This is a genomic window from Rhizobium sp. PK7-22, from assembly GCF_056530405.1.
Genome location: NZ_CP096514.1, coordinates 1,474,963 through 1,531,269, shown reverse-complemented (window position 1 = coordinate 1,531,269; position 56,307 = coordinate 1,474,963). Strand labels below are relative to the sequence as shown.

At 63.8% G+C, this 56,307-nt stretch carries 53 protein-coding genes (2 of these 53 cut by a window edge); 16 read left to right on the top strand and 37 right to left on the bottom strand.

Annotated elements, in window-relative coordinates:
* Positions 1–1,569: the 3' portion of a methyl-accepting chemotaxis protein gene (locus tag M1E10_RS12070; protein ID WP_499176630.1), read on the top strand. The gene continues 264 nt to the left of window position 1, outside the view; the window shows 1,569 of its 1,833 coding nt (coding positions 265–1,833); its start codon lies off the left edge, out of view; its stop codon occupies positions 1,567–1,569.
* Between the two features lie 185 nt (positions 1,570–1,754).
* On the opposite strand, the gene glyS is transcribed toward M1E10_RS12070, so the two are convergent.
* From glyS to M1E10_RS12025, 9 genes are all read right to left on the bottom strand, one after another.
* A complete protein-coding gene (glyS, locus tag M1E10_RS12065; protein ID WP_499176628.1) occupies positions 1,755–4,043 on the bottom strand; it encodes a glycine--tRNA ligase subunit beta in 2,289 nt (762 codons plus the stop codon).
* Positions 4,044–4,146: 103 nt separating this feature from the next.
* Entirely contained in the window at positions 4,147–6,075 is a 1,929-nt protein-coding gene (locus M1E10_RS12060) for a DUF2207 domain-containing protein (RefSeq protein ID WP_499176626.1), read from the bottom strand.
* Between the two features lie 9 nt (positions 6,076–6,084).
* Complete coding sequence (locus M1E10_RS12055; RefSeq protein ID WP_499176624.1) at positions 6,085–6,636, bottom strand: LemA family protein; 552 nt, start codon at positions 6,634–6,636, stop codon at positions 6,085–6,087.
* Between the two features lie 74 nt (positions 6,637–6,710).
* Entirely contained in the window at positions 6,711–7,667 is a 957-nt protein-coding gene (locus tag M1E10_RS12050; RefSeq protein WP_499176622.1) for a glycine--tRNA ligase subunit alpha, read from the bottom strand.
* A gap of 85 nt (positions 7,668–7,752) precedes the next feature.
* Entirely contained in the window at positions 7,753–8,307 is a 555-nt protein-coding gene (locus tag M1E10_RS12045) for a TRADD-N-associated membrane domain-containing protein (protein ID WP_499176621.1), read from the bottom strand.
* 101 nt (positions 8,308–8,408) lie between these two features.
* Positions 8,409–8,600, bottom strand: a complete 192-nt coding sequence (locus M1E10_RS12040; protein WP_499176620.1) for a hypothetical protein — start codon at positions 8,598–8,600, stop codon at positions 8,409–8,411.
* Between the two features lie 25 nt (positions 8,601–8,625).
* Complete coding sequence (locus tag M1E10_RS12035) at positions 8,626–9,480, bottom strand: S49 family peptidase (RefSeq protein ID WP_499176619.1); 855 nt, start codon at positions 9,478–9,480, stop codon at positions 8,626–8,628.
* Positions 9,481–9,558: 78 nt separating this feature from the next.
* Entirely contained in the window at positions 9,559–10,326 is a 768-nt protein-coding gene (locus tag M1E10_RS12030; protein ID WP_499176618.1) for a tRNA1(Val) (adenine(37)-N6)-methyltransferase, read from the bottom strand.
* On the bottom strand, positions 10,323–10,553 hold the full coding sequence (locus M1E10_RS12025) for a putative signal transducing protein (RefSeq protein ID WP_499176617.1): 231 nt from the start codon (positions 10,551–10,553) through the stop codon (positions 10,323–10,325). The genes M1E10_RS12030 and M1E10_RS12025 overlap by 4 nt, the downstream gene beginning before the upstream one ends.
* Before the next feature lie 99 nt (positions 10,554–10,652).
* Here M1E10_RS12025 and M1E10_RS12020 point away from each other — a divergent pair, with 99 nt between their 5' ends.
* The 4 genes from M1E10_RS12020 to moaB all read left to right on the top strand — a co-directional run bounded on the left by M1E10_RS12020 (position 10,653) and on the right by moaB (position 15,083).
* Positions 10,653–11,669: a polyprenyl synthetase family protein gene (locus tag M1E10_RS12020; RefSeq protein WP_499176616.1), complete on the top strand. Its 1,017-nt coding sequence runs from the start codon at positions 10,653–10,655 to the stop codon at positions 11,667–11,669.
* A 120-nt stretch (positions 11,670–11,789) separates the two neighbouring features.
* A complete protein-coding gene (locus tag M1E10_RS12015) occupies positions 11,790–13,619 on the top strand; it encodes a tetratricopeptide repeat protein (RefSeq protein WP_499176615.1) in 1,830 nt (609 codons plus the stop codon).
* Between the two features lie 5 nt (positions 13,620–13,624).
* A complete protein-coding gene (locus M1E10_RS12010) occupies positions 13,625–14,533 on the top strand; it encodes a 4-(cytidine 5'-diphospho)-2-C-methyl-D-erythritol kinase (protein WP_499176614.1) in 909 nt (302 codons plus the stop codon).
* Position 14,534: 1 nt separating this feature from the next.
* Positions 14,535–15,083, top strand: a complete 549-nt coding sequence (gene moaB / locus M1E10_RS12005; protein WP_499176613.1) for a molybdopterin-binding domain-containing protein — start codon at positions 14,535–14,537, stop codon at positions 15,081–15,083.
* Positions 15,084–15,087: 4 nt separating this feature from the next.
* Here moaB and M1E10_RS12000 read toward each other — a convergent pair whose 3' ends face one another.
* A complete protein-coding gene (locus tag M1E10_RS12000) occupies positions 15,088–15,606 on the bottom strand; it encodes a glycosyltransferase family A protein (protein ID WP_499176612.1) in 519 nt (172 codons plus the stop codon).
* A 129-nt stretch (positions 15,607–15,735) separates the two neighbouring features.
* Between M1E10_RS12000 and M1E10_RS11995 the strand changes: the two genes are divergently transcribed.
* Both M1E10_RS11995 and rnhB read left to right on the top strand, forming a co-directional pair.
* The gene (locus M1E10_RS11995) at positions 15,736–16,893 is read left to right on the top strand and encodes a radical SAM family protein (protein ID WP_499176611.1); all 1,158 of its coding nucleotides are present in this window, start codon (positions 15,736–15,738) and stop codon (positions 16,891–16,893) included.
* A gap of 172 nt (positions 16,894–17,065) precedes the next feature.
* On the top strand, positions 17,066–17,761 hold the full coding sequence (rnhB, locus tag M1E10_RS11990) for a ribonuclease HII (RefSeq protein WP_499176610.1): 696 nt from the start codon (positions 17,066–17,068) through the stop codon (positions 17,759–17,761).
* A gap of 63 nt (positions 17,762–17,824) precedes the next feature.
* Here the strand turns inward: rnhB and M1E10_RS11985 are convergent, their stop codons facing one another.
* The 10 genes from M1E10_RS11985 to M1E10_RS11940 form a co-directional block, all read right to left on the bottom strand.
* Positions 17,825–18,310, bottom strand: a complete 486-nt coding sequence (locus M1E10_RS11985; RefSeq protein WP_499176609.1) for a F0F1 ATP synthase subunit B — start codon at positions 18,308–18,310, stop codon at positions 17,825–17,827.
* Between the two features lie 3 nt (positions 18,311–18,313).
* On the bottom strand, positions 18,314–18,934 hold the full coding sequence (locus tag M1E10_RS11980; RefSeq protein ID WP_499176608.1) for a F0F1 ATP synthase subunit B: 621 nt from the start codon (positions 18,932–18,934) through the stop codon (positions 18,314–18,316).
* An 82-nt stretch (positions 18,935–19,016) separates the two neighbouring features.
* Positions 19,017–19,244 carry a F0F1 ATP synthase subunit C gene (locus M1E10_RS11975; protein WP_003494147.1) on the bottom strand — a complete coding sequence of 76 codons (228 nt, stop codon included), beginning with the start codon at positions 19,242–19,244 and terminating at the stop codon, positions 19,017–19,019.
* A 70-nt stretch (positions 19,245–19,314) separates the two neighbouring features.
* Entirely contained in the window at positions 19,315–20,064 is a 750-nt protein-coding gene (locus tag M1E10_RS11970) for a FoF1 ATP synthase subunit A (protein ID WP_499176607.1), read from the bottom strand.
* A 59-nt stretch (positions 20,065–20,123) separates the two neighbouring features.
* Positions 20,124–20,477, bottom strand: a complete 354-nt coding sequence (locus tag M1E10_RS11965; RefSeq protein WP_499176606.1) for an AtpZ/AtpI family protein — start codon at positions 20,475–20,477, stop codon at positions 20,124–20,126.
* Positions 20,478–20,737: 260 nt separating this feature from the next.
* Positions 20,738–21,895, bottom strand: coding sequence for a cell wall hydrolase (locus M1E10_RS11960; RefSeq protein WP_499176605.1), 1,158 nt, complete (start codon positions 21,893–21,895; stop codon positions 20,738–20,740).
* A 123-nt stretch (positions 21,896–22,018) separates the two neighbouring features.
* A complete protein-coding gene (locus M1E10_RS11955) occupies positions 22,019–23,923 on the bottom strand; it encodes a potassium transporter Kup (protein ID WP_499176604.1) in 1,905 nt (634 codons plus the stop codon).
* Between the two features lie 16 nt (positions 23,924–23,939).
* Complete coding sequence (locus M1E10_RS11950; protein ID WP_499176603.1) at positions 23,940–24,911, bottom strand: magnesium transporter CorA family protein; 972 nt, start codon at positions 24,909–24,911, stop codon at positions 23,940–23,942.
* 155 nt (positions 24,912–25,066) lie between these two features.
* Positions 25,067–26,230, bottom strand: a complete 1,164-nt coding sequence (gene apbC / locus M1E10_RS11945) for an Mrp/NBP35 family ATP-binding protein (protein ID WP_499176602.1) — start codon at positions 26,228–26,230, stop codon at positions 25,067–25,069.
* Between the two features lie 351 nt (positions 26,231–26,581).
* Positions 26,582–27,313 carry a helix-turn-helix transcriptional regulator gene (locus tag M1E10_RS11940; RefSeq protein WP_499176600.1) on the bottom strand — a complete coding sequence of 244 codons (732 nt, stop codon included), beginning with the start codon at positions 27,311–27,313 and terminating at the stop codon, positions 26,582–26,584.
* A gap of 302 nt (positions 27,314–27,615) precedes the next feature.
* Here M1E10_RS11940 and M1E10_RS11935 point away from each other — a divergent pair, with 302 nt between their 5' ends.
* Both M1E10_RS11935 and M1E10_RS11930 read left to right on the top strand, forming a co-directional pair.
* A complete protein-coding gene (locus M1E10_RS11935) occupies positions 27,616–28,500 on the top strand; it encodes an SMP-30/gluconolactonase/LRE family protein (RefSeq protein WP_499176599.1) in 885 nt (294 codons plus the stop codon).
* A gap of 179 nt (positions 28,501–28,679) precedes the next feature.
* Entirely contained in the window at positions 28,680–29,321 is a 642-nt protein-coding gene (locus tag M1E10_RS11930) for a PRC-barrel domain-containing protein (protein WP_499176598.1), read from the top strand.
* Between the two features lie 101 nt (positions 29,322–29,422).
* Here M1E10_RS11930 and M1E10_RS11925 read toward each other — a convergent pair whose 3' ends face one another.
* On the bottom strand, positions 29,423–30,775 hold the full coding sequence (locus tag M1E10_RS11925; RefSeq protein ID WP_499176597.1) for a putative bifunctional diguanylate cyclase/phosphodiesterase: 1,353 nt from the start codon (positions 30,773–30,775) through the stop codon (positions 29,423–29,425).
* Between the two features lie 93 nt (positions 30,776–30,868).
* Positions 30,869–32,449, bottom strand: coding sequence for a response regulator (locus M1E10_RS11920; RefSeq protein ID WP_499176596.1), 1,581 nt, complete (start codon positions 32,447–32,449; stop codon positions 30,869–30,871).
* Positions 32,450–32,768: 319 nt separating this feature from the next.
* Here M1E10_RS11920 and mutL point away from each other — a divergent pair, with 319 nt between their 5' ends.
* Together mutL and M1E10_RS11910 are read left to right on the top strand one after the other, a co-directional pair.
* Entirely contained in the window at positions 32,769–34,571 is a 1,803-nt protein-coding gene (mutL, locus tag M1E10_RS11915) for a DNA mismatch repair endonuclease MutL (RefSeq protein WP_499176595.1), read from the top strand.
* Between the two features lie 86 nt (positions 34,572–34,657).
* Positions 34,658–34,891 (top strand): DUF2093 domain-containing protein, encoded by a 234-nt coding sequence (locus M1E10_RS11910; RefSeq protein ID WP_029617202.1) that lies wholly within the window; start codon positions 34,658–34,660, stop codon positions 34,889–34,891.
* 4 nt (positions 34,892–34,895) lie between these two features.
* Here M1E10_RS11910 and lpxK read toward each other — a convergent pair whose 3' ends face one another.
* The 6 genes from lpxK to M1E10_RS11880 all read right to left on the bottom strand — a co-directional run bounded on the left by lpxK (position 34,896) and on the right by M1E10_RS11880 (position 40,706).
* Positions 34,896–35,939: a tetraacyldisaccharide 4'-kinase gene (gene lpxK, locus M1E10_RS11905; RefSeq protein ID WP_499176594.1), complete on the bottom strand. Its 1,044-nt coding sequence runs from the start codon at positions 35,937–35,939 to the stop codon at positions 34,896–34,898.
* A gap of 90 nt (positions 35,940–36,029) precedes the next feature.
* On the bottom strand, positions 36,030–36,761 hold the full coding sequence (locus M1E10_RS11900) for an HAD family hydrolase (protein ID WP_499176593.1): 732 nt from the start codon (positions 36,759–36,761) through the stop codon (positions 36,030–36,032).
* Positions 36,758–38,077: a 3-deoxy-D-manno-octulosonic acid transferase gene (gene waaA / locus M1E10_RS11895; RefSeq protein WP_499176592.1), complete on the bottom strand. Its 1,320-nt coding sequence runs from the start codon at positions 38,075–38,077 to the stop codon at positions 36,758–36,760. Before waaA ends, M1E10_RS11900 begins: the two co-directional genes overlap by 4 nt.
* A gap of 167 nt (positions 38,078–38,244) precedes the next feature.
* Positions 38,245–38,487: a DUF4170 domain-containing protein gene (locus M1E10_RS11890; protein ID WP_029617206.1), complete on the bottom strand. Its 243-nt coding sequence runs from the start codon at positions 38,485–38,487 to the stop codon at positions 38,245–38,247.
* A gap of 60 nt (positions 38,488–38,547) precedes the next feature.
* The gene (locus M1E10_RS11885; protein ID WP_499176591.1) at positions 38,548–39,360 is read right to left on the bottom strand and encodes a 3'(2'),5'-bisphosphate nucleotidase CysQ; all 813 of its coding nucleotides are present in this window, start codon (positions 39,358–39,360) and stop codon (positions 38,548–38,550) included.
* Entirely contained in the window at positions 39,360–40,706 is a 1,347-nt protein-coding gene (locus tag M1E10_RS11880; protein ID WP_499176590.1) for a TldD/PmbA family protein, read from the bottom strand. Before M1E10_RS11880 ends, M1E10_RS11885 begins: the two co-directional genes overlap by 1 nt.
* A gap of 102 nt (positions 40,707–40,808) precedes the next feature.
* Here M1E10_RS11880 and M1E10_RS11875 point away from each other — a divergent pair, with 102 nt between their 5' ends.
* On the top strand, positions 40,809–42,611 hold the full coding sequence (locus tag M1E10_RS11875) for a monovalent cation:proton antiporter-2 (CPA2) family protein (RefSeq protein WP_499176589.1): 1,803 nt from the start codon (positions 40,809–40,811) through the stop codon (positions 42,609–42,611).
* On the opposite strand, the gene M1E10_RS11870 is transcribed toward M1E10_RS11875, so the two are convergent.
* From M1E10_RS11870 to M1E10_RS11860, 3 genes are read right to left on the bottom strand one after another with little or no spacing between them, the layout of a single operon-like run.
* Positions 42,608–43,486, bottom strand: a complete 879-nt coding sequence (locus M1E10_RS11870) for a patatin-like phospholipase family protein (RefSeq protein WP_499176588.1) — start codon at positions 43,484–43,486, stop codon at positions 42,608–42,610. The two genes, M1E10_RS11875 and M1E10_RS11870, sit on opposite strands and share 4 nt — an antisense overlap.
* 13 nt (positions 43,487–43,499) lie before the next feature.
* Positions 43,500–44,060 (bottom strand): RsmD family RNA methyltransferase, encoded by a 561-nt coding sequence (rsmD, locus tag M1E10_RS11865; RefSeq protein WP_499176587.1) that lies wholly within the window; start codon positions 44,058–44,060, stop codon positions 43,500–43,502.
* Between the two features lie 6 nt (positions 44,061–44,066).
* A complete protein-coding gene (locus M1E10_RS11860; protein ID WP_499176586.1) occupies positions 44,067–46,265 on the bottom strand; it encodes a pseudouridine synthase in 2,199 nt (732 codons plus the stop codon).
* Positions 46,266–46,418: 153 nt separating this feature from the next.
* Between M1E10_RS11860 and M1E10_RS11855 the strand changes: the two genes are divergently transcribed.
* Positions 46,419–46,874 carry a nucleoside deaminase gene (locus tag M1E10_RS11855; protein WP_499176585.1) on the top strand — a complete coding sequence of 152 codons (456 nt, stop codon included), beginning with the start codon at positions 46,419–46,421 and terminating at the stop codon, positions 46,872–46,874.
* Between the two features lie 12 nt (positions 46,875–46,886).
* On the opposite strand, the gene M1E10_RS11850 is transcribed toward M1E10_RS11855, so the two are convergent.
* From M1E10_RS11850 to M1E10_RS11830, 5 genes are all read right to left on the bottom strand, one after another.
* A complete protein-coding gene (locus M1E10_RS11850; RefSeq protein WP_499176584.1) occupies positions 46,887–47,510 on the bottom strand; it encodes a hypothetical protein in 624 nt (207 codons plus the stop codon).
* 138 nt (positions 47,511–47,648) lie between these two features.
* Complete coding sequence (ileS, locus tag M1E10_RS11845; protein WP_499176583.1) at positions 47,649–50,768, bottom strand: isoleucine--tRNA ligase; 3,120 nt, start codon at positions 50,766–50,768, stop codon at positions 47,649–47,651.
* Positions 50,769–51,014: 246 nt separating this feature from the next.
* Entirely contained in the window at positions 51,015–51,251 is a 237-nt protein-coding gene (locus M1E10_RS11840; RefSeq protein WP_499176581.1) for a BrnA antitoxin family protein, read from the bottom strand.
* 109 nt (positions 51,252–51,360) lie between these two features.
* Positions 51,361–52,341 carry a bifunctional riboflavin kinase/FMN adenylyltransferase gene (locus M1E10_RS11835; protein ID WP_499176580.1) on the bottom strand — a complete coding sequence of 327 codons (981 nt, stop codon included), beginning with the start codon at positions 52,339–52,341 and terminating at the stop codon, positions 51,361–51,363.
* Positions 52,342–52,350: 9 nt separating this feature from the next.
* Positions 52,351–53,199 (bottom strand): HAD family hydrolase, encoded by an 849-nt coding sequence (locus M1E10_RS11830; protein WP_499176578.1) that lies wholly within the window; start codon positions 53,197–53,199, stop codon positions 52,351–52,353.
* 255 nt (positions 53,200–53,454) lie between these two features.
* On the opposite strand from M1E10_RS11830, the gene groES reads away from it, so the two are divergent.
* From groES to M1E10_RS11815, 3 genes are all read left to right on the top strand, one after another.
* Positions 53,455–53,751, top strand: coding sequence for a co-chaperone GroES (gene groES, locus M1E10_RS11825; RefSeq protein ID WP_029617219.1), 297 nt, complete (start codon positions 53,455–53,457; stop codon positions 53,749–53,751).
* Between the two features lie 53 nt (positions 53,752–53,804).
* On the top strand, positions 53,805–55,448 hold the full coding sequence (gene groL / locus M1E10_RS11820; protein ID WP_499176577.1) for a chaperonin GroEL: 1,644 nt from the start codon (positions 53,805–53,807) through the stop codon (positions 55,446–55,448).
* A gap of 231 nt (positions 55,449–55,679) precedes the next feature.
* Positions 55,680–56,135, top strand: coding sequence for a DoxX family protein (locus M1E10_RS11815; protein WP_499176575.1), 456 nt, complete (start codon positions 55,680–55,682; stop codon positions 56,133–56,135).
* A gap of 63 nt (positions 56,136–56,198) precedes the next feature.
* On the opposite strand, the gene M1E10_RS11810 is transcribed toward M1E10_RS11815, so the two are convergent.
* Positions 56,199–56,307, bottom strand: the 3' portion of a protein-coding gene (locus M1E10_RS11810) for a class I SAM-dependent DNA methyltransferase (RefSeq protein WP_499176573.1). Its footprint extends 494 nt past the window's final position; the window shows 109 of its 603 coding nt (coding positions 495–603); its start codon lies off the right edge, out of view — the gene reads right to left on this strand; the stop codon is at positions 56,199–56,201.

Here is a 56,307-nt window from a genome sequence, read left to right as displayed (position 1 = left end):
GGCTATATCTTCGCCTATGACTACGACGTGATCATGCGCATCCACCCGCTCGCCAACAAGATCGGCGAAAGCGGAAAAGGCAAGCCCGACCCGACCGGCCACCTGTATCGCGATGAAATGGTGTCCACCGGCCAGGCAGGCGGCGGCGTCACCGATTACTTCAGTTCGACAAAGCCGGGCCAGCCGGAAGGTTCCTTCCTGAAGAGTTCCTATACCAAGGCGTTCGAGCCCTGGAGACTGGTTCTGGGCACCGGTGTCTATATCGACGATCTGCAGGCGCAGATCCGCGGGATGGTACTTAAGGCCGCAGGTATCGGTGCGCTGGTCCTGCTTGCCGGCATTGCTGCCGCCTTCTATGTCATTCGTGGCATCACCACACCGTTGGCGGCCATCCACAGGTCGCTTGAGGCCGTGGCGGACGAGAATGTGTCGATCACCATTCCCCATACGGACATGGGCAATGAAGTGGGCCTGATGGCCAAGGCCACCCAGGCACTGCAGGAGAAGGTGCGCGAGCGCCATGCCATGACCGAGCGTCAGGCCCAGCAGGACGCGACGATCAGTTCGGAGCGCCAGCAGAACCTGAACCAGCAGATGCAGGAGGCCGAAGAGCAGTCGCACGTGGTGTCCACCATCGGCGCATCGCTTGCAGAACTCGCCCGGGGCGACCTGACGATCCGTTGCGGCGAACTCGGTCCCAAATATGCCACGTTGCGCGACAACTTCAACGAAGCCCTGTCGCATCTGGAATCGGCCATGGCTAGGGTCAACGCCAAGGGCGCCGACATTTCCGGCTCCAAGGAAGAGATCCGCCGCGCCTCCCACGAGCTGGCGCAACGCACCGAGCGCCAGGCGGCCAATCTCGAGGAGACATCGGCGGCACTCGACGAACTCACCGTTGCGGTCCGCCAGACCGCCGACGGCGCCCAGGAAGCAGCAAAGCGCGTCACCTCGGTCTCGACCGAAGCCTCGCGCTCGGATGCGGTCGTCGCCCAGGCCATCGGCGCCATGAGCAGCATCGAGCAGTCTTCCGCCGAGATCACCAAGATCATCGGCGTGATCGACGAGATCGCCTTCCAGACCAACCTCCTGGCGCTCAATGCCGGTGTAGAGGCAGCGCGTGCCGGCGAAAGCGGCAAGGGCTTTGCCGTCGTCGCCCAGGAAGTCCGCGAACTGGCACAGCGCTCTGCTGCTGCGGCCAAGGAGATCAAGGAACAGATCTCGCGTTCGTCGGGCCAGGTGCAGACCGGCGTGCAGCTCGTGGGCGAAGCCGGCGAAGCACTCAAGCGCATCTCTGATCAGATCAAGGCGGCCAGCGACATCGTGTCGAAGATCGCCCACAGCGCCCAGGAGCAGGACTCCACGCTGCGCGCGATCTCCTCGTCGATGAACCAGCTCGATGCCGCAACACAGAAGAACGCCGCCATGGCCGAAGAGACCACGGCATCGGCTGAAGTTCTGTCCACCGACACGGAGGACCTGCTGAACCTCATCCGCGGCTTCCGCGTTTCCGGCGCCCACGGCAATTCGCTTGCCGGCACGGTGCAGAAGATGCGCAAGGCGGGCTGAGGCCGACACGTCTTCCACGCAAGAACTGAAAACGCCGGGTTTGAAGCCCGGCGTTTCCATTGTGTGACCTCGGCATCCATCGGTCCGGTATGGCTCCAGGGCTGCCGCAAGCGCCGCGACGTCCCGGTAGACGGACATGCGGCCTTGCGCATCAAAGCCGCCGTCACTCCGATGACCGTTCAGGCTTACCCCGAGATCTTCGAGAAATCCGCCACGGTGCCGGTGGCTGCGCGGATGGCTTTCAGCAGCGCCAGCCGGTTGGCACGGATCGCCGTATCCTCGTCATTGACCAGAACGTCTTCGAAGAAACGATCGACCGGTTCGCGAAGCTTCGACAGCGCCTCCATGGCGGAGCGGAAGTCTTCGCGGCCGACAGCATCCGCAGCTTCCGAGGAGGCCGCCGTGATCGCCGTCCAGAGCGTCTTTTCCGCATCGAGCCGCAGCAGTTCTTCCGAGACGCCATCGGCAACGACGGTGCCCTTCTTCTCCTCGGCGGCGAGAAGCTGCACGGCGCGCTTGGTGCCGGCGAGCAGATTCAGGCCCTCCTGCGAGGTGACGAAGGCGGTCAGCGCTTCGGCGCGGCGGGCGACCATCAGCAGGTCGTCGGCATCGGGCGTCAGCACGGCATCGATGATGTCGTGGCGGGCACCCTGGTCGCGCAGATAGACCTTGAGGCGGTCGTGGAAGAAGGAGAGGAGGTCGCCTGCCACATCGCCGGAGAGGTCGACGACCGGGAAGGTCTCGTTGATGTAGCTGTTGTCGGACAGCGCCTGCGCTTTCTCTGATGGCTCGCCCGTCATCGAGGAGACCACCGGCGCATCACCCGATCCGGGCATCGCGGCATTCATCACCGGAAGCAGGTTCAGGCGGACGTTGCGCTCCAGGATCATGCGCACCACGCCCAAAGCTGCACGCCGCAGCGCGTAGGGGTCCTTGGAACCCGTCGGCTTTTCGTCGATCGACCAGAAGCCGACCAGCGTGTCGAGCTTGTCGGCGAGCGCCACAGTGATCGCCACCTTGTCGTCCGGCACGCGGTCGGCGGGACCCTGCGGCTTGTAGTGGTCCTCGATGGCGGCGGCGACGGAGGCGTCCTCGGCCTGCAGCATGGCATAGCGCCGGCCCATCAGGCCCTGCAGCTCGGGGAATTCGCCCACGGCCTCCGTGCGCAGATCCGCCTTGGCGAGGACCGCGGCGCGATCGACCAGCACGGGATCGGCCCCGACGATCGGCGCCAGACGCGCGGCCAGCGTCCGGATACGCGCGACGCGTTCGCCCTGGCTGCCGAGCTTGGCGTGGAAGGTGACGTTCAGTGCATCGAGCTTGGCCATGCGCTGGTCGAGCGGCTTCTTCAGATCGAGGCCGAATTTAGCGGCAGAGGCCTGCAGGTCCTGAAGGTCCGGCAGGTCGCCCTGGTCGCGGGTCCAGAAATGCTTGGCGTCGGAGAGGCGCGCACGCACGACCTTGCCGTTGCCGTGCGTGATCTCCTTGCCGCCGTCCTTGGCCTCGATGTTGGAGACGAGGATGAAGCGATTGGAAAGGCCTTCGGCTGCGCCCTGGGGGCGGGTGACGAAGCACTTCTGGTTGGTCTTGATCGTCAGCCGGATGATCTCGGCGGGGATCTCCAGATACTCCTCCTCGAAGGCGCCCATCAGCACATGCGGCCACTCGACGAGGCCGGAGACCTCTTCCAGCAGCCCCTCGTCCTCGACCAGATCGAGGCCATTGGCAAAGGCGATGTCGCGGGCGTCGTGCAGGATCACGTCCTTGCGGCGCTCGGCGTCGAGCATGACCTTCGCCTTTTCGAGGCTTGCGGCATAGTCCTCGAAACGGCGCACCGTGATGGCTTCGGGTGCATGAAAACGGTGGCCGTAGGTGACATTGCCGGCGACCAGCCCGTCGATCTCGAAGGGAATGACCTGGGTCTCGTCATGCTCGGGCCCGAAGACGCAGACGATCGACTGCAGCGGGCGCACCCAGCGCAGGCTTTCCGAACCCTTGCCCTCGACACCGCCAAAGCTTGCACCCTTCGGCATGGAGGCCGAGCCCCAGCGCATGGACCGCGGCCAGGGGAAATTGCGAATGATGCCGGGCATGACCTCGGCGATGATTTCTTCGGCGGCGCGGCCGGGCCTGGAGATTACGGCGACGTAGAAATCGCCCTTCTTCGGATCGCTGACGACCTGCGCCTCCGACACGGACGAGAGGCCGGCCTTGCGCAGGAAGCCCTGCACCGCCTGTTCCGGCGCTTTCGTGGAAGGCCCCTTGATCTCCTCGCGCTGATCGGCAGACCGGGCATTCATTCCGCGGACGTCGAGCGTCAGGCGGCGCGGCGTCCAGTATTCGCGCGCACCCTCATAGGTCAGACCGGCTTCCACCAGCGCATCGGTGACGAGTTTTTTGAGATCGCCGGCCGCCTTGCGCTGCATGCGGGCCGGAATTTCCTCCGAGCGGAGTTCAAGAAGCAGATCGGGCATATCATCAACTTTGCAGTGAATTTCACACAGATTGTGGAATGTGCCGAGGCTCTAGCAAGCCCATCGGCAAAAGTCATCATTGAGAGCGCCAAAAGTGCCGGCGCTACCACCCTCCGCCACCGCCGCCGCCCCCGCCGCCGCCGGAAAAGCCGCCGCCTCCGGAGAAGCCGGAGGACGAGGAGCTGGCCTTGGGCGCCGGAATGGTGGAGGCGATGGTCGAGGCCATGGCGGTGGAGAAGCCACCGATGCGGCCACCAAAACCGCCGATGCCGTGGCCGCTGTACCAGCCAGGGGAATAGCTGGCGGCTGCGGCACCGGCCGCGGCTGTGGCCAGCCAGGTCTCGAAGTGCTCGCTCCAGGGCTTTTCCACACCAAGCGCGACCGCATAGGGCAAGAGCGTCTCGAAATGGCGCGGCGACATTTCGGGCGCGCCGGCCATGTTCATGCGGTCCTTCTCGGCGACCGTCAGATAGGTTCGCAGACCGTCGATCTCATCCATCCGCTTGCGGCCGAGCGGCGTCGGCGCGCCCATCAGGAAGAGGAAGATGACGTTGATCAGCACAATGCCGCCGACGGAGACGAGCAGCGGCCAATGGTCGGCTCCGGAGAGATCGGCGACGATCACAACCAGAATGCCGGAAATGGCGGAGAGGGCCACGAGGCCGAAGAAGCCGATCACGACGATGGCGAGGATCTTTGCGACCAGCGAGCTGCCACGGCGCAGCTTCCTGCCGAAGCTGACGGCGAAGCTGCCGAAGAAGGCCGCGAAAAAGACCGGCACCATGAAGGCGACAAGCAAATCCGGCTCGATGTTGCCGAAGACGAACAGCAGGCCGAGCGCCAGGAGGCTCAGCACCACGCCGCCGATCACATAGCCGGTGTTGGACCTGTAGTATCGGTCGCGGTGCTCCTTCTCGATGGCGCGGCGGAAGCTGGCGCCGACCGTCTGCACCTTGGCTCCGTTGGCCTTGTCGATCACCAGCTCGTCGCCTGGGCCGCCGATTTCCTTCAGGAGCACCGCCTGCCCGACCGGCAGCTGCTTGTCGAGAGCCTTGTCGGTGCGGCGGATGGTGATGGAGCTCTGAAGGTCGTCGAGGGTGACATAGCCCTTGACGGCAAGGTCGAGCGCGCTGGCCGAAAGGGCCGTCCAGCCGCCGCCGGAAAAGCCCTTGTTGTCGATGTAGTTGACGAGCGCCGGCGAGATCCCGTCCGGCGGGTCCCAGCGGGGGACCATGACGCCGCGGGCCGGATCGCGCCCGACGCGGGCCCAGTTGCGGGCGTAGTAGAGGGCGACCAGGATCAACCCGCCGAAGCCGAGGATGGCGTTGATGTTGTCGCGGAACCACCAGCTGCGCTGATCCTCGGCCGAGGGCGGTGTGATGACGCCCTTCGGGATGCCGACAACGATGGTCAGCCCCTCGTTCGGCTCCAGCGGCTGGGTTGTGGTGAAGACGGCGGTATTGCCGGTGCTGCGCTTGCTGGCATTGGTATCGGCAGCACCGAGAGGGCCGGTGTAGGCGATGGTTTCGGTGATGCCGGCGCCATCCGGAAGCGTCACCCGCGCCGAGGCCTGAAGGATCCTGAACATCCAGCCGTTGCCGGTGACGTTCCAGTAGAGCTCGTCGTGGTCCTCGAAGTATCGGATCTGCCGGTCCGTCCGGTAGGTGATGACATAGGTGTGCTCGCCGCGATCCAGCAGCACATCTGCGGAGCCGGCATAGATGCGGACGCCGCCGGTGACGCTCTCGGTGCGCCACTCCTCCGGCTCGCCGTCGCGCATGACCGAAAGGACCTCGAAGCCGACGCGGATCGTGCGACCCTCGTCATCCTCCAGCGTCAGCGGAAAATCGCGGAAGATGCCGCGGCGGATGTCGCGGCCCTCGGCATTGACGGTGATCGTCTCGGCCACGGTCAGCTCGCCGTCGGCCGCCACCTGGATGTCGGAGTGGTAGGAGCGGATATATTCCGCCGCTGCCGCCGGCAGAAGCGTGCCGCACCAGAGGAGGGCCGACAGCAGGATACGGAGCAGCATGGCGGCTTCCTAGAACTGTACGGCGGGGACGGCGCGGTCGGCTGCGTCTTCGATCTCGAAATACTCGCGCTTCGCAAAACCGAACTGGCTGGCGACGATGTTGGAGGGCACGCTCTCGACCTTGACGTTCAGCTCGCGGGCAGCACCGTTGTAGTAGCGGCGCGCCATCTGGATCTCGCCCTCGATGGTTTCGAGCGAGGTCTGCAGCTCCAGGAAGTTCTGGTTGGCCTTCAGGTCCGGATAGGCTTCGGCGAGCGCAAACAGCTTGCCCAGCGCCTGGGACAGCATGCCCTCCGCCTGCGCCCGGCCGGCGACATCGCCCGCCGGCACCGCCTGCGCCCGGTTGCGCAGCGCGACGACCTCCTCGAAGGTCGACTTCTCGTGGGCGGCATAGCCCTTGACGGTCTCGATGAGGTTGGGGATCAGGTCGGCGCGGCGCTTCAGCTGCACGTCGATGCCGGACCAGGCCTCCTCCGCCATCTGCCGCGACTTGACGAGGCTGTTGTAGAGAAAGACGCCGTAGAGAACGACCAATACGACAATGCCGAGCAGGATATACATCCAAGAATCTCCAGAGAACTTCGCGTCCCGGCGGGACACTAGGAAGCTTTCCGGATGCCGTCAAACGGCGGCTGTCAGGCCGCCTGTTTGCCGAGGTTGATGCCGCCGGCGTCCGTCAGCAGGAACGCTTCGCCGCAGGCCTTGGCGAGCGTGCGGACGCGCAGGATATAGCTCTGGCGTTCGGTGACGGAGATGACGCCGCGGGCATCGAGCAGGTTGAAGACGTGAGACGCCTTGATGCACTGATCATAGGCCGGGAAGACGCATTTGTGCAGCGTCTGGTTGGCATTCGGCACGGGCGCACCGGCTGCCAGCAGCGCCTGGCATTCCTTCTCGGCGTCGACGAAATGCCGGTGCAGCATGGCGGTATCGGCAAATTCGAAGTTGTGGCGGGAATATTCCTGCTCGGCCTGCAGGAAGACGTCACCATAGGAGATCTTCTCGTCGCCCTCGCGGCCGTTGAAGTTCAGGTCGTAGACGTTGTCGACGCCCTGAACATACATGGCCAGACGTTCGAGACCATAAGTCAGTTCGCCGGCTACCGGCGAGCATTCGATGCCGCAGACCTGCTGGAAGTAAGTGAACTGCGAGACTTCCATGCCGTCGCACCAGCATTCCCAGCCCAGCCCCCAGGCGCCGAGTGTGGGGCTTTCCCAGTCGTCCTCCACGAAGCGCACGTCATGCAGCAGCGGATCGAGGCCGATTGCCGCGAGCGATCCGAGGTAGAGTTCCTGCAGGTTCGACGGGTTCGGCTTCAGGATGACCTGGTACTGGTAATAATGCTGCAGACGGTTCGGATTCTCGCCGTAGCGGCCATCGGAAGGCCGGCGCGACGGCTGCACATAGGCGGCCTTCCAAGGCTTCGGCCCCAGCGCACGGAGCGTGGTGGCCGGGTGGAAGGTGCCTGCGCCGACTTCCATGTCGTAGGGCTGCAGCACGGCGCAGCCCTTGTCGGCCCAATAGGCGTGGAGCGCAAGGATCAGCCCCTGGAAGGAGCGGGTCGGGGACGTGTGGTCGGGAAGATCGGTCATCGCTTATCGCCGGCATCTGGGATTTTCTTTGCCGACGAGTGCCATGCAGAGGCATTGGGGTCAAGGTTTATGCCCCGGCCGTTCGTCAATAAGCGCGCGGCGACGACGGCCCCGGCACTCGACGCAGGATCAGCTGCGAGATCAGCTGGTCGCGACGGTCGCTGTCGGTGATCTGGGCAAGAAGGTTGGTTGTCTCCAGGGAGATACGCTCGCTGCGTTCCGCCTGGATGACGTCGCTGATATGGCGCTGGGCCTTCAGCGAGTTCAGGAAAAAAGCGATCGCCATGGCCTCCACCAGCAGGGCACCCGCCAGATAGGGCATATGGGCGCTCCAGTTTCCCGCGTCCGGTGCCAGCAACGAAAACATGATGATCAGCAGGCCGATCAGCGCAAAGACGAGGCTGAAATAGAAGCTGACATTGATCCGTCGTACCTGCGCGGACAGGAAGTCGTTGGCATTCCCGGCGCCACCGCCGGCCGGTCGCTCCGTCTGTTCGATCGTCAAGGCGATCTCAGAATAGGAGAGCCTGCTTTTCCGGATCGCGACGGTCAGGAAGTAAAGGATGCCGATGCAGCACAGCAGCAGGATCGCGGAGAAGAACACGGCCTGCAGAGAGAAGATGAACTCAAGCCACTGCATTTTCGATACCCGGATGCGACACTGGACCTCTTTGCTATCAGTCTGCCGGAAGCTCAACAATTACTAGATCTAGCAAGGACCGGTGATGCCGGGAGGCGAGCCTACTCGTCGTCCCGCTTGACGCGATACTCGCCCGTTTCGGGATCCTGCACGAGAGTGCCGGCAGCGCCGGTCTCACGCTCCTTCTTACGCTCCTCGGACCGTGCCGTCAGCTTCTCGGCATCGCTCACGAAGCGCTTGTAGAGAAGCCAGCCGCCGCCGACGATCACAATGAAGAAAATAAGCTGCACCATCTCCCCCTGCCTCCGCGCACCGCCCTTAAAGCCCGTACCGGTTCCACATTGCCTTTTCCTCAAGCGTCTGCGCAAGCCCCGAGGCGGCGCCGGCGGCAATCGCGTCGGCTCCCATGACGCCCGGGAGGCGGCGGCCGAAGACGTTGCGGGCGCCACCGACAAGCTCCAGCCTCGTCTTGGGGCCGTAGCGGCGCTTCAGCGTCTCGCGCATTTCGCCCAGCCCGTCGATCAGGCCAAGCTCCAGGCCGCGCCCGCCGGTCCAGAACAAGCCGGAAAACACCGAATCATCCTCTGAAAGACGGCTGCCACGGCGCAGCTTCACCATGTCGATGAAGACCTTGTGGATCTCCAGCTGGAGCGTCTTCAGGTATTCGATGTCGCCTTCCTTTTCCGGCTGGAAGGGATCGAGGATCACCTTGTTCTCGCCCGCCGTATAGACACGGCGCTCCACCCCGATCTTGCGCAGGAGCTCCGGGAAACCAAAACCGCCGGAGACGACGCCGATCGAGCCGACGATCGAGGTCGGATCGGCAAAGATCTCGTCGCCGGCAAGCGCGATCATGTAGCCGCCGGAAGCCGCGACGTCCTCGACGAAGATCAGGACCTTCTTGTTCTTTTCCTCCGCCAGCGCGCGGATGCGCTGGTAGATCAGCCGTGACTGGACAGGCGAGCCGCCGGGGGAGTTGATGGAGATGGCAACGGCTGGAGCGTCCTTGCGGGCGAAGGCCTTTTCCAGCATCGGCGCGACGGCCGCGAGATTGAGGGTCGGCCGAAACTGACTGCCGCCTGTCATGATCACGCCCTGCAGCCTGACGACGGGGATCGCGACCCCCTCCTTACGGAAACGCTTCGGCATCACACGCGACAACAGACCAGCCATTTCAAATCCTTCTTGCGAACCTTGGTAGACACAGATGTATGGTCAGCAAGTCCAAACGCAATGGCATGACCGCTTAATTCAGCGCCTGCGGGCATAGGCGCTGCGGCCGTTGTTGAGGTCGTCGGCCTGGCGGTTGAAGGCATGGCCTTCGTCGCCGTGGACGATGAGCGGCGCCCGGAACACGAGCCTTGCCCGCGAGCCCTTGATGGCCGTCACCAGCAGGCGCGTCGCATCTTCGGACGGACGAGGGTGGACGACCGTGATCTCCAGCCCGCCGAAACGTCGGCCGCAGGCGGCGATGATCTCGGCGACCGACTGCGGCCTGGCGATCAGCGACAGTTGGCCGCCGGGGCGGGTAATGGCACAGGCGGTCCTGATCCAGCTTTCGAACAAGCCTTCGCTCATGGCATGCGCTTCGGCCTTCAGCGCATCCGGCGTCGGCCGGTCGGTCGGGTCGTTGAAGGGCGGGTTCATGATGACGTGATCGTGAACCTGGTCCAGAAGGCCTGCGGCAACACGGGCCTTGCCGCTGACGGTGACATCCGCCTCCAGGACCGTCACTCTGGGCGAAAAGGCCGCATTCTCCGCAAGGTCGAGGGTCTTGCGCGCATAGCCCGCCATCAGGGAGGAGCGCTCCACCAGCAGAACCGTGGCCTCCGGAAGCCGCGACGCGACAGCGAGGCCCGCAGCGCCGGCCCCTGCCCCGAGATCGGCCACGGAAACCGGGCCTGCCGCATCCACCAGGGATGCCAGCAACATGGCGTCGGCACCGGAGCGATGCCCGGCCCCCTTCGGCTGCACGACATGGAAGCGTCCGCGGTGGAAGGCATCGACCGTTTCGTTCATGCCTGGCGGTCCCGCAGCTCCCCTGCCAGCCCGGCATCGGTGAAGATGCCCCGCGCCTCGTCCGCCCGGTCGTCCTCGACCAGGAGGCGGCGCGGCAGGAGGCCGAGCGAGCCTTCCAGGACGCTCATGGTCTGATCCGCGATCATGCAATGAATGCCCGCGTCGCGCATCAGGCTCTCGGCGAAGGAGAGCAGCACTGCATCATTGGTCCGAATGAGTTCCTGCATGGATCCGATTTCACATTTCAATGTTTGGCAATTGGCGCTGGGGACGCTATAGGGCCAGTTCTATAGTCCGTCACGGCATTTGAACAGGAGAGCGGATCCTTGGGCGTCGTCGTATCGCTTGAAGAAGGCAAGAAGAAGCCGGCTTCCGTCAAGCCCCTCGTCGATCTGACGAAGGCAGACATGGAGCGCGTCAACCAGCTGATCCTGTCCAAGGCAGGGTCGGATGTCCAGATGATCCCGGAGGTGGCCAACCACCTGATCTCCTCCGGCGGAAAGCGGCTGAGGCCGATGCTGACGCTGGCTGCGGCCGCCATGTGCGGCTACGAAGGCGACTCGCACATCAAGCTCGCGACCAGTGTCGAGTTCATGCATACGGCCACGCTGCTGCATGACGACGTCGTGGACGAAAGCGATCTCCGGCGCGGCAGTTCCACCGCCCGCACGATCTGGGGCAACCAGGCGAGCGTGCTGGTCGGCGATTTCCTCCTGGGCCAGGCCTTCCGGATGATGGTCGATGTCGGCTCGCTCGAGGCGCTCGACGTCCTGGCCACTGCGGCATCGGTCATCGCCGAGGGCGAGGTGCTGCAGCTTTCTGTCGCCAAGAACATGGAGACAACGGAGGACGATTACCTCTCCGTCATCCGCGCGAAGACCGCTGCCCTCTTCGCGGCGGCCGCAGAGGTCGGTCCGATCATCGCCAGGACGGACAAGGCCGAGCGAAATGCGCTCAAATCCTACGGCATGAACCTCGGGCTTGCCTTCCAGCTGGTCGACGATGCGCTGGACTACGGCGGCACGGCAGCAGATCTCGGCAAGAACGTCGGCGACGACTTCCGCGAGGGCAAGATTACCCTGCCGGTCATTCTGTCCTATCGCCGCGGCACGGCCGAAGAGCGCGATTTCTGGCGCAATGCCATCGAGAAGGGCGACAGCACCGAGGAAAACCTCGAGCATGCCCTCAGCCTGATCGCGAAATACGATGCGCTGAACGATACGATCGCACGGGCCGTGCACTACGGTACCATCGCACGGGATGCACTGGCTCCGCTGCCCGCTTCCGCCCACAAGGCGGCGCTGATGGAAGTGATCGATTTCTCCATCCAGCGTGTCAACTGATCGTCAGGCGGCCGTAAGTTTCTTGCGGTGCTGCGCCAAAAAAGCCATTCTGTCGTGAATGAATCGGTGCGGGACGTTGAGGCGACCAGCCGCCGCGTCACATTAACGAAAGGCACCTTTATGCGGCAGAGTTCCACTCTTTTCCTGCTTTCCGGCACAGCGTTGGTGACGGCCCTGTTCTTTGCAACCGCGCCGAATGCCGCCACGCCCGAGGCAAAGCCGGCGCAAGAGCAGGTTACCTTCCAGGCCGAGAATGTCGGGTCCTTCGCCGGCGCCTTCCTGGCCGCCAGGACGGCTGACGTCGACCACGATTACGAGACCGCCATCACGCTCTACCGCAAGGCCTTGGAGTTCGATCCTGCAAACATCGAGATCCGCGAAAGGCTGATGATTTCGCTGCTGCTCAACGGGGAGTTCGAGGACGGCCTTGCGGAAGCCGAGGCGCTGAAGGAAGACGAAGCCGTCGAGCGGATCACCACGATCGTGCGCGGCCTCGACGCCATCCGCGACGGCCGGTTCGATGAGGCCAAGACGCTTGTCGCCTACAAGGGGCCCAATGATCTCGACCGCCTGACCCAGACGCTCATCGGCGCCTGGGCAGACGTCGGTGCCGGCAAGGGCAAGCAGGCCATGGACACGATCGCCAAGATGTCGGGGCCAGACTGGTTCAAGGTGTTCACCGACTACCATCTTGGCGCGATGGCGATCGAGATGGGTGACGCAAGCACCGCCCGCGACTATCTGACCGCCGCCATCACCAGCGAGGAAGCCGTTGCCACGGCGCCAGACACCTTCATGCGCGCCGTCATGGCGCTGGCCCGGCTCGAGGCGGCGGAAGGCAACAGGCAGAAGGCTCTTGACGCGATCTCCGTCGGCGACGGAATGATCAGCAATTATGCGCCGCTGAAGGCGCTTCGCGAGACCATCGAGAACGGCGAAACTCCCGAACAGCAAATCAGCAATGCGGCCGATGGCGCCGCCGCCGTGCTGTTTTCTGTAGGTGCTGCGCTGAACCGGCAGGGTAGCGAGGACATGGTCTCTCTCTACCTGCAGCTCTCCCATTCCATCGACCCCGACAGCGCCGATACGCTCATCCTCCTCGGCGGGATTGCCGAGAAGCTGGAGCAGCCGGAGCGGGCGATCGGCTACTACGAGCAGGTGCCGGAGGATTCGCCGATGCAGCGGATCTCCGAGCTGCAGCTCGGTCTGGCGCTGGCCGGCACCGACAAGGTGGACGAGGCGCGTGAACACCTGAAGGAACTGATCGCGTCCGACCCTTCCGACCTGCGCAGCTACCTCGCCTATGGCAGCGTGCTTTCCGACGCCAAGGACTACGAGGCGATGGCCGCGAACTACGACAAGGCGGTGGAGGTAATCGGCCCCGTTGCCGGTCCCGGCGACTGGACGATCTACTTCCAGCGCGGCATCGCCTATGAGCGTCTGAAGAAATGGGAACAGGCCGAGCCGAACTTCCTGAAGGCGCTGGAGCTCAATCCGGAGCAGCCGCAGGTGCTGAACTACCTCGGCTATTCCTGGGTGGACATGAACCGCAATCTCGAAGACGGGCTCGACATGATCCGCCGTGCGGTGGAGCTGCGGCCGGACGACGGCTATGTGGTCGATTCACTCGGCTGGGCCTACTATCGCATGGGTCGTTTCGACGATGCCGTGACGGAACTGGAGCGTGCCGTCCAGCTGCGCGCCGGCGATGCCACGATCAACGATCACCTTGGCGACGCCTACTGGCGCGTGGGACGCAAGCTCGAGGCGGTCTACCAGTGGAACCGGGCGCTGATCTCGGAGGGCGAGGACGTCAACCGCGAGCAGATCAACGAGAAGATCAAGGAAGGCCTGCCGCCGCTCGACCCGACGGCGACGACGGCTGACAAGACCGCGGTCGAACCCGCTGCACCGGCCCCTGCCCCCGCACAGCCCGACAAGAAATCCTGACAGCAATGCTTGTTCGTCCGGACGCGCAGGAGCCGAAGGACATCTTCCCGTCGCCAGTCACCGAACTGGCGCCGGCGAAGATCAACCTTGCGCTGCACGTCACGGGCCGGCGGGCTGATGGCTATCACCTGCTGGACAGCATCGTCAGCTTTGCCGATATCGGCGACCGACTGCATTTTTCCGCATCGGGAGAGGATGTCTTCAGCTTGTCGGGACGGTTTTCCGACACGCTTGCCGCCGAGGCCGGGAGCAATCTCGTCATCCGCGCCCGCGACGGCCTTCGCAAGATGCTCGCCGCGGCGGGTTTCGAGACACCTCCTGTTGCCATCCACCTGGAAAAAAACCTTCCCGTCGCCTCGGGCGTCGGCGGCGGCTCCGCCGACGCGGCCGCCACGCTGAGGGGATTGCTGCGCTTCTGGCAGGCAGAGCTGCCGCCCGCCGGTCTCGCGCGGCTTGCGCTGTCGCTTGGGGCCGACGTGCCGATGTGCCTCGCGGGGACCCCGTTGATCGCGCGCGGCATCGGCGAAGACCTTACGCCTCTCCCGGATCTGCCGCGGCTTGCGCTCGTGCTCGGCAATCCGCTCTGCAGTGTCTCCACGCCCCAGGTGTTCGCCCGGCTTGCATCGAAGGAGAACACGCCGCTGCCTCCGCTCGAGGACGGCGACTGGATCCGCATCCTGCAGACGCTTCACAACGACCTGGAGGCACCGGCACGTGAAATGGCCCCGCAGATTGGCGAACTCTCGGCCCTGCTGGATGGCGAAGGCGCGCTGCTGACGCGGATGTCCGGCTCCGGCGCCACCTGTTTTGGCGTCTTCGCCTCCCGCGCAGACGCCGAGCGGGCCGCCGCCCGTCTTCAAGCCCTGAAACCTGCGTGGTATTTCCAAGCCACGACAACCGTGTCCGGATCCTGACATGAGCCGCATAGACGAGACCCGTTCCTTCATTCCCGTCGGCATTGCCGTGCTGACGGTCTCCGATACCCGCACGCCCGAGACCGACAAGTCGGGCGACACGCTCGTCGAGCGCATCACCCGGGCCGGGCATGTGCTGCGGGCGCGCGCCATCGTGGCGGACGACAAGCAGGAGATCGCCGCGCGCGTAGAGGGATGGACGCTTGACCCGGAGATCGACGTGGTGATCACCACCGGCGGGACAGGCTTTACCGGGCGCGACGTGACGCCGGAAGCGCTGGAGCCCCTTTTCGAAAAGCGGATGGACGGATTTTCGGAGGTCTTCCACCGGATTTCCTACGACAAGATCGGCACCTCGACCATCCAGTCGCGGGCGACCGGCGGCGTTGCGAACTCCACCTTCATCTTCGTGCTGCCGGGATCGCCGGGTGCCTGCAAGGATGCCTGGGACGGCATCCTGGAGGCGCAGCTGGACTACCGCCACATGCCGTGCAATTTCATCGAGATCATGCCGCGACTGGACGAGCACCTGCGCCGCGGCGGCGCTTGAAAGTTCAGCCCGCAGCACGCGCCACCCGCGCCGGAACGAGCTCGCTTCTGAGCCTGACAGGCTTCAGCCCGCCCACCAGCGACGCCAGACTGGTACCGGAGCGGCCAGCCGCCAGGGCCTGCCCTTTCGGCATCAGAAGGCCATGCTCCAGGGGCGGAGCGTTGTGGAAGATGCGTCGCAGGATTGGCCGCCGGTAGTGATGCGCCAGCGAGAACTGCGCCGGTTTCTGGTTCAGGGCGATGTATTCCAGAACCTCGTCGATCCAGCCGTTCTGAAGCCGGGCCCCGGCCTCGACGAACAGCAGCCATTCGCCTCGCACCGTGCCCAGGACGTCGGGAAGCTTCCAGTCGCTGTGAAAGCGGCAACCCGCAGCATCCGCCACGCGGGCCGAACCATCCGACGACCCGCGATCCAGCACGACCACGTCGCTCACCAGCCCCTCGACGGCGGCCGAGACGAGGCCTGAAAGGGTCTGCGCCAGTTCGCTTTCCTGATCGTGGCATTCCATGACAACTGTTAGCATCCTCAACCTCTAACGCATTGCAGCATGGATTTCCACAGCGTGATTCCGCAGTTTGTTCTTGCATTGTTCTCTTTTCCGGTTTAGGAATTTGTCCATGACGAAGCGCATCATTCCCTTCCGGAGCCTCACATGAACGAGCTGTCCCAGTTGAGGCAGGCCGCATTCGCGCCTGCTCATACGGCTGATATTGCCGACGCATTGGTGAACTCTTCCGGCCTGCGGATCGACGTCGACCGGCGCCGCGGCAGGGGTGCGGGCCTGAACCCGAGCGGCCGCTTCGAGACGGAACGCCGCGAGGCCTTCGACGATGGCTGGCAAACGCTGGAAGAACTGGAGCCGTTTCGCACCGAGGTGCAGGTGGAGAAGCCGCGCACCGCGATTACCCGCAACGAATCACCCGACATCTCCTTCGACCGCTCGATCAATCCCTATCGCGGCTGCGAGCATGGCTGCATCTATTGCTTTGCCCGACCGACGCACAGCTTCATGGGGCTTTCCCCGGGTCTCGATTTCGAGGCGAAGCTGTTTGCCAAGCCTGATGTGCCCAAGCTCCTGGAGCGGGAGCTGAGCCGGCCGGACTACAAGGTGCGGGCGATCGCGATCGGCACGAATACCGACCCTTACCAGCCGATCGAGCGGGAGTGGCGCATCATGCGGCAGATCCTCGAGGTGCTGCAGAAAGCCAATCACCCGGTGGCGATCGTCACCAAATCGTCGCTGGTTACGCGCGACATCGACATCCTCTCGGAGATGGCGTCGAAGGGGCTGGCCAAGGTCGGCATTTCGGTCACCACCCTCGACCGCAAGCTTGCCCGCTCCATGGAGCCGCGAGCGTCTACGCCGAGCCGGCGCCTCGAGGCGATCAAGGCGCTGACCGATGCCGGCATCCCGACGGCGGTGATGGCCGCTCCGGTCATTCCGGGTCTCAACGACCATGAGATCGAGCGCATTCTGGATGCCGGGCACGCCGCCGGTGCGACGGAGGCAAGCTATGTGCTGCTGCGGTTGCCGCTGGAAGTGAGCCCGCTGTTTCGCGACTGGCTGCTGCGCAATTATCCGCATCGCTACCAGCATGTGATGTCGCTGGTGCGCTCGATGCGCGGCGGCAAGGACTACGATGCGGATTTCAGCAAGCGGATGAAGGGCTCCGGCCCCTACGCCTGGCAGATCGGCCGGCGGTTCGAGATGGCGACCAAGCGGCTCGGCATGGGTCGCCGCGGCATGCCGCTCCGGGACGACATCTTCATCCGCCCAGACGGCGGCGGCATCCAGCTGTCGCTGCTCTAGAGGATCACACGACTTGCCGGGGCTCTGATCCGCTCCGGTGGGGTTCGGCACGGACGCCGCCCGTCCGCCGCCGAAAACGCTCCGGCCCCCGCCTCCCCGTGGCGGGACAGTGTACCGCATCACACTCTGCCGGGGCTTGCAGGAGATCGGGTGGGCGTGCGAGTTTGCCGCCATGTTAGCTCGCACGCCCCCCGATTCTCCCTTGCTCTTCGAAGAGGCTCCGCTTGTCCCGGATTTCAGCCTCGAGCTCGTCGCCAGACAGGCGGGCCACTGGCCCGTGGCCGGCACCGATGAAGCGGGGCGAGGTCCGCTTGCAGGACCGGTGGTCGCCGCGGCGGTCATCCTCGACCCCAACAAAATTCCCGACGGTCTCAACGATTCCAAGCAACTGACAGCGGCGCAGCGCGAGCGACTGTTCGAAGCAATCATGATGACCGCCGAAGTTTCGATCGCCGCGTCTGGACCGCGCCATATCGACGAGCGCAACATCCTGCGGGCGAGCCTCGACGCCATGCGCCGTGCCGTGGCCGGTCTCGCGGTAACGCCTTCCTATGTGCTGGCGGACGGTCGCGACGTCCCCCAGGGGCTCTGCTGCCCCGGCAAGGCGGTCATACGGGGCGATGCCCGGTCCGTGTCGATCGCCGCAGCATCGATCATCGCCAAGGTGACCCGGGACCGGATGATGACGCGGGCCCATGACGTGTTCCCCCTTTACGGCTTCAACAGCCATTCCGGATACGGCACGCTACAGCATCGCACGGGGATCGAGGCGCATGGCCCTTGCGTCCTCCACCGGATGAGTTTTCGGCCGCTGCGGCGCGAACCGGTCATCGAACAACCTATGGCCGACATCCCAGGCGAACTCTGAGAACAGCATAAAAAAAGGCCGCGCTGGGCACGGCCTTTTCAAATGGTCTTGGATAGAACTCTATCAGTTGAGGCGCGACTGCACGCTGCCGACGGAATCCTTAAAAAGCGTTTCCTGCGTCGCCGCATCGGTCTTCTTGACGATGATCTTTTCGGCTGCGGCAATGGCGAGATCGACGGCTGCGGAGCGAACCGCCGAGATGGCATCTGCTTCCGCCTGCCTGATCTTCTGTTCCGAGAGAGCGTTGCGGCGAGCGACGAATTCTTCCGTCTTCTGGCGCGCGTCCTCGGTCAGCATGGCTGCTTCGCGTTCCGCCGCGGCCACGATTTCCCGGGCTTCGGCTTCCGCTTCCTTGCGCTTGCGCTGGTATTCGGCCAGCAGCTGCTGGGCTTCCTCGCGAAGGCGTTTGGCATCGGCCAGTTCGTGGCGGATGTTTTCGGCACGCTGGTCGAGCGACTTGCCGATCATGCCCGGCACCTTCAGGTAGGCCAGCAGCACGAAGAACAGGATCAGGCCGACGAGGGCGAAGAATGTTGCGTCTAACGCCATGGATCAGGCCCCCTTCGGAGATGCCGCGGCAACCGCAGCCTTGATGTCGTCGGCCGTCACCTTGGCGCCGATCAGCTGATCGACGATCGCGCCGGCCGTTTCTTCGGCGATGGTGCCGACCTGGGCGAAGGCCTGGGTCTTGATCTCGCCGATGCGGGCTTCCGCAGCGGAAAGCTTCTGGGCGAGCTCGACCTCGATGGCCGTGCGATCCGCGGCTGCTTTGGTCTTGGCTGCCTCACGAGCAGTCTCGCCAATGGCGCCGGCCTTGGCACGGGCCTCGGCCAGTTCCCTTTCGTAGGTCGCGACCGCTGCATCGGCTTCCGACTGCAGGCGCGACGCTTCGTCCAGATCCTGAGCGATCCGGTCATGACGCTGCTCGAGAATTCCACCAACGCGGGGAACAAGCAGCTTCTGCATCAGCAGATAAAAGAGACCAAACGTGATGACCAGCCACAGCAGCTGCGATGGGTAAGTCGAAGCATCGAATGGCGGGAAAACGCCACCGGCGTCATCATGGGCAACGCCGGTTTCCGTGTGGACTTCGCCCTCAGGCGCGACGCCGGGCGCTACAAGCGTCTCTGTGGCTTCCGGCGCGGTCTGCGCAAATGCCGAAGTCACGAACATCATCACCTCCAGGTGGATATAAAATGCGAAGGATCACGGCGCGCTCTCCCGAGCGGCCGTGATCCAGAACCCGAAGCCGTTATTAGACGGCGAACAGGAGAAGGAGAGCAACGAGCAGCGAGAAGATGCCCAGAGCTTCCGTGACGGCGAAGCCGAATACCAGACGGCCGAACTGGCTGTCAGCGGCAGACGGGTTGCGCAGGGCGCCGGAGAGGTAGTCGCCGAAGATACGGCCGAGGGCGAGAGACGTGCCGGCCATGCCGAGGCAAGCCAGACCTGCGCCGATGTACTTTGCTGCTTCCGCTTCCATGTAAAACTCCTTTAAAATGGTTATTGCGGCTTGTTTTGGCACCGGTTTCCCAGGCCAACGACTGTTCTGGTCAGTGTCCCCCGTGCACGGCGTCGTTCAGGTACATGCATGTCAGTACCGCGAACACATAGGCCTGCAGGAAGGCGACCAGGAACTCAAGACCAGTCATAGCGACGGTCATCAAAAGAGGCAGTATGGCGCCGCCGATGCCAAGCGCACCCAGTGCGCCCATCGATGCGACGAAGCCGGAGAAGACCTTCAGCGTGATATGCCCCGCCAGCATGTTGGCGAAGAGACGCACCGAGAGGCTGATCGGGCGCGACAGGAACGAGATGATCTCGATCGACGACACAAGCGGCAGAAGCACCTTCGGCACGCCGGAGGGCGCAAAGACGCTGAGGAAGTGAATGCCGTGCTTGTAGAAACCGTAGATTACTACGGTGGCGATGACGAAGAGCGACAGGGCGAAGGTAACGATGATCTGGCTGGTGACGGTGAAGAAGTAGGGGAACATGCCCAGAAGGTTCGCCGTCAGGATGAACATGAACAGCGTGAAGACCATCGGGAAGAACTTCATGCCCGCGTTGCCGGCGCCTTCGCGCAGCATGCCTGCAATGAACTCGTAGGACATTTCCGCAACAGACTGCGCACGACCGGGAATGAGCCCGCGCTGGGAGGTTGCGAAGTAGAGAAAGCCTGCAGCGCTGGCGACCGTTGCCACCATGAAGAGCGACGCATTGGTGAAGGAAAAGTCCATACCGCCGATCTCGATCGGAATGATCTGCCGGATCTCAAACTGATGGGTCGGATCGTTAGCCACCGTCTACCTTCCTTATACCTTCACTCGCATCACCCTGAAAACAACCTTGACGGCTGCCTTCACGGCTTTCGCACCTTGTTGCGCTTGTCGCCCATCTCGGGCGGCATCGCCACCATTCCGACAGCGCGCATAACATTCAACACACCGGCGCAGAAGCCCAAGAGGAGAAGAATAATCAGTCCCCAGGGCCCTGTACCCGCAAAACGATCGAGAAGATAGCCGAGCATCGCCCCCACCGCGATTGCGGCGATGAATTCCGAAGAGATTTTCAGACCGAGTGCCATCCCGCGACGGCTTTCCCCGCTCTGTGCGTCCCTCTTCGCTTCACTCGCCTCTTGCGCGTCCACTTCCGCCAGTTCGGCGGCCAGACGGCGGCGGCGCTGCTCCAGACCCTCGTCCCGGTCATCCGTCATGTGCGATCTCCCTTGCCGTCTCGCGGCATCAACGGCTTGGGGACCTTGCGATCCGTCCGAAACATGCTGACAGCGAGGGATTTCGCGCCTTCCGGCCCGTTTTCAAGTCGGGCGCAACATAGTTTTGCGTGCCCGCATAGTCAAGGCATACGAAAGCACCATCCAAGATGGAGAAATTCGCATAAAATCAGTGCGTTATCTCCGGCGATCGCCACTTCTGAAAAACTTGTGAGGGAATCGCTGCGACGAATGGCGCAGGATCAGCTCCAGCCGCCGCCGTAGGTGCGATAGAAGACGTGCAGTCCGATCCGGCCGACCTTCTTCATCGACTTCGCCCAGCCGGGGCGGACGTAGACTGCATGGTAGTGCGTGGAGGAGCCCACTTCACTCAGCCAGATCTTTCCTGCCGTCACCGCCATGGCGACGTCGCGCGCGATCTTCCAGTGGTGTTCAGAGCGAACGCGGTCGCGGATGTTGTCGCAGGCAAAGGAGAACTGGCAACGATTGCGCCAGTCCTTGTTCTGATAGACGACGCCACAGATGGTGTCCGGATAGGCCGGATTGCGGACTCGGTTGAGAATCACCTGGCCGACAGCCGCCTGCCCGCGCGCCGATTCTCCACGGGCCTCGAAATAGATGCCGGATGCGAGGCATTGCTGCTCGCGTGCAGAAAAGACCTCCGGCGGCAGCGGGGTCGCGGCCCAGGCGTGATCGTCGGTGGCGATCGGCGGGATGAAGCGGCCCGGTTCGGGTGCCTTGAGGATCGCGTCAAAGGGCGACTGCCGGGCAAAGTCGGGCTCCGGCGGCGCATAGGCGGTCGCCAGCACGTCCGCCTGGTCGTTGGTCACCAGACCGGCGATCAGGGTGGAGACTCCGGGAGCCGGTTGCTCCTCCTTGCGGAAATAGAATTCGGCCAGTTCGATCGGTTTCGCCTCGGCGCCCGATCTTGCAAAGGAGGCCAGTTCCTCCTTCTTTTCCAGCGGCAGCGTCAGGGCGCTGGTGCGCTGGAGGACGGAACCTGCCGAAAAGGCTTTCGGCGGCTGCATCGGCTCGACCACCACGACGCGGCCCTTCTTTTCCTTGCGATTGACGCGGTCCTCGTCAGGCGTCGTCTCGCCCACTGCCGAACCGCCAGCGAAGGCGACCTTGCGACCGTCGGCGAGCGTCACGCCGGCATCGGCGGGCAAGACGCGCTCCATGTCAGGGAAGGCCAGTTCGGAAGAGTGGATGGAACCTGCCGGCGACTGGGTCATGACAACGCGCCACCTGTGGCTGGAATCAAGACCGGACAGGAGATCGGAAAGATCTCCGTGCGCCGCAGCCGAAGGAAAGCCCAACCAGCAGGCAAGGCCGAAGACGGCCGGGGCAGCCCACGCATCGGCGCGCAGCTTGCGACTCAGTACGCTAATCGAACGCAAAACCGGTACTCCACGGGACACAGATGCAACCCGGGAAGAATCAATCATTAACCTTGATGACGAGTTAACGCAGCCGCGGGGAACCCGCGGCTCGGTGCGAAAATTAGCGAGATCACACGAACGTTAGATGATCACCTGCGTCCCGAGCTCAACCACCCGATTGGCCGGCAGGCGGAAATAATCGGTGGGATCGATCGCTACACCGGCGAGCGCGATGTAGAGCCGGTCCTGCCACATGGGCATTCCCGAATCGGCATCCGGGATCAGCTTGCGCCGCCCCAGGTAGAATGAGGTCGACATGATGTCGAACTTGAAGCCGCTCTTGCGCAGCTGCGCCAGCGCCTGTGAAACATTGTGCGACTGCATGAAGCCGAAGCGCAGCTCCACCAGGGTGAAGCGGTCCGAGATCCGGGTGGCCGTAAACCTCTCCTCTGCTGCAACCCGCGGCTGGTTGAGGGTTTGCACCGTGAGGATGACGTTCTTTTCGTGCAGGACGTGGTTGTGCTTGATGTTGTGGAGAAGTGCCGCTGGTACCGTGTCGGGATCGGCCGTCAGGAAGATCGCGATACCCGGAACCGAAACCGGCGCATTGGCGCTCTTGCGCTCGATCATCGGCGCGAAGGTGGCCAGCGGCACGTCGACCCTTCGGGTCTTCTGGAACAGGATGGCGTTGCCCCGCTTCCACGTCCACATGATGACCGTGAAGACGGCGGCCATCAGCACGGGCACATAGCCGCCATCGTGCAGCTTCAGCAGATTGGCGGCCAGGAAGATCAGCTCCAGCAGCAGCAGGGGCGCCAGCAGCACCAGCGCGAGCGGCAGGGACCAGTTCCAGCGGCTGCGCACGAACTCGAAAGCCATCAGCGTGGTGACCACCATGGCCCCGGTGACGGAGATGCCATAGGCCGTGGCAAGTGCTTCGGAACTGCCGAAGCTCAACACCAACGCGATGACGCCGAACAGCAGGATCATGTTGACGGTGGGCAGGAAGATCTGGCCCGTGTGGGTCTCCGAGGTGAAGAGGATCTCCATGCGCGGCAGGTAGCCGAGATGGATCGCCTGGCGCACCAGCGAGAAGGCGCCGGTGATCACCGCCTGGCTTGCAATGATGGTGGCAGCGGTCGCCAGGATCACCATGGGCAGGAGGGCCCAATCGGGAAACATCAGAAAGAAGGGATCGCTCATTGCTTCCGGATGATCGAGAATCAGTGCGCCCTGGCCGAGATAGTTCAGCGTCAGCGCCGGAAAGACGAGCAGGAACCAGGCCCATTGGATGGGCCTGCGACCGAAATGGCCAAGATCGGCGTAAAGGGCTTCCGCGCCGGTGACCGTCAGGAAGACTGCACCCAATACGACGATCCCGAGGAACTGCTCGCGGATCATGAACTGCACCGAATACCAGGGATTGAAGGCCGCGAGGATGCCAAAGTCGTCGGAGATGTGGAGGACGCCTGCTGCGCCCATCGCAATGAACCAGACGGCGGTGATCGGGCCGAAGAAACGCGACACCGCACCCGTGCCGCGCGACTGGATGGCAAAGAGCCCAATGAGGATGCCGATCGAGATCGGCAGGACCCAGCTCTCCATGTCGGGGGCGATCAGCTTCAGGCCTTCCACTGCCGAGAGCACCGACAGGGCGGGCGTGATCATCGCGTCGCCGAGGAAGAGGGCCGCACCGATGAGGCCGAGAAACATCAGGACGGAGCGTTGCGAGGCCCCGGATCGTGTCAGCAGTGCCAGCAACGAAAGCGTGCCGCCCTCCCCGCCGTTGTCTGCCCTGAGCAGGAACAGCACGTATTTCAGCGTGACGATAATGGTGAGCGCCCAGATCATCAGCGAGATCAGACCGATCACCTCGAGGCGGGTGACCCCGTCCGCGGCAATCGGCTTCAGCGCCTCGCGGAAGGCATAGAGCGGGCTCGTACCGATATCGCCGTAGACGACGCCGACGGATCCGAGTGCGAGGGTGAAGAGGTTCTGGGGTGAAGGAGGAGAAGTAGGGAAATCATGATCGGCAGCAGTGGCCATGCGATGTCTGGCTCGGTCAGAGCCAGCCTTTCCAGCGGAAAAAGAAGAAGGGGATGATTGCGGAGAGCAGCATGGCAAAAAGCGCCATGGGATAACCCAGCGTCCAGTCCAGCTCCGGCATGAAATGGAAGTTCATCCCGTAGATGGAGGCGACCAGGGTCGGCGGCAGGAAGACCACGGCGGCAATCGAGAAGATCTTGATGATCGCATTCTGCTCGACGTTGATCAGCCCGAGCGATGCGTCCAGCAGGAAGGAGATGTTGCCGGCAATGAATGCTGCGTGTTCCGACAGCGTCTCGACATCATGGGCAACCGTCTTGCAGAGATCGGCGCAGGCACGATCCTGCTTGATCGTGGGAAGGTTCCTGAGGAACGTCAGCAGGCGCGACAGGGAGCCGAGACTGTCGCGCACCTTGGTGACCAGCCGGTGCTGGTCGGCAATATCGGCGAGCTTGTTTTCCAGAAACTGGGGCGGACGCCGTTTGCCGCGGTTTCGGAAGATCTCGCCCGACAGTTCGTCGAGACCGGCAACGGCGCCTTCGAGGACCTCGGCCGTCCGGTCGGCAATCGTCTCCAGCAGGCGTGACAGGACGGCGAGCCCACTGTCCAGATCGCCCGAACGGCGCCCCAGTGACGCGACGAAGAGCTGAAAGGCTTTCGGTTCGGCGTAGCGGACGGTGAGCAGCGTGTTGCCGGCCAAAATGAAGGCCACGTCGGTCAGGGCCGGCTGGCCGGAGTCGACCCTCCAGACCAGCGAGGAGGTCATGAAGATCGCGTTGGCGACGGTATAGAGGCGGCTGGACGGCTCGATATCCTTCAGCTCGTCACGCGTCGGCACCTCGATGCCGAGCAGGGACTCGACGAAGGCATCCTCGGCGGCGGTGGGATTGAGCAGGTCGATCCAGACGAAGGCCTGTGCACCATCTGCCGGGCCGGTAGAGGCCGACAGCGTCTCGAGAGATCCGTCTGCACGATAGGCATTGATCAAGTTGTCTCTCCGAGACTGAGGGCCGGCGGGAAACTCCAGACGGAACGGAGGGTTCCGCGGTCTGCCAGCTCCGCCAGACACTCGTGCAGCGGACGCGGCATATAGCGGCCACTCAGGTCACAATCAATCCCGCACATGGCGGTGCCCGTGAAACGCTACTCGAATACGATCGCCGGCGCCGGCCGTACCGTCTGGCCCTTCAGTTGCGCCCAGACACGCGTGGCGATGTCCCGGTAGATCTTTGCCGCAGGACTATCCGGATCGGCCACCACCACAGGCGTGCCGGCGTCCGACCTTTCGCGGATATCGATCGTCAGGGGGACCTCGCCGAGGAAAGGCACACCGATGCGCTCGGCTTCGTTGCGGGCGCCGCCATGGCCGAAGATATCGTAGCGGGCGCCGGTATCGGGGGCGAGGAAGTAGCTCATGTTCTCGATGATCCCGAGCAGCGGAACTTCCACCTTGCCGAACATGGAGATTGCCTTGCGGGCGTCGATGAGGGCGAGATCCTGCGGCGTGGAGACGATCACGGCGCCGGCGAGCGGCACCTGCTGGGCCATGGTCAACTGCACGTCGCCCGTGCCGGGCGGCATGTCGACCACCAGAACGTCGAGATCGCCCCAGGCAACCTCGCGCAGCATCTGCAGGAGCGCCGACTGGACCATCGGGCCGCGCCAGATCATCGCGGTCTCCTCGTCGACGAGGAAGCCCATGGACATGGCCTTCAGACCGTAGTTCTCCATCGGCACGATGATGCGGTTATCGATCTGCTGCGGGCGACCCGAGATCTTCAGCAGCCGCGGGACCGACGGGCCATAGATGTCAGCGTCGAGGATCCCGACCCGCAGGCCGTTTGCCTGCAGCGCCAGAGCCAGATTGACGGCCGTCGTCGACTTGCCGACGCCGCCCTTGCCGGAGGCCACGGCAATGATGGCTTCGACGCCCGGGACGCCGGCCTTGCCGGGTCGGGCCGGTTCCGGATGCGGGTGAGAATGCGCATGGGCTTTCGGCTGCGGCTGTGGCGGCCTTTGCGGCTGTGGCCGGGGCGTCTGCGGTCCGGCACCCGCCTTGCGATCGGCCGTCAGGGTGACCAGCGCGCCCGTGACGCTCGGCATCGCCTTCACCGTCCGTTCGGCTGCGACACGCATCGGCTCAAGCTCGTTTGCCCGCTCGGCAGGAACGGTGATGGAGAAATAGACCTTGTTGTCGGAGATGAACACGTCGGAAATCATGCCGAGCGAGACGAGGTCGCCTTCGAGATCCGGCCCACGCACGTTGGCGAGCGTTTCAAGGACCTGTTCCTTCGTCACGTCAGGCATAGCGCACTCCTGTCAATCCGACCCACGACCGCGTCGCGGCTTTCGAGACCTTATAGGAGGTGCGTGCTTGCTGCTGCAACCGGAATGAAGTCGCCGTCCGATCGGCAGCCAGTGGCGCTCAGGATCGGACGGCGGCTTTTCCTGCGGCGTCTCTGCGGACGCTTCTCAGTCCCCTCTGGACCTGAGGGGTGCGATGCATGAAGTATGCCAAGTCTGAATTCCCGGAAATCTGCCTGTTTCCACCAATGTGCCCATGTATTCTGAGCAAACGGCAGAGCCATCGGCTAGGAATTAGGCAGATCGTGCATGCGGAAAGCATGTATACCTGCAGAAGCCGTACGTAAGGGAGGGTTACTTGATGAGGCCGGTGCGAAGGGCCTTCGCCACCGCCTGCGTCCGGTTGACGGTATCGAGCTTCTTTGCCGCTCGATTGAGGTAGTGATTGACGGTATGCTCGGACAGGCCGAGAATCTCGGCAATTTCCGCGCTGGTCTTGCCGGCTGCCGTCCAGTTCAGGCAATCGACCTCCCGATCGGACAGGCTATCTGCGGCTCGCATCGTCAGGCTGCGGATTTGTCCGAGCGTCTCGTAAATGTGGATGAAGAGGTAGCTCAGCTCCATCATCTGCTGAGTGTCGAAGATGGTTCTATCCCCGATGAGGGCAATGGATCCCCGCAGCCCGGTCCCGTCGTGAACGGGAAAATGCGCACCTTGCGTCAAGCCGTATCGCCCGAACATCTCCTCGGAGGCATTGTTGCCCCGCTCCTTGCTAACCGTCGACATATCGATAGCAAAGGGGACTGCCGATTCGCGCAGACGCTTGAGCACCGGGCTGGAGGCGAGCAAGCCTTCCCGGTCGAAGGCGGTGATCAGTTCCGCCGGCAAATTCGTGATGACCGTATTCGAAGCCAGGGTCAGCGACGTCTGAGGCGGCAGGTTCACCACCATGAAGACCCTTGCGCCGTATTCCTCCGTCAGCCGCCTCATGAAACGAAAGATGTCGAACTGTGTCTTCAGTCCGGCAATTTCCTGAAGCTTGGCTTCCACTGAATCAGTCCGGACACATTTTTCCGTTTGCGGCATAGGCCCAAATTCTCGCTTTTCCTGTCAGGACCCAGGCTTGGGACACGGGCGCCGACTGGAATAAAATCATTTCGGCAGCGCTGCATGCCCAGGATGGTCGCGAGCAGAACCACCCGAACACGTTGAACTGCAAAGACAATGCAGAGGTATGCTGAAAGTATTCCGATGGCAATTCCTAATCCTGACATAAGATCGGTTTATCCAGCCTCGCTCCATGTTCCCATCCAAAGGAAGCCAGTGCGGGCTTGCCCTCCGGCATCACGACATACAGATTGCGCGCCTGGTAATCAGAGGAGCACTGCATGTCTGCTACAGTTTTCGCCGGCCACATCCTTTCATCCACCGTTTGCGAGCTGGGCGAGGGACCGAGCTATGAAGTGGAAACCGACACGCTGTGGTGGTTCGACATCCTCGGCAGGACGCTCCATGAACTAAGCCTGGCATCCGGTGAGCAGCAGGCCCATCCGCTTCCTGTCATGGCCAGCGTGGTGGCGCGGATCGATGACGAAAAGCAGTTGCTGGCGACCGAAAGCGGCCTCTTCATCCGCAACCGCATGGACGGCACCCTCTCCCTCTACTGCGAACTGGAGCCCGGCCGGCGGTCCAACCGGTCGAACGACGGCCGCATCCATCCGAGCGGCAGCCTCTGGATCGGGACCATGGGCAAAGGCGCAGAAGAGGGCGCCGGTGCAATCTACCATGTCGCGCAGGGGCGGGTCACAAAGCTGTTCGGCGATATCTCCATTCCCAATTCGATCTGCTTCTCGGCGGACGGGAGAACTGGCCATTTCGTCGACACACGGGTGAACCGGCTGATGCGCGTGGCGCTCGACCCTGCCACCGGCCTGCCGACCGGTCCGGCGTCTGTGCTGGTCGACACCAGTGACCGTCCGGGCGGCATGGATGGCTCCGTATGCGACGCGGAGGGCAACATCTGGAACGCAAGGTGGGGCGGAGGCCAGCTCGACTGCTATAGCGCCGACGGCGTCCACCTCTCTGCCCACGCGCTGCCGGCAAAAAGGACCACCTGCCCTGCCTTCTACGGCCCAGACCTCGACACGCTGGCGATCACCTCCGCTTGGGAGGGCCTGAACGCCGCTGAACGGGAGGAAGACCGGCATGCGGGGCAGATCTTCGGCCTCGCAATAGAAGCCCGGGGAATAGCGGAGCCAACATTCCGGCTCTGACCGGGCCGGATGGGATCACAGAAGGCTCCGGCTCACCGGTCTCTTGAGCATCTCATGCGTTGACAGCCGCGCACGTGACAGCGGACATCGGGAACCAACCCCTGGCCTGGCCATTGTATTGCCGGAGCGGCAGCGACACCACAGACGCTGCTCCGGTAACGAGAAAAGGTAGGTTAGACATGAATAAGACATTCAGCACACTGGCGGCGGCAGCCGTCCTGATGGCCTCTACCGCGATCGCGCCGGCACTGGCCCAGACCACCAATCCAGCGACACCGGCTTCCCCGGCCGCTCCGGCAGATCCGGCGATGCAGCCCATGGATGGCAGTGCAGCCGCTCCGGCAGCAGGCACCACGGGTAGCGCCGCTGCACCAGCGACTTCCGACACGTCCACCGACATGGCGGCAGGTTCTGGTACCTACATCACCGAGCAGTCGGAAACACAGATCAGCGCCAACGATTACATCGGGAAGCCCGTATACAACTCCGAAGACGAGAGCATCGGTGACGTCAACGACCTCATCCTGGAAGAACAGGGCGGCATCGTCGCGGCCGTGATTGGCGTCGGCGGGTTCCTCGGCATCGGCGAAAAGGATGTTGCCGTCCCGATGGACCTGATCACGATGTCGCGGGATACCGAGACCAACGAGATCCGCCTGACTACCACTGAAACCGCCGAATCGCTCGAGGCAGCGCCGGAATTCATGACCCTGGATGACCAGCAGGCGGCAACCGACGCCAGCACCACCTCGGCGACCGGCACCGCCCCCATGCCGGAAACCAACGCCACAACCCCGTCGACGACCCAGCCTAACGACTGAGTCTGGAACGAGGGACGCGTTGAGGCATAATGATGAGGCGGTGCTGCGGCGCCGCCTTTTCATGTTCAGGCATCCAAAAGTCTGAAGAATGCGACGACCTACTAGCTGCGCTGGGAGGCGACCGTGCCGTAGTGTTGCTGCAGGTAGTGCTGGGTTGCGGCTGCGTCTACCGGCTTGCCGTAATAGTAGCCCTGCCCCATTTCGCAGCCGAGCGCTGTCAGCTTTTCGGCATCGGCGACACTCTCGATGCCTTCTGCAACCACTTCGAGATCGAGACCCGCGCACATGGCCACGATGGCCTTGACGATATGCTCCGATGCGCGGTCGGTGGTAATCTGGGAGACGAAGGCGCGGTCGATCTTGACCTTGTCGAACGTGAAGTCTCTGAGGCGGCCAAGGCTCGACTGGCCGGTTCCGAAGTCATCGAGCGAGATCTTCACGCCGTGGGCCTGGAGGTCGGCGATGATACGGTGGGCGGTATCGGCAGACGTCATCACCGCAGTCTCTGTGATTTCAAGTTCCAGACGCCGCGGATCGAGTCCGACCTGCGCCAAGGTTGCCAGGATGCTCTGGCTTGTCCCCGTATCCATCAACTGGGCCGATGACAGGTTGAATGACAGGAACAGCTCATTCGGCCAATGCAATGCGGCCTCGGCCGCCTTCCGAAGCAAGGTGTCCGACAGGGCATCAATGAACCCGCGCTCTTCCGCAAGCGGTACGAAGATGGAGGGTGAAACGAAGCCGAGATCGGGGTCGATCCAGCGCGCCAGTGCCTCGAAACCAAGAACCGCACCGTCTCGAAGGCGGACGATCGGCTGGAAATGCGTATCGACGGCATCGGCGATCACGGCGGTCCTTAGCGCCTGCTCAAGCTGCGTCGAGCGCTTCATCTCCTGCGCGATTTCCTGCGAGAATACCGTGATTTGCCCCCGCCCGCGTCGTTTCGAGCGGTAGAGCGCCGTTTCCGCGCTCTTCAGCAAGTCCTCGAATTCCTCGCCGGCGAAGGGGTAGATGGCAAAGCCGAAGGAGGCCGAGAGACGAACGTTGCGGTCGCCGAGGTCATAGGGGGCCGACAGGACATCCTTCATCATCTGGCCGATACGCTCGGCGCCCAAACGTTCGAACACCAGCGGCAGAACGAAAGCGAATTCATCACCGTCGTGACGCGTCACGGTCGCACCGTCGGGCATGCACGCCTTGAGACGATGGGCGACCTGACAGAGAATTTCGTCACCTGCCTCGGCGCCGAAAAGATCGTTGATCGGCTTGAAGCCGTCGAGATTGGCGATGCAGATGGTGAAGGGTGCAGGATCCTGCGCGCGCTCGGCAGAGAGCAGCCGCACCTTGTCCCTCAGGCGATAGCGATTGCCAAGACCTGTGAGAGGGTCGCTGTATGCCATTGCCTGCAGTTCGTTTTGACTGACCTGCGGCAACAGATTGCCCGCCGACGCCATGGGAAATCCGATACTCTGTACACATTCATTCCCGACAATGAGGCAGAAAGATTAATAAACCTCTCTGCCCCGCTTTGCATAAATCGAACGTGTTCAGGCCCTTAGAGCGATATGGGCAGGCATGTGGGCCGCAAATACCGCCTCCAGCATCTCGGGGCTCAAGGGTTTCAGGATGACGTCGTTCATGCCTGAAGCGAAGCAGTCGTTCCGGTCCCGATCAAAGGGATGCGGCAAGACGCCGATGATCGGCGTCGGCGACAAACCCATTTCTCCCGCTTCAACTTCGCGGATACGGCGGGCTGCCTCGAACCCGTTGATGCCCGGAAGGGTGATATCCATCAACACCAGGCGCGGCGACAGATCCCGCCACAGGGCGACCGCCTCCTCACCGTCCTTGGCAATCTTGAAGCGATACCCGAAGCCCTCCAGTATCCGTGAAAAGACGATCTGGTTTACCGCATTGTCCTCCGCCACCAGGACATCGATCAGGTTTCCGGCTTCCACTACGGTATCTTGCAGCTCGCCACCGACGGGGGTGGCCGGACGCAGGCTGAAGATGTCGGCGACATGGGTATGCAGGCCACCTATCAGCTGATCGTGCTCCGCAACGATCATGGGAACAGCAAAGCGCGAAGCCACCGCGGCGCAGGGCCCCGACAGGTCGGAATCGACCAGCAACAGATCGACCGTCACGCGCGCTTCACCTGCTGCGACAAGAAACATCTCCATTTCGTGGGCGTTGCGCACGGCGGCAGCGTCGGCACCCAGTTCAGCCAGCGCCTCCACGGCCGCCGCCGACAGTGCCAGAGACGCTGTCGCGATGAGAACCTTGCGGCCGGCGATGTCCTGTATGGCAAGTCCGTAGTCCACGGCAGAGCGCCGAACCTCGGCTTCATCGGCCGGGGCCTGAGTTGTGAGGCTCTGAAGGGTAGGCGTCTCTTCGATTGCGGTGACGATGAAGTAGCGACCCGGCTTGCCGATGCGGAACTGTCGCACCACAGCGTCCATTTCCATGCCGTCGGCAGTGGAAAGGCGCTCCGGGACAGTGACGAAAATGCCGTTCCGGGCAATCTGATGCCCTATGCCTTCCAGGCGCCGGGCGACTTCAGGGGCGAAGACTTCGCCCGGGGTTCTGCCAAGAATTTCATCCACCGGCATACCGACGAAGCGGCTGAAGCTCTGGTTGGCGCCAACGTAGACCATGTCCTGCGTCTTGACGCAGACGGCAAACGGCAGTTGATCGATGACGTCTTCCAGGAGCTGGACCCGCTCGGCAGTCGCATGCAGCTGATCCTCGCGTTTTTTCTGCTCGGAGATGTCCTGCACGACGCAGACGCCATAGCCATTGGGAAGACGTCGCTTCTGATAGCGAACCCAGCGGTCGCCGCGTTTCTCGACAAATTCCGAGCGCTCCTTCCAGAGCGACGCGATTTTGTTCGCGATCCAGTCGTCGCGGCCCATCGGTTGGCTCTGCCGACCGTCGCCGGGAAAGTCCCGACCACCCGCATAGTAGAGAGCGTCGAGCAGATCACGCAGGCGGGTCCCGACAGTGAGGAGGGATGGAGGGACAGGCACAAGCGTCGGGTCCGACGAGCTTGCGTAAACAAGTTCGTCGTTGCGATCATACAGCAGGACAGTTGCCGAGACCGCCTCCGTCACCGTTTCCAACAGCATGCCGGGGATATTTGCCTCCGGCCACACCGTGGCATTCGTTTCTTGCTCTTCCCGTATCACAGATCAGATCTCGATATTGGGCGCCTCGCTGCCGGTTTTGTGAAACGAGCGTCGGCGTCCTCTTAGCGGTGGGTCGGGCATGCTGGTATCGGCGCGGCTGCCTCTCGTCGCGATCACAATCCCAGCTGATTGCGATCAGAAGCATCCGGGGATGCTGGAATTCCCCGTTCTCCAGAACCCTATGGAGATTGTCTTAAGAGCCGCTTAATCTCGACCGCGAGGTCTTCCCATCCCGGAGCGAATCCGGGAAGATCACGGGATGGCAGTCAAGCTCCTTTCAGAGACCCTCATCAACCAGATCGCCGCCGGCGAAGTGATCGAACGCCCGGCCAGCGCAGCCAAGGAATTGGTCGAGAACGCCATCGATGCGGGGGCGACTCGAATCGAGATTGCAACCGCCGGCGGAGGTAAAAGCCTGCTGCGGATCACCGACAACGGCTGCGGCATGGATGCCCGGGACCTGGAGCTTGCCGTCCGGCGCCACTGTACCTCCAAGATCACCGAGAGCCTCGACGACATCCGGACGCTCGGCTTCCGGGGCGAGGCGCTGCCATCGATCGGATCGGTGGCGAAAGTTACCATTACCAGCCGGAGGAGCGGCGATGCGCAGGGATCGCAGGTCTCGGTCATCGGCGGCACCACCTCCCCCGTCCGCCCGGCTGCCGCCAACCAGGGGACCGTCGTGGAGGTCCGCGACATCTTCTTCGCAACGCCCGCACGACTGAAATTCCTGAAGTCTGAGCGCGCGGAAGCCGGAGCGATCACCGAGATGGTGAAGCGCATGGCGATCGCCTTCCCGGCCATCCGTTTCGTGCTTTCCGGGCCGGACCGGTCGACGCTCGAACTGCCGTCTACGGGCGAGGATGCGCTGGCCCGGATCGCCCAGATCCTCGGGCGCGATTTCAAGGATAATGCGATCGAGATCGACGCACGCCGCGACGAAGTGTCGCTGACCGGCTTTGCCGGCGTGCCCACCTTCAACCGCGGCAACTCCGCCCATCAATACGCATTCGTCAACGGACGGCCTGTCCAGGACAAGCTGATACTATCGGCCATCCGCGGCGCCTATGCCGAGACCGTGCCGTCCGGCCGCTATCCCGTCGCCGTCCTCTCCATCGACCTCGATCCGGCCTTCGTCGACGTCAATGTTCACCCGGCCAAGACCGATGTCCGCTTCCGCGACCCCGGGCTGGTGCGCGGCCTGATCGTCGGCGCCATCCGTGAAGCGCTTGCCCGCGAAGGCAGCCGTGCCGCAACCACCAGCGGAAGCGGTCTCGCCAGTGCTTTCCGTGTCGGGTATCCGGCTGCAGCGGCAGCCCAGCCGTGGTCTGCCGAGACCTCGCCTTCGCGGCCGCTGTGGCAGTCCGACGGTCTGTCGGAGGCGCCGCAGGCGCATTTCGGGACCATGACGATGCCATCGGCCCGGACAGAGCCTGCGTCCGAGGCCATCAACGTGTCCGCCGTGCAAGACGGCGGATCCCACCACCGGCTGGGGGCCGCAAGGGCGCAGCTGCACGAGAACTATATCGTGGCGCAGACGGACGACGGGCTCGTCATCGTCGACCAGCATGCGGCACACGAACGGCTGGTGTTCGAGGCGATGCGCAAGGCGCTCGACGCCGGGCGGCTGCCCTCGCAATCACTGCTCATTCCCGAAATCATCGACCTGCCGGAAGAGGACTGCGACCGGTTGATGGCACACGCCACCGAACTCGACCGCTTCGGCCTTGCCATCGAGCGCTTCGGGCCGGGTGCTATCGCCGTTCGCGAGACGCCTGCCATGCTGGGCGAGATCGATGCGGTGGGGCTGGTTCGCGATCTGGCCGACGAAGTCGCGGAGTGGAGCACCGCCGGGGGCCTGCGCGCAAAGCTCGAGTACGTCGCGGCCACGATGGCCTGCCACGGCTCGGTGCGATCCGGGCGGCGCCTGCGTCCCGAGGAGATGAACGCGCTGCTTCGGCAGATGGAGACGACACCGGGTTCCGGGCAGTGCAATCACGGCCGGCCGACCTATATCGAACTCAAGCTGACCGACATCGAGCGGCTGTTCGGGCGGAGTTGACCGGCGGTCGCAAGCCAGCAAGAGGCTGGTGCTGGCGTCGCACCCGCTGTAAAGCGAAGCGCATTATTTTCGGCAGGAGACGACAGATGAACCGGTTCGAGGGAAGCGGCAGCCGTGAAGCCAAGATCCGTTATCTCGATGGAGACTATCAGTTGCAGACGTCGGGATCGCATGTGATCTGTGCCGTGACCGGCGTGCAGATCCCGCTCGACGAGTTGCGCTACTGGAGCGTGGCGCGGCAGGAAGCCTATGTGGACGCCGCCGCCTCGATGGAGGCCGACAAGCGGGCGGGCACGCTGCCGAACCAGCGCCGGGCCTGAGGCCTTACAGGTTTTCCCGACCGTCCCGCAGCCGTCTCTGGCGGTAGGCAGCGACCGCCTGGTCGATGAGGGCGGCGGGGGCGTGAGGATCATCAAACTCCATATCGACCTCCACCACTTTGAGCTTTTGCAGAAGCGCATCTGCGGGGCCATGGCCACTGAGGAGGCGCATCGCATCCTTGGCAGTGGTCACCGGCAGGAGGCCCTGACGTTCGGCATCGGCCGCCAGGTCGGCAATCTCGTCGTCGCTGAAAAAGTGATGGTCGGGGAACGATCGCTTGACAGCGATGGTCGCGTCGAGAGCTTCCAGGGTGCGATAGAATTTTGCCGGATGGGCAATGCCCGCGAAGGCCAGCACCCGCTTTCCCGAAAGGTCCGGTGCCGGACGCGGCACGAGTGACGCGACGTAGACGGGCTTTCCTGCCCGAGCTGCCTGGCGCACGAGAAGATCGGCCGCATCGCCATCACCAACCTTGAGGATAGCGGAGAGCTGGCGCATCTGCTCGTCGATCGGCGCCCGTACCGGTCCACCGGGAACGAGATGGCCGTTGCCAATGCCGCGGACGCTGTCGATGACGATCAGCGCCACGTCGAGCTCGATGCGGGCGCTCTGGAAGCCGTCGTCCATGATGATCAGGTCAACGCCCTCGCTGATTAGCCTCTGGGCACCTTCGAAGCGGCGCCGCGAGATGACCGTCATGGCTTCGCGCGCCAGCAACAGAGCCTCGTCACCCACAGCCCCCGCCCGGTGATGGTGAGGATCGACGATCGTCGTGACATCGAGCGAGCCGCCGTAGCCGCGGCTGAGGAAGCCGGGCGTGAAGCCGCGTTCCTTTGCGACCCGCGCCAGCGTAATGGCCGTCGGGGTCTTTCCCGCACCGCCGACCGTGAAGTTTCCGACACAGATGACCGGCGCCGGCACACTGACCCGCTTGCCCTTCACCAGCCTGCGGCCGGCGACCCTGCCATACAGATAGGAGACGGGCGCCAGGCTCCAGGCACGCCAATCGGCTTTCGTCCACCAGAAAGGCGGCGCTTCCGACACCATCGATGAGGTCCCCCGGGATGTTACGCAACAGCAGAGCACAAAATGGCAGTTTTCCGAAAAAGGCAAGGGCGGGCGGTGGGTTGGCTGCTATCAGACGGACGCCACCGGTCGCGGCAGCAACGCCACCAGGGAAGCGATGCTGTCAAGGCAGATGTCCGCATGCGGCTGCAGGCTCTCCCTGCTTCCCGTCCCGGTCAGGACGCCAATCTTCAAAAGTGCGCCGGCGCCTGCCCCCATCACCATGTCGTGGTTGTTGTCGCCGACCATGGCAACGCGGGTTGGGGGAAGGCCTGTCGCGGCACAGAAGCCCAACACCATCCCCGGTTCCGGCTTCGGGCCGAAACCGCTGTCGTAACCCGCGACAAAATCGACGTATTCGGCAATCTCGAAGCGCGCTGCCGTCTGGCGGATCGAGAGCTCGTTGTCGCTGGAGGCAATGCCGAGCTTCAGGCCCCTGCCCTTCAGGGTCGAGAACAGGGTCCGAAGATCCGTCACGGGGACGGCATAGTCGGTCGCCCGAACGAAGAGCGCATCGAGCAGCTCCGTCAGGTCTCTGATTGCCAGCGGCGAGCCGGCGGCCACAAAGCCCGCCGCGATCTCTGCGGCATTGCCGGCGGCAAACAGGCTGTCGGCGAGCGTATGGCCCGACACGGGATCCATGCCGGCCGCTCTCAGAAGGGGAAGTTCGAGATCGGGTCTACCGGCTGCCGCGATGCGGGCCGCCTCCCGGTTCACCGGTCCCCAGCTCTCGTCATAGCGGATGAGGGTGCCATCTTTGTCGAAGAGTATCCCGGCGATGTCACCGAAACGATCGAGGCTCATTGCGCCGCCACGTTGCGGGGCTGGAGCCGGGCGCTGACGGTGAGCGGATTGATGTAGGGCTCCAGGGCCTTCACGGTGGCCGAAAGGGCGCCACGCATCTCCTGCACCGTCTCCTGGCCGGCTTCGATCATCTTCTTGCGTGCGACGTCGTTGCTCAGCAGATAATGCACGGCCTTGGCCAGCATTTCGGTATCGCGCACCAGGCGGGCGCCGCCCCTGCGCACGAGGTTCGCGTAGGCATCGCGAAAATTGTCGACGCGGCTTCCGGACAGGACGGCACAGCCGACCATGGCAGGCTCGAGCGGGTTCTGCCCTCCCTCGCCGGTCAGCGATCGGCCGACGAAGGCAACCTCCGTCAGGCGCAGATAGAGGCCCATCTCGCCCATGCTGTCACCCAGGAAGACGTCGGTCTCCGGGGTGATCGCATCGTTGCGCGACCGCCGCGCCACGATGAGGCCCTGCGCCTTCAGCATCTCCTCGATCCCATCCGCCCGGTCCGGATGGCGAGGCACGATGATCGTCAGCTGACCATTGCGCGCCTTCAGCGCCTTGTGGATCTTGCCCGCCGCCTTCTCTTCGCCTTCAAAGGTCGAGATGGCCGCCCATGTCCTGCGACCGCCGATCTCCTGCCGGTAGCGCTCGACGAGTTCTGCATCGAAGGGCGGCGGATCGGTGTCGCCCTTGAGATTGCCGGAGACGAGCACCGGCCAGGCGCCGAGATCACGGAAGCGTTCGGCGTCCAGATCGCTTTGTGCCACCACAAGCGACATCTGACCGAACAGTGTCTCCGCAACGCGGTCGTAGCGCCGCCAGCGATCGAACGAGCGGTCGGAGATCCGGGCGTTGACGCGGATCTGCGGGATCTTGCGGCGGGCAAGCTCCATCACGGTCGTCGGCCAGATCTCCGATTCCGCCGTGATGCAGGCGTCCGGCCGCCAGTAGTGCAGGAAGCGTTTGATGGGAAATTTCAGGTCGATCGGTACGTACTGGTGGATGACCTGCTCGCCGAGCCGCGTCCGCACCAGCTCGGCGGAGGTCACGGTGCCAGTGGTCAGCAGCACGTGGATTTCGCGCCGGCAGAACTCGCGCATGAGCGGGATCATCGCAAGCGTTTCGCCCACACTTGCGGAATGCACCCAGACCAGGGGGCCGCGTGGCCTTGGCGCACTCGGATAGCCGAACCGCTCGTTGCGGCGCTGGCGATCTTCCTTGCCCTTGTAGGCACGGTAGGCAAGGTAGGGCGAGGCAAGCGGATACAGCACGATGCCGGCGACCCGGTAGCCTGCCAGAGCCACGCGCGCCAAGCCCTTGCTCATGCCGTATGCCTTCGATGGGTGGTGGCTGCCTGCAACAAGCTGAATGTCCTCCGCGCAATCATCCGTCACCGGATCATTGCTTTCGAATTGCGTCAAAACCGGGTTTTACAGGACGCGGCAACGAGATCAAAAACGTCGGTCGCAGCCGTTTCTATCCGCAAATGATGCTATTCGCCTTTGACATCCGGGTCGAGCAGCTTGTGCATATGGACAATGAAGTAGCGCATCTGAGCGTTGTCGACCGTCTGCTGCGCCTTGCCGCGCCACGCTGCAAGGGCGCTGGCGTAGTCGGGATAGATCCCGACGACATCGAGGTTCGCGAGGTCCTTGAACTGCACCCCGGCAAGGCTCGAAAGTTCGCCGCCGAACACGAGATGGAGCAATTGCTTCTTTTCGCTTGTTTCCGTCATTCTCTTCACCCTTTTGCCGGTCCCCCCGGCAACCCTGATTGCGACACGCAGGCGGAAAGGTCAACCCGTCGGATCGTCCGGCATGAACATCCGCAGCTTGTCCAGCGCATGCTCCGCGCCGGCGCGCAGCACGCCGTGCTTGACGCTTTCCCTGTTATAGACGAGACGGCGCCCCTCAGCATCGACCAGGCGGCCGCCGGCGCGCTCCAGGATGAGGTCGGCTGCCGCAAGGTCCCAGTCATGGGAATTGCGCTTGACGATCGTGCCGTCGATCGTGCCGTCGGCGGTCATGGCCAGCCGATAGGCGAGCGACGGGACGTGGCGCACCCGGTGGACGGAGTTTTTGTGTTCCGGCTGGACCAGCTTCAGCACGTCTTCCGCGACAGCAAGCTTCAAGGGTTCGACGGCCGAGGGATGTGACACGGTGATCAATTTTCCGTTCTTCAGCGCCGGCTCGTCCACGGATGCCGTGAACTCCTCGTCGAAAGCCGGCGCGACCAGAACGCCGGCCACCGGCTGCCCGCGATGCACGACGGCAACGGAGACGCACCAGGTCTTCTCGCCTGCGATGAAGGCGCGGGTGCCGTCGATCGGATCGACCACGAAAAGCGTGTCGCAGGAGAGCCTTGCCACATCGTCGTCAGTCTCTTCCGACAGCCAGCCGTAGGCGGGGCGAGCAGCCATCAGGATGCTCTGGAGCGTGTCATTGGCGGCATAATCCGCGGCACTGACGGGGGAGCGTCCCTCCTGCTTCCACCAGACCTCCGGCGATTGGCCGAAATAGCTCAGCGCCACCTTGCCCGCCTCCATGGCCGCCAGCCGGATCAGCGCCAGATCTTCGCGCCAGCGTTCAGCATCGACCTCCATCGGCATCAGCGGCCTGCCAGGGTCATGCCCTCGATGGCAATCGTCGGCGAGGCGACCCCGAACTTCCGGTCGATGTCGTTTGCCGGCGTAAGCCGCATGAACATGTCCTTGAGATTGGAGGCGATCGTCACCTCGGAGACCGCATAGGCGAGTTCGCCGTTCTCGATCCAGAAGCCGGTTGCGCCACGGCTGTATTCGCCGGTCACCATGTTGACGCCCTGGCCGATGAGTTCGGTCACGTAGAACCCGGTGCCGATGCCGCGGATCAGATCCTCGGGCGAGACATCGCCCGGCTCGAGCGCCAGGTTCGTCGAGCTTGGGCCCACGGATGTGCCGCCGCGGGAGCCGCGGCCATTCGTCTCCAGCCCCAGTTCCCTGCCGGTCGAGGTGGAGAGGAACCAGTGGTTCAACACGCCGTCCTCGATCATCACGAGGCGCTTGCCGGATACACCTTCGCCATCGAAGGGACGCGAGGAGGAGCCACGCACGATCATCGGGTCGTCGGTGATTCTGAGGCCGGACTTCAGCACCTGCTTGCCCATCTTGTCGCGCAGAAAGCTCGTCTTGCGGGCAACGGAAGCGCCGTTGATGGCGCCGGCGATATGCCCGACGAAGCCGCGCGCAAGGCGAGGATCGAAAACGACGGTGAGGTCCTTGCCGGTCGGCACCTGGCGCGGATTGACCCGCTTCACGACGCGCTCGCCGGCGCGTCGGCCGATGTCCTTGGGGTCGTCGAGGTCGGCGAAGAAGAGGCGGCTGTCGAAATCGTAGTCACGCTCCATCTTCGTGCCCTCGCCGGCAATGACGCTGACGGAACGGCCGAAGCGGGTGGCCATGTAGCTGCCGGAAAAGCCGTGGGAGGTGACGAGCACCAGTCCGCCCATGCCTGCCGACGCCCCGGCGCCGGACGAATTCTTGACGCCGTCCACATCGAGTGCCGCCTGCTCCATGTCGAGTGCGGCATCGCGCAGCGCGTCCGTCGGCACTTCCGTGGCATCGTAGAGATCAAGGTCGGGATAGTCGCGCGCCAGGTTGTCTTCGTCCGCGAGGCAGGCGTAGGGATCTTCCGGCGACACTTTGGCCATGGCGACGGCCCGTTCGGCGAGCGTCCTGATGTCGAAGCCCGGGTTGGCAGAGACGCTGGCGACGCGGTTGCCGACGAAGACCCTGAGCGAAAAGTCGTCGCTTTCCGACGCTTCCGTTCCCTCCACCTTGCCCAGGCGAACGCTCACCGATTTCGAACGGGAACGAACGACCACGGCGTCGGCCTGGTCGGCACCGGCGGCCTTGGCAAGTTCGATCAGCTGGGTTGCGCGGGTCAGAAGAGTTTCGGAATCAAATTCGGAGGTCATTGTGTACCTTTCGTTGCCGCTCCATTTATTGTGCGGCAAGTAAGGCATCAAGGCTCGTCTTCCGATTCTTCCGCTAACCCGCGCTGCGCAAGGTAGTTTTTCATGACGGAATCAGGATCTCTGTTCACGCAGATGCTGCTGCTGCTTGCGGGCGCGGTTATCGCCGCGCCTATTTTCCGCAAGCTCGGGCTCGGCACCGTGCTCGGCTATCTGGCGGCAGGCGTGGTGATCGGACCTATCCTGCAGCAGATCACCGAGGCCGAAGAGGTGCTGCATGTGGCGGAGTTCGGCATCGTCTTCCTGCTCTTCGTGATCGGGCTGGAGCTGAAACCGTCACGCCTGTGGCAGATGCGCGGCGACGTCTTCGGACTGGGGTCGGCACAGGTCGTGATTTCCGGTGCGCTGTTGACCGGCTTCACGATGATGGCCGGCATCGCCGACTGGCGCGGCAGCGTCGTGATCGGCTTTGGCCTGGCGCTGTCCTCCACCGCCTTCGCGCTGCAGATCCTCAGCGACGACGGCGACCTGAACAGCCGCTACGGGCAGCGCTCGTTCTCGATCCTGCTGTTCCAGGACCTGGCGATCGTGCCGCTGCTGGCGCTTGTCACCATCCTGGCGTCAGGCGCCGGCGAAACGGAGGCTTCGGCGCTGACCAGTGTCGTGATCGCCATCGGCGCCGTCGGCGCGATGATCCTGGCCGGCCGCTATCTCCTGACGCCGCTTTTCCAGGTGATCGGCCGCACGGGTGCACGCGAGGTGATGATCGCCACAGCCTTGCTGATCGTGCTCGGTTCTGCGGCGGCCATGCATGCGGTTGGTCTTTCGATGGCCATGGGGGCGTTCCTTGCCGGCGTCATGCTGGCCGAATCCTCCTACCGGCACGAGCTGGAAGCGGACATCGAGCCGTTCCGCGGACTGCTGCTTGCCCTGTTCTTCATGGCCGTCGGCCTATCGCTCGAAGTCGAGGTGCTCTGGGAGCAGCTTGGCTTCATCCTCGTTGCTGTGCCGGTAGTAATGGTGACCAAGGGCGTGATCACCTATGCGCTCTGCCGCGCAGCAGGCTCGCCGCGAAACGATGCACTGCGCATCGCCTTTCTGCTGCCGCAGGGCGGCGAGTTCGGCTTCGTCTTGTTCACCACGGCCGTTGCCGTCGGCCTGTTGTCGTCGGAAACGGCGTCGCTGCTGATTGCCATCGTCACAATTTCCATGGCGCTGACACCGCTCGGTGCGGCGCTGTCGCGGCGGATGATGGCGGTGGAGCATGAGGAACTGGAGGAGGACTACGAAGGCGCCGGTGCCGACGTGCTGATGATAGGCTTCTCGCGCTTCGGGCAGATTTCGGCGCAGATCCTGCTGGCCGGCGGTCGCGAGGTGACGGTGATCGACGATTCTGCCGATCGTATCCGCCAGGCTGCGGCCTTCGGCTTCCGGATTTATTACGGCGACGGCATGCGCAAGGATGTGCTCCTGGCATCCGGGATCGAGAAGGCCAAGATCGTTGCCGTACTGACCCAGAAGCGGGAGGTCACCGACAAGATCGTCGACCTCATCCGGTCCGAGTTTCCCAATGTCCGCCTCTACGTCCGCTCCTACGACCGGATCCACACAATTTCGCTGCGGGCCCGCGGCGTGGACTACGAACTGCGCGAGACGCTGGAGTCCGGCCTGCTATTCGGCCGCAAGACCCTGGAAGGGCTCGGCATGAGCACAGCGGAAGCGATGGCGATCGAGGATGATATCCGCAAGAGGGATGAGGAACGGCTGCTGATCCAGGCGGCCGACGGGCTGATGGCGGGCCGCCATATGCTGCACAACCGGCCGGTCAAGCCCGAACCGCTCGTCAAGCCGAAGCATGCTCCGGCGCCTGAACAGGACATCAAGGCGACCGACGAGGCGACGAGTTAGCCTTCGGCTGCGAGGTAGATGGCGTCGACGGCGCGTTTCAGGTCGTCCTTCACGCTGGCTGAATGCTCCAGGATTTCCTCGGCCTTGCGGAAATCCAGCACCCGGTAGCGATTGACCGGCGGACGCAGGAAGATATGCGGTGGCTGCAGCCGCAGCTTCAAGGCGATGGCCGACTGCATCATCAGCTGGCTGGCGCCGAACATGCTGTCGATGCGGGTGGGTGCCTGGGAACCGTCTCCTTCCGGCGCACCGATGACATCGACGCCGATGACGACATCGGCCAGATCCATCAGGTGGTCATAGGGAATCGGGTTGAAGACCCCGCCGTCGATCATGATGCGGCCGTTGATGCGCACCGGCATGAAGATGCCCGGCAGAGCGGCAGAGGCGGCGATCGCGGGGGCGAGATCTCCCGATTCCAGCACGACCTCGGATTGGCCGTAGTAATCGGTGGCCAGGACCTTCAGCGGGATCTTCAGACTTTCAAAGTCGTCCGGGATGGCCGGCGGAAGCAGTGCCTTCAGCACCAGCTCCAGATTGAACTGGCCGAGCTTGAAGCCGCCCAGCGTATCGCGCATCGACGCCGGCCCAAGGCTCCAGAGCTTGTTGGTGAGCGTGCCGCGCGGGCCGATGGTCTGCACGGTATAGTCATGGATCTCGCGACCGGACATGCCGGCAGCCATTGCGGCCCCCATGATGGCTCCGATCGAGGAACCGGCGATCGCCACCGGGCGGATGCCGAGTTCATCCAGCGCCTCGATGACGCAGATATGCGAGATGCCGCGCGCGCCGCCGCCCCCGAAGGCGATCGCAAAAGTCAGGTCGCTCTTGCCGCGGATCAGGTCGGCATCGGGAAGGGCAAGCCTGGTGTTCATTTGCGCGCTCCGCTCAATCCGGCTGATAGCGCAGGAAATGCATGCGCGTGTCGCCGAAGACGCGCTGCTCGAGAAGCTTGAAGACCGGATCGGCCTTCGGCGTCACATCGGCACGCTCCTCCAGGATTGCCAGTGCGCCCGGCTCCAGCCAGCGTCCGGCATGCGCCGCTAGAAGCGCCGCCTCGCCGAGGCCCGCGCCATAAGGCGGATCGGCAAAGAGCAGCTGGAACGGTTCGATCGTTCCTACAGGGCCAAGCCTGGTGGCATCGCGCCGCAGGATGCGGGCGCGGCCATGCAGGCCGAGTGCGTCTATGTTTTCCCAGAGCAGTCCCCTGCCCTCGATGCTGTTCTCCACGAAGAGGGCCGACCTGCAGCCGCGCGACAAAGCCTCGATGCCGACGGCACCGGTGCCGGCGAAGAGATCGATCACCCGCGTCTGCTGCAAGGCCTCGGGATAGACGTGGCCGATGATGTTGAACAGGCTCTCGCGCGTCCGGTCGATGGTCGGCCGGATATCGTTCGATTTCGGGGCGGCCAGAGTGCGGCCGCGGAATTCACCTCCGACGATGCGCATGAAGGCTTATCCCCGAGGTGTGCGGGGCTTGCCGCCCGACGGACGGCCTCCTGGGGGACGGCCTCCCGGTTTTCCACCACCACCGCCGCCTGGATTGCCGCGGTTGCCAGTGGGTTTGCCACCAGCAGGCTTGCCGCCAAAGGACTTTCCACCGCCCGGCTTGCCGCCGAAGGGCTTGCCACGCGGCTTGTCGCCAAAGGGACGGTCGCCGGCTGGTCGTTCGCCGCGTGGCCTGTCGCTTCTTGGCGCATCGCTGCGCGGCCTGTCGCTTCTTGGCCGATCGCTCGGGGCACCCTCGCTGCGTGGCCTGTCGCTGCGGGGCCTGTCGCTGCGAGGTCCATCGCTTCTGGGCGCATCGCTGCGGGGCCTTGGGCTGCGTGGGCGGTCGCCGTCGGGACGAGCAGCGCCGCGGTCGCCGCGAGGCTTGTCGGAGAAGGGTCGCTCGGCGCGGGGCGGACGGTCGCCGAAGGGGCGGTCGCTGCGCGGGCGCTCGGATCTGGCGTCACCCGAAAACGATTTGGCGCGGGGACGATCGCCCTCCTCGCGAGGCTTGCGGTCGCCGCGGGGCCTGTCGCCAAAGCCGCGATCGCCGCCGGGGGCGCCGCTTCTCGGACGTCCACCTGCGGGGCGGCCACCTGTCGGACGGTCGCCTCTGGGTCGATCTGCCTGTGGGCGATCGCCTCTGGGGCGGTCGCCTTGGGGACGATCCCCTCTCGGGCGGTCTCCGCCGCGGTCGGGACGGTCGCCGAAGGAGCGCTTGCCGCCCTCTTCACGCGCCGGCGCGTCTTCGCCACGGATCCAGTCTTTGTCCTCGGGAACACGGTTCACCACGATCGGCCGATCGTTCTGCGGCTTCGGCTTGTCAAACAGTCGCTCGGCATCGGCGCGCGCGGAGGTTCTCTTGCCCTTCACATCAGTGGTCGGGCGCGCGCCCGGGGCCATCCAGACGTTGGCGGTGCGGGTGGTGCCCATCGGCGGACGCTTCTTCGGCTTTTCCTCGTCGAAGCTGCGCTCGTCGCGCGCGCCGCCACGAGCCGGCTTGCCGGCGAAACCACGATCGTCGCGACGGGTGTCCGGCCGGCTTGGCGCCTTGTCGCGCCGCGGGTCTTCGCGCCGAGCATCGGGCCGTACATCGCGCGAACGCGATTCCCGCGGGCGGGCTTCCTTGGCCCAGCCGCCCTTTTCGCGCTTCTCCGGCTTGTCGGCGTGATCGTCAGGGGCCTCCTCGCCGCCGGTTTCATTGTAGATCGGTGCGTCGAAATTCGCCTTGGCATCCTCGATCAGGCGGGGACCGAGCTGGTCACGCAGCGTGCGGCCGCGCACTTCCACCACCTGGCCTTCGGGAAGATCGCCGAGCTGGAAGGGGCCGTAGGAGATGCGGATGAGGCGGTTCACCTCGAGGCCAAGCGCGCCCATGACATTCTTGATCTCGCGGTTCTTGCCTTCGCGCAGACCCATGGTGATCCAGACGTTGTGGCCCTGCTGGCGGTCGAGGGTTGCCTCGATCGCACCATAGAGGACGCCGTCGACGGCGATGCCGTCCTTCAGCTTGTCGAGGTCGCCCTGCTCGATCTCGCCATAGGCGCGCACGCGGTAGCGGCGCAGCCAGCCGGTGGTCGGCAGTTCCAGGACGCGCGAGAGACCACCATCGTTGGTGAGAAGCAGCAGGCCTTCGGTGTTGATGTCGAGACGGCCGATCGACAGGACGCGTGGCAGGCCTTCCGGCAGGTTGTCGAAGACGGTGGCGCGGCCTTCCGGATCGGAGTTGGTCGTCACCAGGCCGGACGGCTTGTGGTAGAGCCAGAGGCGCGTGCGCTCGATGCCGCGGATCGGGTGACCGTCGACCTCGATGCGGTCTTCCAGCGTGGCGTTGACCACCGGCGTTTCCAGCAGCTCACCGTTCAGCCGCACGCGACCTTCCATGATCATGCGTTCGATATCGCGGCGCGAGGCGACGCCGGCGCGGGCGAGGATCTTGGAGATGCGTTCCGGCTTTGCCGAACCGTCCGTCGTCGAGGAGGCTGCGCGCGCCGGAGCGGGCTTCAGCGCCTTGAAGGGCTTTTCCGCAGCCGCGGCGTCGCTCGCGTTTTTCCTCGGCTTCACGCCGCCCTTCGCCGAAAAGCCGGTCGGGGCTTCGGCTCTGGGTTTTGTTTCGCGTACGAAGGGCTTGGCTCCGCCGCGCTTCGGCTTGTCTTTGGGTGTCATTTGTTGTTTGCCTGAAGCGAGATGTCGAACGGAAAGATCCGGACATTCATATTGGTTGAAGTGCGTCTTAAGGCTTCCCCGTGATCGGGGAGCGCAGATTTGTCCGCTTCCTACCAGTTCACGGGACCCGGGTTAAGAGGGAAATCGCCGAAAATGGCTAAGAGTGACGGTTTCATGGCGGAGGCATTGCGCGAGGCACGCGCCGCGGCAGACCGTGGCGAGATCCCGGTCGGCGCCGTTCTCGTCGTCGATGGCGTGGTGATTGCCCGCTCCGGCAACCGGACCCGTGCCGATAACGACGTGACGGCCCATGCGGAGATTGCCGTGATCCGCGAAGGTGCGAGACTTCTCGGGCAGGAACGGCTGAGCGGGGCAGATCTCTACGTCACGCTGGAGCCCTGCACCATGTGCGCCGGCGCCATCTCGTTTGCCCGCATCCGCAGGCTCTATTACGGCGCGGAGGACCCGAAAGGCGGCGCCGTGGACAACGGCGTCCGCTTCTTTCGCCAGCCGAGCTGCCATCACGTGCCGGAGGTCTATTCGGGACTGGCGGAAACGGAGTCGGCCACACTGCTGACCGGCTTCTTCCGATCGCGGCGGCCGAGCTAAAGGGCAGTCAGCTTACTGGAAGGGTTTCCACCAGCTCGATGTCTGCTTGCCGGACTCGGCTTCCTTCTTGCGCCGGCGTTCCTTCTGGATCTCGGGCTCGCCCAGATCATTCAGGACCGCGGTATCGACGGCGCGGTATTCGGTCGGCGGATCCGTCAGCGAACGGCGCCCTCCCGTCACATCAACCGTTTCCTGGTTTTGCTTGGCCTGGCGGAAAGCTTCCCACTTTTCAGATTCCGTCATCTGGCCAGCCTGGCCACGGCCGGCGAGCAGGGGCGAACGGTAGCGGGGATTGTTTTCGTTGTCGGTGGCTTCCTGGCGCAGGCGTACGCGCGTTTCCTCAGGCGACTCCACCCAGCCAGGGTTGTTTTCGCGGTTGGCGAGCGACGTCTGCGGCGGCGGCAAGGACCGGTCCTGGCCTGCGACCACGAGCTTGGGGCGCGGGTTGTACGCGACCTTGGTCTTATCGTCATTGCCCCCCAGCGATATGGCGGAGGTCAAATCATCGCCCAGCTGCTCCATTGCCGGCGTGCCGGTCCCATAGGTCGGGCTGCCCATGCAGCCAGAGAGCATTGCCACTCCGGCCATCATGCCGGCCACGCTCAAAGCGGCGCGAAACCCATGCGTCGTCTTCATAAAAGCCCTTCCAGCGGCACCGCACTCCGGCGCCTTCAGATTCCCGCGTCATCATGGCCTGACGGAACAATCCGGCCAATTTCGGGCAGATGTACCGGATGACGCGTCAAAGCGCAATCATCCGGTCCGATGCGAGGTTCAGCCGAGGCGGCCGAGTGCGGCCAGTTCCTTCAGCGCTGCTGCGTCTCGCGCCGAGACATCCGGATAATCCGGATCGGATCCGACATCGCTGGTGATCTTCCAGGAGCGGGCGCATTTGGTGCCCTCGGCAAGCTTCGGCTCGACCGCGACCTTCGTGCCGTCCTCGAGGCGGAAGGCATCGGCCGGACCTTCATCGCCCACCACCGCGATATCGGAAGTGATGCAGATCTCGGCGAAATCGAGACCCTCGAGAGCCGCCAACAGGTTCGGATCGCCGACATGAACGACGGGGGCTGCTTCCAGGGACGAGCCGATGCGCTTTTCCTTGCGTTCGATTTCGAGCGCGCCGGTGACGGCACGGCGGACGGTGCGGACCTTCTTCCACTTCTCCGCCAGCGCATCGTTCTGCCACTCGCCGGAAATCTCCGGGAACTGCTCCAGGTGGACGGAGACGGCATTGGGATCGCGCGACAGCCAGGCCTCTTCCGTGGTGAAGGGCATCATCGGGGCAAACCACAGGACCAGGCAGTCGAAGAGCTTGCGGATGACGAAGAGGGCCGAGCGGCGCTTCAGGCTCGACGGGGCGTCGCAGTAGAGCGCGTCCTTGCGGATGTCGAAGTAGAAGGCCGAGAGCTCGACATTGGCAAAGTCCGACAGGGCGCGCACGATGCGCTTGAAGTCGAATTCGTCGTAACCCTTGCGGACCAGCTGGTCGAGTTCCGAGAGCCTATGCAGCATCAGACGCTCGAGTTCCGGCAAGTCAGCATAGGCGATCTCGTCGCCATGGTCGTGCGCCAGCGTGCCGAGCATCCAGCGGATCGTGTTGCGGATCTTGCGGTAGCTGTCGATATTGGTCTGGATGATCGTCTTGCCGAGGCGCTGATCTTCCCAGTAGTCGGTGTTCATCACCCAGAGACGCAGGATATCGGCGCCCGACTGGCCCATGATCTCCTGCGGCGTCACCGTGTTGCCGAGCGACTTCGACATCTTGCGGCCGTCCTCGGCCATCGTGAACCCGTGGGTGACGACGGCGTTGTAGGGCGCGCGGCCACGGGTGGCGCAGCTTTCCAGGAGCGACGAATGGAACCAGCCGCGATGCTGGTCGGAGCCTTCGAGATAGACGTCGGCCGGCCATTTCAGGTCCGGGCGATCTTCCAGCGTGAAGGTGTGGGTGGAGCCACTGTCGAACCAGACGTCGAGAATGTCGGTAACCATCTGCCACTTTTCGCCGTCATGCCCGTTTCCGAGGAAGCGATCCTTGGCGCCTTCGGCAAACCAGGCATCCGCCCCTTCGGCCTCGAAGGCTTCCAGGATGCGAGCGTTGACGGCATCGTCCTGCAGGACATTGCCGTCGGCATCGGCGAAGACGCAGATCGGCACGCCCCAGGCGCGCTGGCGCGAGAGCACCCAGTCCGGGCGCTGCTCGATCATGGCGCGCAGGCGGTTCTGGCCGCCGGCCGGCACGAAGCGGGTCTGGTCGATGGCCGAGAGCGCGCGGGTGCGCAGCGTCGTGCCGTCGCCGAGCTCCTTGTCCATGTAGACGAACCACTGCGGCGTGTTGCGGAAGATGACCGGCTTCTTGGAGCGCCAGGAATGCGGATATTCGTGCTTGATGCGGCCGCGGGCAAAGAGGTTGTTCGCCTTAATCAGGGCCTCCATGACGCGCTTGTTGGCGTCGCCCTTCTTGCCGTTGTCGTCGAGCACGCGGGCGGCCCCACCTTCGGCGGACGGGCCGAAACCGGGGGCGTCTTCGGTGTAGAAGCCGGCGTCATCGACCGGGAACGGGATCTTGGTGTCGATACCACGCTCTTCCAGGGCGCGACCATTGGACATCCAGGCCTCGAAGTCTTCGCGGCCATGCGACGGGGCGGTGTGGACGAAACCGGTACCGGCGTCATCGGTGACGTGGTCGCCGTCGAGGAGCGGGACTTGGAATGTGTAGCCCCCCTCACCCGGCGCATTCGCGCCACCCTCTCCCCGCTGGGTAGAGGGGGAGGATGCGGCGTCCGCCAGCCCTCCCTTCTCCCCGGCGGGGAGAAGGTGGTCCGAAGGACCGGATGAGGGGGCCCAGGCTGCCAGCGGGTGGGCGCAGGTGATGGCTGCAAGTTCGGCACCGGTCACGTCGCGGACCAGCTTGAGGGTCACCTTGGCCTTGGTAGCTGCATCTTCAGCGAGGCGCTTGGCGAAGATAAGCTTCTCGCCCGGCTGCGGGCCGAATTCGTTCGTGGCTTCGGTGATCTCGTAGAGGCCATATTCGATCTTCGAGGAGAACGAGATCGCGCGGTTGCCTGGGATGGTCCAGGGGGTGGTCGTCCAGATGACAACGGAGGCCTGCTTGAGTTCGTTCAGCGCATTAGTGTCGGCCACAGCGTCAGCAAATGCGTCCCGACCATCACCCCCACGGAGCTTCAAAGCTCCCTGAACATCCTTCACCGGGAACTTCACCCAGATCGTGTCGCTCTCGACCTCCGCATATTCCACTTCCGCTTCGGCCAGCGCCGTGCGCTCGACGACCGACCACATGATCGGCTTCGATCCGCGGTAGAGCTGGCCGGACTTGGCGATCTTCAGGAGTTCGCCGGCGATGCGCGCTTCGGCGTGGAAGGCCATCGTCGTGTAGGGATTGTCGAAATCGCCCTCGATGCCGAGGCGGCGGAATTCTTCCGACTGGATGTCGATCCAGCCTTGCGCGAACTCGCGGCATTCGCGGCGGAATTCGTTGACCGGGACCTCGTTCTTGTCCTTGCCCTTTTCGCGGTACTTTTCCTCGATCTTCCATTCGATCGGCAGGCCGTGGCAGTCCCAGCCAGGCACGTAGTTGCTGTCATAGCCGCGCATCTGGAAGGAGCGGGTGATGACGTCCTTCAGCACCTTGTTCAGCGCGTGGCCGATGTGGATGTTGCCATTGGCATAGGGAGGGCCGTCGTGCAGGACGAACTTCTCGCGGCCGGCGGCGGAGGCGCGAAGCTTCTTGTAGAGGTCCATCGACTTCCACTTCGCTGCCATTTCCGGCTCCTTCTGCGGCAGTCCGGCGCGCATCGGGAATTCGGTTTCGGGCAGGTAGAGGGTCTTGGAGTAGTCGAGCTTGTCTTGGGTGGTATTCGGGGTATCGGTCATGGATCAGCCATCGGATAGGGCGACCGGCGTGGTCGCGAAAACTTCTGTCATGGAGTGGCGGCGAGCGCGCGAGGAAACATCCAAGCGCCAAAAACCCGGACCTTCCCGCGGCTGTTCAAGCTGCCGGGAGGGCCGGGCCGATAATTCGAATGATCCGGGCCACCGAAGAATACGTCATTGTGCCGCGTTCTTTAGGGGGTTTTCGCCGCAAAGAAAAGAGGCTCGCGGCAGGTGAGCGGGTCGTCTCTATTCGCTCTCTGCGGCCGCGACGGCGCGCAGGGCGTCGTTGATGCGATCCTGCCAGCCGGCGCCGTCCTTCTGGAAATGTTCCAGCACGGCGCTGTCCAGCTTGATCGAGACGAGTTCCTTGACCTCCGGCAGCGCGCGGCGCTCCTGCGCCGGAGCTGCCGGCTTCTTGGCCGGCTTGAACAGGGCCTCCGCGGCTTCCATCGGATTTACGGGGCGGCGCGGTGGGCTGGCCATGGGTGTATCTTTCCTGCTGGTGTCGACGTTTCAACTGCGGGGACTAGGCGCCATAACGATGGGAGCGTCAAGGCATAGCGGCGCTTACGGACCGGCTGCAGCGTCTCCGTCAGAAGGCGATCTTCGCGTCCAGTTCGCCGAGCGGCCGGACGCCGGAGAGAAGCGCCCTCGCCTCCTCCTCGTCGCGCTTCATCTGTTCGACCAGCGGATCGAGGCCATCGAACTTCAGCTCGTCGCGCAGATGGCCGAAGAAGGACACCGAACAGGTCTGGCCGTAGAGGTCGCCGGAGAAGTCGAAGACATAGGTTTCCAGAAGCGGCGCGCCGTTCTCCGTCACCGTCGGGCGGCGGCCGTAGCTCGCAACCCCGTCGCGGATCGTGCCGTCCTCCGTGCGCAGGCGCACCGCGTAGATGCCGGCCTTCAGCTCCGTTTCCGGCGGCAGCGCCATGTTGGCGGTCGGATAGCCGAGCGTGCGACCCAGCTTCTCGCCGCCGATGATCTGCGCTTCCACCGTGTAGCGATAGCCGAGGAGGCCGGCGGCGGTCGTGACGTCGCCTTCTGCCAGCAGTGACCGGATGCGGCTCGAGGAGATGACGTCGAAGTTCTCGTCACGGAAGGCGTCGACGAGGCTGACCGTGAAGCCGTGGCGCTCGCCCGCCGCCATCAGGTAGGCGGGGCCGCCCTCGCGGCCCTTTCCGAAGTGGAAGTCGAAGCCGGTGACGACGGCATCCGCATGCAGCCAGTCGACCAGCACCGACTGCACGAACTCCTCCGCCGAGCGGTTGGAGAACTCCCGGTCGAAGGGATATTCGATGACGCAGCCAAAGCCGATCGCCTCCAGGAGACGGGCCTTCAGCGGTGCCGGCGTCAGCCGGGAGACAGGCCTTTCCGGCTGGAAGACGGTACGCGGATGCGGCTCGAAGGTCAGCACCAGCGCGGGAACCTTGCGGCTCTCGGCAAGCGCCAGCGCCCGTTCGAGCACGCTGCGGTGGCCGCGGTGGACGCCGTCGAAGTTGCCGATGGCGACGACGCCGCCCTTCAGCGTCTCGGGCAGCGGCTCCCGGTTCTCGTTGCGGTGAAACACGGTCATGGCAGGATCCTAGGCGAGCCGCGGCATCCACCAACCGGGAGCCGCCCCTTCGCTCTTCAGCCAGGCGTTCATGATCGCCTCGTCGATCTGGCCGTTGACCGTGTACTCGTGCACGTGAATGCCGGCGCTGATGTAGAGGAGATCGAGGCCTTGGGAGATGGCGCCGCGCACGTCCGTCGGCATGCCATCGCCGATGGCGATGACGCGGTCCCTGACAAAATCGCCGCGGGCTTCCTTCGCCGCTTCCAGCGCCGCCTCGTAGATCGGCCGGTGCGGCTTCCCGGCGATGCGGGTGGCGCCGCCGAGCTGCTCGTAATAGGCGGCGACGGCCCCGGCGCAGGGAATGATGCGATGGCCGCGCTCGACAACGAGGTCGGGATTGGCGCAGATGAAGGGCACGTCGCGCGCCTGAAACGCCGACAGCATGTCGTGGTAATCTTCCGGGACTTCCTTTTCGTCATCGAAGAAGCCCGTGCAGACGATGGCATCCGCCTCATCCTGGCCGACCACCTCGACGTCGAGACCGTCGAAGAGCGGCGTGTCGCGCTCGGGACCGAGGAGGAAAATCTTCTTCGGGCCCTCGGCGATCAGGTGCCGCGTGACGTCGCCGGAGGTGACGATGCGGTCATAGGCCTCGTCCGGCACGCCGAGAATGCGCAGCTGGTCGATGACGCCGGGAGAAGGCCGCGGGGAGTTGGTGATCAGCACCACCGTCACGCCTGCCTTTCGCGCATCCGCGAGCGCCGTGCAGGCACCGGAAAAGGCGTCGATGCCATTGTGGAGCACGCCCCAGACATCGGACAGGACAACATCGTAGCTGCCGGTGATTTCGCTGAGATTGCTGATGCGCTTGGCCATGCGTGCTTCCGAACTCATATCTGGGACAGGCGCTGACATGGCAAAGCTTACCCGCGATGGCAAGGAAATTCCCCGTAGGGAGGCTGCCGCCTCCCCCTCGGCCAGCTCGCGGATCGAGGGGATTTCGGAAGACCGTTCTTGACTCCGGCTCCGGTCGAGCCTATCTCAGCGCCGTTGGCACTCACCTACTGAGAGTGCTAGCACCCTACACGGGTCCTTAGATCCGTCCATGTCATTTGATCGAGGGATTAGACAATGGCAAGCACCAATTTCCGCCCGCTTCACGACCGCGTCGTCGTTCGTCGCGTTGAGTCCGAAGCCAAGACCAAGGGTGGCATCATCATTCCGGACACCGCCAAGGAAAAGCCGCAGGAAGGCGAAATCGTCGCTGTCGGCACCGGCGTCCGTGACGACAAGGGCAACATCGTTGCTCTGGACGTCAAGGCAGGCGACCGCGTTCTGTTCGGCAAGTGGTCCGGCACGGAAGTCAAGCTCGACGGCGAAGACCTTCTCATCATGAAGGAAGCCGACATCATGGGCATCATCGGCTGATCAGCCGTTCTGTCCGTATCTATCGCTGACACCCCTATCCAGGAGCTCCTAAAATGGCAGCTAAAGAAATCAAGTTCGGCCGCACTGCGCGCGAAAAAATGCTGCGCGGCGTCGACATCCTCGCTGATGCAGTGAAGGTCACGCTCGGCCCCAAGGGTCGTAACGTCATCATCGACAAGTCCTTCGGCGCACCGCGCATCACGAAGGACGGTGTATCGGTCGCCAAGGAAATCGAACTCGAAGACAAGTTCGAAAACATGGGCGCCCAGATGGTCCGCGAAGTTGCTTCGAAGACCAACGACATCGCCGGCGACGGCACCACGACGGCAACCGTTCTGGCCCAGGCGATCGTTCGCGAAGGCAACAAGGCCGTTGCTGCCGGCATGAACCCGATGGACCTGAAGCGCGGCATCGATCTGGCCGTTTCGGAAGTCGTGAAGGATCTCCAGGCCAAGGCCAAGAAGATCTCCACCTCGGAAGAAGTTGCCCAGGTCGGCACGATTTCGGCCAACGGCGACGCACAGGTCGGTCGTGACATTGCCGAAGCCATGCAGAAGGTCGGCAACGAAGGCGTCATCACCGTCGAAGAAGCCAAGACTGCCGAGACCGAACTCGAAGTCGTCGAAGGCATGCAGTTCGACCGCGGCTACCTGTCGCCATACTTCGTCACCAACCCCGAGAAGATGGTTGCTGACCTCGACGACCCTTACATCCTGCTGCACGAAAAGAAGCTTTCGAACCTGCAGGCCATGCTGCCTGTGCTCGAAGCCGTCGTTCAGTCGGGCAAGCCGCTCCTCATCATCGCTGAAGACGTGGAAGGCGAAGCTCTTGCAACGCTCGTCGTCAACAAGCTGCGCGGCGGCCTGAAGATTGCTGCCGTCAAGGCGCCTGGCTTCGGCGATCGCCGCAAGGCCATGCTGGAAGACATCGCCATCCTGACCGGCGGCACTGTCATCTCCGAAGACCTCGGCATCAAGCTCGAGAATGTCACGCTCGACATGCTCGGCCGTTCGAAGAAGGTCTCGATCACCAAGGAAAACACCACGATCGTCGACGGCTCCGGCCAGAAGACCGACATCGAAGGCCGTGTTGCCCAGATCAAGGCCCAGATCGAAGAGACCTCCTCCGATTACGACCGCGAGAAGCTGCAGGAACGTCTTGCCAAGCTCGCTGGCGGCGTTGCCGTGATCCGCGTTGGCGGCTCGACGGAAATCGAAGTCAAGGAACGCAAGGACCGCATCGACGACGCACTGAACGCGACGCGCGCTGCCGTTCAGGAAGGCATCGTGCCCGGCGGTGGTACCGCTCTCCTGCGCTCCTCGACGAAGATCACCGTCAAGGGTGCAAACGACGACCAGGAAGCCGGCATCAACATCGTCCGCAAGGCGCTGCAGTCGCTGGTTCGCCAGATCGCTGAGAACGCTGGTGACGAAGCTTCGATCGTCGTCGGCAAGATCCTCGAGAGCGACACCGACAACTACGGCTACAACGCCCAGACGTCGGAATATGGCGACATGATCGCCATGGGTATCGTCGATCCGGTCAAGGTTGTCCGCACGGCTCTGCAGAATGCAGCTTCGGTTGCTTCGCTGCTGATCACGACGGAAGCCATGATCGCCGAACTGCCGAAGAAGGATTCGGCTGGCGGCGGCATGCCTGGCGGCATGGGCGGCATGGGCGGCATGGACATGATGTAAGACCTTCGGGTCTTAGATCTGAGCCATCCGGTTCAGGATTAAGGAAAGGGCGGCCTTCGGGCCGCCCTTTTTCGTTTCGAATACGGTGTCGCGCGGAGACTTTTGCAGAGGTTGTTCAGCTTTAGAAGACGATCTGTCGCCGATTGTTCATCTTTCGAGAAACCTCGAAACGGGGCACATAGGTCTCCAGAAATTCAGCGATCACGCCAACACAATTTCCGGAGACCTCCCATGCACAACACGACCACCAACAACCTTCTGCTTCTAGCAGGCCGCGTGCTTCTCTCGGCCATGTTCATCCTGTCCGGCTATTCCAAGCTGGTCGACCCGGCCGGTACCGCCGGCATGATCGCCGGCGCCGGGCTGCCTGCAGCAACTGCGCTTGCCTATCTGGCCGGCCTCTTCGAACTCGTTGCCGGGCTTGCCGTGATCGTCGGCTTCCAGACCCGGATCGCCGCGCTCCTGCTCGCCGCCTTCACGGTCTTCACCGGCCTCGTCTTCCACTCCGGCGCCATCGCCGTGCCTGACTTCCCGGAAGCCGCCAACAACCTGCTGACGGTCTTCAACGGCCTGATGATGATGAAGAACCTGACGATTGCCGGTGGCTTCCTGGCGCTTGCCGCCGTCGGAGCCGGCGCATACTCGCTCGACGCACGCCGCAGCGGTACTGCCGCCCTCGCCGCATAATCTCGACCACGTCCCTCCCAGGACGGGGCGCTGGACCAGCCGGTCCGGCGCCCTTTTTCTTTGCTAGCTGCTGCGCTGTGCCAGCCAGACGGTGGCGCCGCCGCAGTCGGGATCCTGCGTCACCTGGGAGACCACCCGGAAGCCGTTTTCGGTCAGCAGCGCCAGATATTCC

Excerpts from the sequence above, each read along its gene's own strand:
- M1E10_RS11935 (WP_499176599.1), top strand. The coding sequence starts at position 27,616 with ATGTCTGCTACAGTTTTCGCCGGCCACATCCTTTCATCCACCGTTTGC.
- M1E10_RS12050 (WP_499176622.1), bottom strand. The coding sequence starts at position 7,667 with ATGACCGATCTTCCCGACCACACGTCCCCGACCCGCTCCTTCCAGGGG.
- M1E10_RS11830 (WP_499176578.1), bottom strand. The coding sequence starts at position 53,199 with ATGGCCAAGCGCATCAGCAATCTCAGCGAAATCACCGGCAGCTACGAT.
- M1E10_RS11925 (WP_499176597.1), bottom strand. The coding sequence starts at position 30,775 with ATGGCGTCGGCGGGCAATCTGTTGCCGCAGGTCAGTCAAAACGAACTG.
- groES (WP_029617219.1), top strand. The coding sequence starts at position 53,455 with ATGGCAAGCACCAATTTCCGCCCGCTTCACGACCGCGTCGTCGTTCGT.
- M1E10_RS11815 (WP_499176575.1), top strand. The coding sequence starts at position 55,680 with ATGCACAACACGACCACCAACAACCTTCTGCTTCTAGCAGGCCGCGTG.
- M1E10_RS12040 (WP_499176620.1), bottom strand. The coding sequence starts at position 8,600 with ATGGTGCAGCTTATTTTCTTCATTGTGATCGTCGGCGGCGGCTGGCTT.
- rsmD (WP_499176587.1), bottom strand. The coding sequence starts at position 44,060 with ATGCGCATCGTCGGAGGTGAATTCCGCGGCCGCACTCTGGCCGCCCCG.
- M1E10_RS12035 (WP_499176619.1), bottom strand. The coding sequence starts at position 9,480 with ATGGCTGGTCTGTTGTCGCGTGTGATGCCGAAGCGTTTCCGTAAGGAG.
- M1E10_RS12060 (WP_499176626.1), bottom strand. The coding sequence starts at position 6,075 with ATGCTGCTCCGTATCCTGCTGTCGGCCCTCCTCTGGTGCGGCACGCTT.
- M1E10_RS11985 (WP_499176609.1), bottom strand. The coding sequence starts at position 18,310 with ATGGCGTTAGACGCAACATTCTTCGCCCTCGTCGGCCTGATCCTGTTC.
- moaB (WP_499176613.1), top strand. The coding sequence starts at position 14,535 with ATGAGCCGCATAGACGAGACCCGTTCCTTCATTCCCGTCGGCATTGCC.
- M1E10_RS11870 (WP_499176588.1), bottom strand. The coding sequence starts at position 43,486 with ATGAACACCAGGCTTGCCCTTCCCGATGCCGACCTGATCCGCGGCAAG.
- M1E10_RS11885 (WP_499176591.1), bottom strand. The coding sequence starts at position 39,360 with ATGCCGATGGAGGTCGATGCTGAACGCTGGCGCGAAGATCTGGCGCTG.
- M1E10_RS11835 (WP_499176580.1), bottom strand. The coding sequence starts at position 52,341 with ATGACCGTGTTTCACCGCAACGAGAACCGGGAGCCGCTGCCCGAGACG.
- M1E10_RS12045 (WP_499176621.1), bottom strand. The coding sequence starts at position 8,307 with ATGCAGTGGCTTGAGTTCATCTTCTCTCTGCAGGCCGTGTTCTTCTCC.
- groL (WP_499176577.1), top strand. The coding sequence starts at position 53,805 with ATGGCAGCTAAAGAAATCAAGTTCGGCCGCACTGCGCGCGAAAAAATG.
- M1E10_RS11850 (WP_499176584.1), bottom strand. The coding sequence starts at position 47,510 with ATGAAGACGACGCATGGGTTTCGCGCCGCTTTGAGCGTGGCCGGCATG.
- M1E10_RS11940 (WP_499176600.1), bottom strand. The coding sequence starts at position 27,313 with ATGCCGCAAACGGAAAAATGTGTCCGGACTGATTCAGTGGAAGCCAAG.
- M1E10_RS12010 (WP_499176614.1), top strand. The coding sequence starts at position 13,625 with ATGCTTGTTCGTCCGGACGCGCAGGAGCCGAAGGACATCTTCCCGTCG.
- rnhB (WP_499176610.1), top strand. The coding sequence starts at position 17,066 with ATGTTAGCTCGCACGCCCCCCGATTCTCCCTTGCTCTTCGAAGAGGCT.
- M1E10_RS12015 (WP_499176615.1), top strand. The coding sequence starts at position 11,790 with ATGCGGCAGAGTTCCACTCTTTTCCTGCTTTCCGGCACAGCGTTGGTG.
- apbC (WP_499176602.1), bottom strand. The coding sequence starts at position 26,230 with ATGCCTGACGTGACGAAGGAACAGGTCCTTGAAACGCTCGCCAACGTG.
- M1E10_RS11910 (WP_029617202.1), top strand. The coding sequence starts at position 34,658 with ATGAACCGGTTCGAGGGAAGCGGCAGCCGTGAAGCCAAGATCCGTTAT.
- M1E10_RS11900 (WP_499176593.1), bottom strand. The coding sequence starts at position 36,761 with ATGAGCCTCGATCGTTTCGGTGACATCGCCGGGATACTCTTCGACAAA.
- ileS (WP_499176583.1), bottom strand. The coding sequence starts at position 50,768 with ATGACCGATACCCCGAATACCACCCAAGACAAGCTCGACTACTCCAAG.
- mutL (WP_499176595.1), top strand. The coding sequence starts at position 32,769 with ATGGCAGTCAAGCTCCTTTCAGAGACCCTCATCAACCAGATCGCCGCC.
- M1E10_RS11890 (WP_029617206.1), bottom strand. The coding sequence starts at position 38,487 with ATGACGGAAACAAGCGAAAAGAAGCAATTGCTCCATCTCGTGTTCGGC.
- M1E10_RS11880 (WP_499176590.1), bottom strand. The coding sequence starts at position 40,706 with ATGACCTCCGAATTTGATTCCGAAACTCTTCTGACCCGCGCAACCCAG.
- M1E10_RS12025 (WP_499176617.1), bottom strand. The coding sequence starts at position 10,553 with ATGCAGGAACTCATTCGGACCAATGATGCAGTGCTGCTCTCCTTCGCC.
- M1E10_RS11995 (WP_499176611.1), top strand. The coding sequence starts at position 15,736 with ATGAACGAGCTGTCCCAGTTGAGGCAGGCCGCATTCGCGCCTGCTCAT.
- M1E10_RS11875 (WP_499176589.1), top strand. The coding sequence starts at position 40,809 with ATGACGGAATCAGGATCTCTGTTCACGCAGATGCTGCTGCTGCTTGCG.
- lpxK (WP_499176594.1), bottom strand. The coding sequence starts at position 35,939 with ATGGTGTCGGAAGCGCCGCCTTTCTGGTGGACGAAAGCCGATTGGCGT.
- waaA (WP_499176592.1), bottom strand. The coding sequence starts at position 38,077 with ATGAGCAAGGGCTTGGCGCGCGTGGCTCTGGCAGGCTACCGGGTCGCC.
- M1E10_RS11930 (WP_499176598.1), top strand. The coding sequence starts at position 28,680 with ATGAATAAGACATTCAGCACACTGGCGGCGGCAGCCGTCCTGATGGCC.
- M1E10_RS12030 (WP_499176618.1), bottom strand. The coding sequence starts at position 10,326 with ATGAACGAAACGGTCGATGCCTTCCACCGCGGACGCTTCCATGTCGTG.
- M1E10_RS11860 (WP_499176586.1), bottom strand. The coding sequence starts at position 46,265 with ATGACACCCAAAGACAAGCCGAAGCGCGGCGGAGCCAAGCCCTTCGTA.
- M1E10_RS11840 (WP_499176581.1), bottom strand. The coding sequence starts at position 51,251 with ATGGCCAGCCCACCGCGCCGCCCCGTAAATCCGATGGAAGCCGCGGAG.
- M1E10_RS11975 (WP_003494147.1), bottom strand. The coding sequence starts at position 19,244 with ATGGAAGCGGAAGCAGCAAAGTACATCGGCGCAGGTCTGGCTTGCCTC.
- M1E10_RS12055 (WP_499176624.1), bottom strand. The coding sequence starts at position 6,636 with ATGTATATCCTGCTCGGCATTGTCGTATTGGTCGTTCTCTACGGCGTC.
- M1E10_RS12000 (WP_499176612.1), bottom strand. The coding sequence starts at position 15,606 with ATGCTAACAGTTGTCATGGAATGCCACGATCAGGAAAGCGAACTGGCG.
- M1E10_RS11955 (WP_499176604.1), bottom strand. The coding sequence starts at position 23,923 with ATGGCCACTGCTGCCGATCATGATTTCCCTACTTCTCCTCCTTCACCC.
- M1E10_RS11855 (WP_499176585.1), top strand. The coding sequence starts at position 46,419 with ATGGCTAAGAGTGACGGTTTCATGGCGGAGGCATTGCGCGAGGCACGC.
- M1E10_RS11965 (WP_499176606.1), bottom strand. The coding sequence starts at position 20,477 with ATGACGGATGACCGGGACGAGGGTCTGGAGCAGCGCCGCCGCCGTCTG.
- M1E10_RS11920 (WP_499176596.1), bottom strand. The coding sequence starts at position 32,449 with ATGCTGTTGGAAACGGTGACGGAGGCGGTCTCGGCAACTGTCCTGCTG.
- M1E10_RS11980 (WP_499176608.1), bottom strand. The coding sequence starts at position 18,934 with ATGTTCGTGACTTCGGCATTTGCGCAGACCGCGCCGGAAGCCACAGAG.
- glyS (WP_499176628.1), bottom strand. The coding sequence starts at position 4,043 with ATGCCCGATCTGCTTCTTGAACTCCGCTCGGAGGAAATTCCGGCCCGC.